This is a genomic window from Nitrospirillum bahiense (assembly GCF_007828025.1).
Classification (GTDB): Bacteria; Pseudomonadota; Alphaproteobacteria; order Azospirillales; family Azospirillaceae; genus Nitrospirillum; species Nitrospirillum amazonense.
The window spans coordinates 1-57,261 of the sequence record NZ_VITO01000006.1; the positions used below are offsets into that span (position 1 = coordinate 1).

Annotated in this window: 45 protein-coding genes and 1 riboswitch; of the genes, 22 read left to right on the forward strand and 23 right to left on the reverse strand. The window is 68.4% G+C overall.

Annotated elements, in window-relative coordinates; translation table 11 throughout:
- Positions 1–146 precede the first annotated feature (146 nt).
- Positions 147–257: riboswitch (TPP riboswitch) on the forward strand.
- 172 nt (positions 258–429) lie between these two features.
- Complete coding sequence (thiC, locus tag FBZ88_RS10005; RefSeq protein WP_246138598.1) at positions 430–2,283, forward strand: phosphomethylpyrimidine synthase ThiC; 1,854 nt, start codon at positions 430–432, stop codon at positions 2,281–2,283.
- Positions 2,284–2,447: 164 nt separating this feature from the next.
- Positions 2,448–3,092 carry a glutathione S-transferase family protein gene (locus tag FBZ88_RS10010; protein WP_145616688.1) on the forward strand — a complete coding sequence of 215 codons (645 nt, stop codon included), beginning with the start codon at positions 2,448–2,450 and terminating at the stop codon, positions 3,090–3,092.
- Between the two features lie 19 nt (positions 3,093–3,111).
- Here FBZ88_RS10010 and FBZ88_RS10015 read toward each other — a convergent pair whose 3' ends face one another.
- Positions 3,112–3,789, reverse strand: coding sequence for a TetR/AcrR family transcriptional regulator (locus tag FBZ88_RS10015; protein ID WP_145616689.1), 678 nt, complete (start codon positions 3,787–3,789; stop codon positions 3,112–3,114).
- A gap of 78 nt (positions 3,790–3,867) precedes the next feature.
- Between FBZ88_RS10015 and FBZ88_RS10020 the strand changes: the two genes are divergently transcribed.
- Positions 3,868–5,016: an FAD-dependent oxidoreductase gene (locus FBZ88_RS10020; protein ID WP_145616690.1), complete on the forward strand. Its 1,149-nt coding sequence runs from the start codon at positions 3,868–3,870 to the stop codon at positions 5,014–5,016.
- Here the strand turns inward: FBZ88_RS10020 and FBZ88_RS10025 are convergent.
- From FBZ88_RS10025 to FBZ88_RS10035, 3 genes are read right to left on the reverse strand one after another with little or no spacing between them, the layout of a single operon-like run.
- A complete protein-coding gene (locus FBZ88_RS10025) occupies positions 5,002–6,153 on the reverse strand; it encodes a glycoside hydrolase family 99-like domain-containing protein (RefSeq protein ID WP_145616691.1) in 1,152 nt (383 codons plus the stop codon). The two genes, FBZ88_RS10020 and FBZ88_RS10025, sit on opposite strands and share 15 nt — an antisense overlap.
- Entirely contained in the window at positions 6,150–7,631 is a 1,482-nt protein-coding gene (locus tag FBZ88_RS10030) for a glycosyltransferase family 9 protein (RefSeq protein ID WP_145616692.1), read from the reverse strand. Before FBZ88_RS10030 ends, FBZ88_RS10025 begins: the two co-directional genes overlap by 4 nt.
- A 15-nt stretch (positions 7,632–7,646) precedes the next feature.
- Positions 7,647–9,167, reverse strand: coding sequence for a glycosyltransferase family 9 protein (locus FBZ88_RS10035; protein WP_145616693.1), 1,521 nt, complete (start codon positions 9,165–9,167; stop codon positions 7,647–7,649).
- A 191-nt stretch (positions 9,168–9,358) separates the two neighbouring features.
- Here FBZ88_RS10035 and FBZ88_RS10040 point away from each other — a divergent pair, with 191 nt between their 5' ends.
- Entirely contained in the window at positions 9,359–11,299 is a 1,941-nt protein-coding gene (locus FBZ88_RS10040; RefSeq protein ID WP_186464313.1) for a tetratricopeptide repeat protein, read from the forward strand.
- A 102-nt stretch (positions 11,300–11,401) separates the two neighbouring features.
- On the opposite strand, the gene FBZ88_RS10045 is transcribed toward FBZ88_RS10040, so the two are convergent.
- Both FBZ88_RS10045 and FBZ88_RS10050 read right to left on the reverse strand, forming a co-directional pair.
- Complete coding sequence (locus tag FBZ88_RS10045) at positions 11,402–11,908, reverse strand: TIGR00645 family protein (RefSeq protein ID WP_145616695.1); 507 nt, start codon at positions 11,906–11,908, stop codon at positions 11,402–11,404.
- A gap of 114 nt (positions 11,909–12,022) precedes the next feature.
- Entirely contained in the window at positions 12,023–12,787 is a 765-nt protein-coding gene (locus FBZ88_RS10050; RefSeq protein WP_186464314.1) for an EF-hand domain-containing protein, read from the reverse strand.
- Between the two features lie 436 nt (positions 12,788–13,223).
- Here FBZ88_RS10050 and FBZ88_RS10055 point away from each other — a divergent pair, with 436 nt between their 5' ends.
- Together FBZ88_RS10055 and FBZ88_RS10060 are read left to right on the forward strand one after the other, a co-directional pair.
- On the forward strand, positions 13,224–14,156 hold the full coding sequence (locus tag FBZ88_RS10055) for an MlaA family lipoprotein (protein WP_246138599.1): 933 nt from the start codon (positions 13,224–13,226) through the stop codon (positions 14,154–14,156).
- Positions 14,157–14,361: 205 nt separating this feature from the next.
- Positions 14,362–14,937, forward strand: coding sequence for a MarR family winged helix-turn-helix transcriptional regulator (locus FBZ88_RS10060; protein WP_145616697.1), 576 nt, complete (start codon positions 14,362–14,364; stop codon positions 14,935–14,937).
- A 38-nt stretch (positions 14,938–14,975) separates the two neighbouring features.
- Here the strand turns inward: FBZ88_RS10060 and FBZ88_RS10065 are convergent, their stop codons facing one another.
- A complete protein-coding gene (locus tag FBZ88_RS10065) occupies positions 14,976–16,295 on the reverse strand; it encodes an acetyl-CoA hydrolase/transferase family protein (RefSeq protein WP_145616698.1) in 1,320 nt (439 codons plus the stop codon).
- Positions 16,296–16,657: 362 nt separating this feature from the next.
- Between FBZ88_RS10065 and FBZ88_RS10070 the strand changes: the two genes are divergently transcribed.
- Entirely contained in the window at positions 16,658–17,239 is a 582-nt protein-coding gene (locus FBZ88_RS10070) for a hypothetical protein (RefSeq protein WP_145616699.1), read from the forward strand.
- A 75-nt stretch (positions 17,240–17,314) separates the two neighbouring features.
- Here FBZ88_RS10070 and dnaE read toward each other — a convergent pair whose 3' ends face one another.
- A complete protein-coding gene (gene dnaE / locus FBZ88_RS10075; protein ID WP_145616700.1) occupies positions 17,315–20,809 on the reverse strand; it encodes a DNA polymerase III subunit alpha in 3,495 nt (1,164 codons plus the stop codon).
- 176 nt (positions 20,810–20,985) lie between these two features.
- On the opposite strand from dnaE, the gene FBZ88_RS10080 reads away from it, so the two are divergent.
- A complete protein-coding gene (locus tag FBZ88_RS10080) occupies positions 20,986–21,768 on the forward strand; it encodes a hypothetical protein (RefSeq protein WP_145616701.1) in 783 nt (260 codons plus the stop codon).
- Between the two features lie 98 nt (positions 21,769–21,866).
- Here FBZ88_RS10080 and ahpF read toward each other — a convergent pair whose 3' ends face one another.
- The 5 genes from ahpF to FBZ88_RS10105 form a co-directional block, all read right to left on the reverse strand.
- Complete coding sequence (gene ahpF / locus FBZ88_RS10085) at positions 21,867–23,429, reverse strand: alkyl hydroperoxide reductase subunit F (protein ID WP_145616702.1); 1,563 nt, start codon at positions 23,427–23,429, stop codon at positions 21,867–21,869.
- A gap of 270 nt (positions 23,430–23,699) precedes the next feature.
- On the reverse strand, positions 23,700–24,263 hold the full coding sequence (ahpC, locus tag FBZ88_RS10090; protein ID WP_145616703.1) for an alkyl hydroperoxide reductase subunit C: 564 nt from the start codon (positions 24,261–24,263) through the stop codon (positions 23,700–23,702).
- A 398-nt stretch (positions 24,264–24,661) separates the two neighbouring features.
- Positions 24,662–25,171 (reverse strand): DUF2059 domain-containing protein, encoded by a 510-nt coding sequence (locus FBZ88_RS10095; protein WP_145616704.1) that lies wholly within the window; start codon positions 25,169–25,171, stop codon positions 24,662–24,664.
- Positions 25,172–25,304: 133 nt separating this feature from the next.
- Positions 25,305–25,823 (reverse strand): DUF2059 domain-containing protein, encoded by a 519-nt coding sequence (locus FBZ88_RS10100; protein ID WP_186464315.1) that lies wholly within the window; start codon positions 25,821–25,823, stop codon positions 25,305–25,307.
- 181 nt (positions 25,824–26,004) lie between these two features.
- A complete protein-coding gene (locus FBZ88_RS10105; RefSeq protein WP_145616706.1) occupies positions 26,005–27,012 on the reverse strand; it encodes a sulfate ABC transporter substrate-binding protein in 1,008 nt (335 codons plus the stop codon).
- 538 nt (positions 27,013–27,550) lie between these two features.
- Between FBZ88_RS10105 and cysG the strand changes: the two genes are divergently transcribed.
- The 5 genes from cysG to FBZ88_RS10130 are packed head-to-tail and all read left to right on the forward strand — an operon-like array spanning position 27,551 to position 32,335.
- Positions 27,551–29,017: a siroheme synthase CysG gene (cysG, locus tag FBZ88_RS10110; RefSeq protein ID WP_145616707.1), complete on the forward strand. Its 1,467-nt coding sequence runs from the start codon at positions 27,551–27,553 to the stop codon at positions 29,015–29,017.
- Positions 29,018–29,030: 13 nt separating this feature from the next.
- Positions 29,031–29,333 carry a DUF2849 domain-containing protein gene (locus tag FBZ88_RS10115; protein WP_145616708.1) on the forward strand — a complete coding sequence of 101 codons (303 nt, stop codon included), beginning with the start codon at positions 29,031–29,033 and terminating at the stop codon, positions 29,331–29,333.
- A 38-nt stretch (positions 29,334–29,371) separates the two neighbouring features.
- Entirely contained in the window at positions 29,372–31,123 is a 1,752-nt protein-coding gene (locus tag FBZ88_RS10120) for a nitrite/sulfite reductase (RefSeq protein WP_425465782.1), read from the forward strand.
- The gene (locus FBZ88_RS10125) at positions 31,110–31,622 is read left to right on the forward strand and encodes a DUF934 domain-containing protein (RefSeq protein WP_145616709.1); all 513 of its coding nucleotides are present in this window, start codon (positions 31,110–31,112) and stop codon (positions 31,620–31,622) included. The genes FBZ88_RS10120 and FBZ88_RS10125 overlap by 14 nt, the downstream gene beginning before the upstream one ends.
- Positions 31,619–32,335 (forward strand): phosphoadenylyl-sulfate reductase, encoded by a 717-nt coding sequence (locus FBZ88_RS10130; RefSeq protein ID WP_145616710.1) that lies wholly within the window; start codon positions 31,619–31,621, stop codon positions 32,333–32,335. Before FBZ88_RS10125 ends, FBZ88_RS10130 begins: the two co-directional genes overlap by 4 nt.
- 7 nt (positions 32,336–32,342) lie before the next feature.
- Here the strand turns inward: FBZ88_RS10130 and FBZ88_RS10135 are convergent, their stop codons facing one another.
- Positions 32,343–33,521, reverse strand: a complete 1,179-nt coding sequence (locus FBZ88_RS10135) for a hypothetical protein (protein ID WP_145616711.1) — start codon at positions 33,519–33,521, stop codon at positions 32,343–32,345.
- A gap of 205 nt (positions 33,522–33,726) precedes the next feature.
- Here FBZ88_RS10135 and sugE point away from each other — a divergent pair, with 205 nt between their 5' ends.
- Positions 33,727–34,044, forward strand: coding sequence for a quaternary ammonium compound efflux SMR transporter SugE (gene sugE / locus FBZ88_RS10140; protein ID WP_145616712.1), 318 nt, complete (start codon positions 33,727–33,729; stop codon positions 34,042–34,044).
- A 3-nt stretch (positions 34,045–34,047) separates the two neighbouring features.
- Here the strand turns inward: sugE and FBZ88_RS10145 are convergent, their stop codons facing one another.
- From FBZ88_RS10145 to FBZ88_RS10160, 4 genes are all read right to left on the reverse strand, one after another.
- Positions 34,048–35,403, reverse strand: coding sequence for an NRAMP family divalent metal transporter (locus FBZ88_RS10145; RefSeq protein WP_246138600.1), 1,356 nt, complete (start codon positions 35,401–35,403; stop codon positions 34,048–34,050).
- Between the two features lie 121 nt (positions 35,404–35,524).
- Entirely contained in the window at positions 35,525–38,500 is a 2,976-nt protein-coding gene (locus FBZ88_RS30530) for a patatin-like phospholipase family protein (RefSeq protein WP_211102601.1), read from the reverse strand.
- Positions 38,501–38,519: 19 nt separating this feature from the next.
- Positions 38,520–40,496 carry a GMC family oxidoreductase gene (locus FBZ88_RS10155; RefSeq protein ID WP_145616713.1) on the reverse strand — a complete coding sequence of 659 codons (1,977 nt, stop codon included), beginning with the start codon at positions 40,494–40,496 and terminating at the stop codon, positions 38,520–38,522.
- A 91-nt stretch (positions 40,497–40,587) separates the two neighbouring features.
- A complete protein-coding gene (locus FBZ88_RS10160; RefSeq protein WP_145616714.1) occupies positions 40,588–43,092 on the reverse strand; it encodes a hypothetical protein in 2,505 nt (834 codons plus the stop codon).
- Between the two features lie 283 nt (positions 43,093–43,375).
- Between FBZ88_RS10160 and FBZ88_RS10165 the strand changes: the two genes are divergently transcribed.
- The 8 genes from FBZ88_RS10165 (at position 43,376) to FBZ88_RS10200 (ending at position 50,342) form a co-directional block, all read left to right on the forward strand.
- Complete coding sequence (locus FBZ88_RS10165) at positions 43,376–44,566, forward strand: hypothetical protein (protein ID WP_186464316.1); 1,191 nt, start codon at positions 43,376–43,378, stop codon at positions 44,564–44,566.
- A complete protein-coding gene (locus FBZ88_RS10170; RefSeq protein WP_145616715.1) occupies positions 44,566–45,381 on the forward strand; it encodes a DUF4198 domain-containing protein in 816 nt (271 codons plus the stop codon). Before FBZ88_RS10165 ends, FBZ88_RS10170 begins: the two co-directional genes overlap by 1 nt.
- Positions 45,378–46,472: a HupE/UreJ family protein gene (locus FBZ88_RS30780; protein ID WP_246138601.1), complete on the forward strand. Its 1,095-nt coding sequence runs from the start codon at positions 45,378–45,380 to the stop codon at positions 46,470–46,472. The genes FBZ88_RS10170 and FBZ88_RS30780 overlap by 4 nt, the downstream gene beginning before the upstream one ends.
- A 137-nt stretch (positions 46,473–46,609) precedes the next feature.
- On the forward strand, positions 46,610–47,452 hold the full coding sequence (hexR, locus tag FBZ88_RS10180) for a transcriptional regulator HexR (protein ID WP_088873663.1): 843 nt from the start codon (positions 46,610–46,612) through the stop codon (positions 47,450–47,452).
- Complete coding sequence (locus FBZ88_RS10185; RefSeq protein WP_211102602.1) at positions 47,449–48,126, forward strand: YbhB/YbcL family Raf kinase inhibitor-like protein; 678 nt, start codon at positions 47,449–47,451, stop codon at positions 48,124–48,126. Before hexR ends, FBZ88_RS10185 begins: the two co-directional genes overlap by 4 nt.
- A 76-nt stretch (positions 48,127–48,202) precedes the next feature.
- Positions 48,203–48,850 (forward strand): molybdenum cofactor guanylyltransferase MobA, encoded by a 648-nt coding sequence (mobA, locus tag FBZ88_RS10190; RefSeq protein ID WP_145616716.1) that lies wholly within the window; start codon positions 48,203–48,205, stop codon positions 48,848–48,850.
- Between the two features lie 98 nt (positions 48,851–48,948).
- Positions 48,949–49,992, forward strand: coding sequence for a M4 family metallopeptidase (locus FBZ88_RS10195; protein WP_211102603.1), 1,044 nt, complete (start codon positions 48,949–48,951; stop codon positions 49,990–49,992).
- 14 nt (positions 49,993–50,006) lie between these two features.
- Complete coding sequence (locus tag FBZ88_RS10200; protein ID WP_145616717.1) at positions 50,007–50,342, forward strand: protealysin inhibitor emfourin; 336 nt, start codon at positions 50,007–50,009, stop codon at positions 50,340–50,342.
- 235 nt (positions 50,343–50,577) lie between these two features.
- On the opposite strand, the gene FBZ88_RS10205 is transcribed toward FBZ88_RS10200, so the two are convergent.
- From FBZ88_RS10205 to FBZ88_RS10225, 5 genes are all read right to left on the reverse strand, one after another.
- On the reverse strand, positions 50,578–51,672 hold the full coding sequence (locus FBZ88_RS10205) for an alpha/beta hydrolase (protein ID WP_145616718.1): 1,095 nt from the start codon (positions 51,670–51,672) through the stop codon (positions 50,578–50,580).
- Between the two features lie 77 nt (positions 51,673–51,749).
- The gene (locus FBZ88_RS31295) at positions 51,750–53,000 is read right to left on the reverse strand and encodes a molybdopterin molybdotransferase MoeA (protein ID WP_186464317.1); all 1,251 of its coding nucleotides are present in this window, start codon (positions 52,998–53,000) and stop codon (positions 51,750–51,752) included.
- Between the two features lie 16 nt (positions 53,001–53,016).
- Positions 53,017–53,550, reverse strand: a complete 534-nt coding sequence (mobB, locus tag FBZ88_RS10215; RefSeq protein ID WP_145616720.1) for a molybdopterin-guanine dinucleotide biosynthesis protein B — start codon at positions 53,548–53,550, stop codon at positions 53,017–53,019.
- 178 nt (positions 53,551–53,728) lie between these two features.
- Complete coding sequence (locus tag FBZ88_RS10220) at positions 53,729–55,411, reverse strand: hypothetical protein (protein WP_145616721.1); 1,683 nt, start codon at positions 55,409–55,411, stop codon at positions 53,729–53,731.
- A 65-nt stretch (positions 55,412–55,476) separates the two neighbouring features.
- On the reverse strand, positions 55,477–56,502 hold the full coding sequence (locus FBZ88_RS10225) for a glycosyltransferase family 2 protein (RefSeq protein ID WP_246138602.1): 1,026 nt from the start codon (positions 56,500–56,502) through the stop codon (positions 55,477–55,479).
- Between the last annotated feature and the right edge of the window lie 759 nt (positions 56,503–57,261).

Sequence of the window (57,261 nt, forward strand, 5' to 3'; positions counted from 1 at the left end):
GCAATCGATGGCTTCCTATGAATCATCCTTCTACGGCGAAGGCTACACGCTTATGCCAGCTCCGCTGTCAACCAGCGCTTCAAGCGATTGCCCTGCCCCATTTTCCCACCCATTGACACCCGTGCCCCAGGGCGCGCACAGTGCGGCCTTCGTTCCAGGGGTGCGCCGGAGGGCGCTGAGATCCGCGGAGAGACGCGGGGACCCTTTGAACCTGATCCGGATCGTACCGGCGTAGGGATGGGAACAGGGGCCTTCGCGTATCTACCCGCCAACGGGATCACACGCGCATCCGCCCTGTAGGCCGCGAACCGCAAGCGGCCGTCTTCCTTCCTCCCCATCGTCGTTGCCCCGGGTTGGCGACATGTGACGTGCCGGACGCATCAGCGGCCAGAGAGCCAAGGGCGCCGGACTACGGAGGAGCACGACCCTATGCCCGACACCCTGACCCCGGCCGCGATTCCGGGAAGCGACGGCTTCGCCGTCACCACCGGGCCCCTGCCCGCCTCCCGCAAGGTCCACATCCCGGGCACCCTGCACCCCGACCTGCGCGTGGCCATGCGCGAGATCGACCTGAGCCCCAGCGCCAATGAGCCGCCGGTGCGCGTCTACGACCCGTCCGGCCCCTATACCGACCCGGCCGTGACCACCGACATCCGCCTGGGCCTGGCCGAGCTGCGCCGCCCCTGGGTCGAAGGGCGGGGCGATGTGGAGCGCTATGACGGCCGCGCCATCAAGGCGGTGGACAACGGCCTGAAGGAAGGCGAGAGCAGCCCCGTGCCGGTGTTCGACCGCGCCGGCCGCCTGCCCCTGCGCGCCAAGGAAGGAAAGGCCGTCACCCAGCTGGCCTACGCCCGCGCCGGCATCGTGACGCCGGAGATGGAATACGTCGCCATCCGCGAGAACCTGGGCCGCCAGGCGCTGAAGGAACAGCTGGAGCGTGACGGCGAAAGCTTCGGCGCGGCCATCCCCGACTTCGTGACGCCGGAGTTCGTGCGGGATGAGATCGCGCGCGGCCGCGCCATCATCCCCAACAACATCAACCACCCGGAATCGGAGCCGATGGCCATCGGCCGCAACTTCCTGGTCAAGATCAACGCCAACATCGGCAATTCCGCCGTCACCTCCTCCGTCGCGGAAGAGGTGGACAAGCTGGTGTGGTCCATCCGCTGGGGCGCCGACACGGTCATGGACCTGTCCACCGGCCGCAACATCCACACCATCCGCGAATGGATCATCCGCAACAGCCCCGTGCCCATCGGCACCGTGCCCATCTACCAGGCGCTGGAGAAGGTGAACGGCAAGGCGGAGGACCTGACGTGGGAGGTGTTCCGCGACACCCTGATCGAGCAGTGCGAGCAGGGCGTGGACTATTTCACCATCCACGCCGGCGTGCGCCTGGCCCACATCCCCCTGACGGCCAAGCGCGTCACCGGCATCGTCTCGCGCGGCGGGTCCATCATGGCCAAGTGGTGCCTGGCGCATCACAAGGAGAACTTCCTCTACACCCGCTTCGAGGAAATCTGCCAGATCATGAAGGCCTATGACGTGGCCTTCTCGCTGGGCGACGGCCTGCGGCCCGGCAGCATCGCCGACGCCAACGACGCCGCCCAGTTCGCCGAGCTGAAGACCCTGGGCGAGCTGACGCAGATCGCCTGGAAGCACGACGTGCAGGTGATGATCGAAGGCCCGGGCCATGTGCCCATGCACAAGATCAAGGAGAACATGGACCTGCAGCTGAAGTGGTGCGGTGAGGCGCCGTTCTACACGCTAGGGCCGCTCACCACCGACATCGCCCCGGGCTATGACCACATCACCAGCGCCATCGGCGCCGCCCAGATCGGCTGGTTCGGCACCGCCATGCTCTGCTACGTCACGCCCAAGGAGCATCTGGGCCTGCCCGACCGCGACGACGTGAAGGTGGGTGTCGTCACCTACAAGATCGCGGCGCACGCGGCCGACCTGGCCAAAGGCCACCCCGCCGCACGGCTGCGCGACGACGCGCTCAGCCGCGCCCGGTTCGAGTTCCGCTGGCGCGATCAGTTCAACCTGTCGCTGGATCCGGAAACGGCGGAGAAGTTCCACGACCAGACCCTGCCCGCCGACGGCGCCAAGCTGGCGCACTTCTGCAGCATGTGCGGGCCGAAGTTCTGCTCCATGAAGATCAGCCAGGAGGTGCGCGACCTGGCAGGTGTGGAAGGCAGCTTCGTGGAAGCCGAGAGGGGCATGGCGGAGATGTCGGAGGCCTTCCTGGCCCAGGGTGCTGAGATTTATCACACGCCCTGAGGCACGCATCCCGGGTTCAGCATTCCGAAGTCCGTTCAATCCCCACCGGTACCCCGCCGGTGGGGATTGTCCTTTGTGCCGGGCCGTGCCCTGATGCGCGGCCACGGGTTCAGACAGGCACGGGTTCAGACAGGCACGGGTTCAGACAGGGAGGATCGCGGGCGATGATCACCGTCTTCGGCGAAGGAAGGGGCTTTCGCGTCGTCTGGCTGCTGGAGGAAATGGGGCTGCCCTATCGGCTGAGGCCGGTGGATCTGCTCGCCGGCGTCGAGAATGATCCGGAGTACCTGGCCATCAACCCGGCCGGCTTCATCCCGGCGCTCCAGGACGGCGATGCCACCCTGGTCGAATCCATCGCGATCATGGAATATCTGATCGCGCGGTACGGACCCACGCCGCTGGCGCCGGCCGCGCACGATCCCGCCTTCCCTGCCTATCAGCAATTCCTACACCTGGGCGAAGCCGGCCTCGCCGCGTCGATGTACTTCGTCGTCGTCAGCCGCAACCTGGCGCCCGAGGCGGAGCGCCGGAACTGGGGCGCCCTCAAGGCGCTGGAGGTGTTCGAGAGCCGGCTGCGGCTGGTGACGCGCCAGCTGGCGCGCGCGCCCTACATGGCCGGCGAGATATTCACGGCGGCCGACATTTCCGTGACCTACGCGCTTGAGTTCGCCCAGCGGGCCGGCGGCTACACCCTCAACGAGGCGCAGCGCGCCTACATCGCCCGCACCAGCGGCCGCGACGCCTATCGGCGGGCCATGGACACCTGCCAGGCCACCAAGGCCTGGGCCGCCGCCGCGATGGCGTCGTGATCTTCCGCCGGGGAGCCGCCTATCGCACCGTCCCGATGCCGGCCAGGATGAGGTCGATGCCGGCCAGGAACTGGTCTCGGTCATCGTGCGCCGCCAGCTGCGGCGCTACCTGGCGCAGGAAGGGATAGTCGGCCGGATCCAGCCGCGCCCATCCCCCGGCGATGTCCGCCAGCGCCGCCGAGCGATCCGTCCCCGGCGCCTGCAGGCGCGCGTTCGCCGCGTTCTGCCCGGCGGCGCCGAAGATATAGGTCACCAGCGCCGACCAGGCGTTGAACCACGCCCCCTCCGGCACACCCAGCGCCCGCACCCGCCCGCCTATGGCCTCAAACACCCGCAGCGTCGCCGGCTGCCACGGCGCGCGGGAGAACTGGGCGCCCACCCAAGGGTGCGCGTCGATGGCGTCGAACATGCCCAGGGCGATCACCCGGATGGCCTGGCGCGGGCCCGCGCCATCGGCTCCCACGCCGGATATCGCCCCTGCCATGGCTCGCGTGACGACATGGTCGGTGGCCGCCGCCAACAGCGCCTCCTTGTCGGCTACATGCCAGTAGATGGCCCCGCTGCCCGTCGCCAGGCGGGCCGCCAGCGCGCGGAAGGTCAAGGCGCCCTCGCCGCCTGCGTCGAGGATGGCGATCGCCGCCTCCACGATCCTTTCCCTGGAAAGCGCGTCCGCGCGGCGGTCAGTCCGTTTCGTCATGGGATCATCTTGACATTCATGGAACGGCGTTCCAATTAATATTTATGGAACATCGTTCCAGTCCTTTGAGGAAGCAAGATGACACCCGTCACCATCGTCGGCGCCGGCCTGGGCGGTCTCACCCTCGCCCGCGTGCTGCATGTCCACGGCATCCCCGCGATCGTCTATGAGGCGGAGGCGTCGGCCGGCGCCCGCGCCCAGGGCGGCATGCTGGACATCCATGAGCGGGACGGTCAGCTGGCGCTGAAGGCCGCCGGCCTGTTCGACCGCTTCAGCGCCCTGATCCATCCCGGTGGGGAGGCGTCGCGGGTGCTGGACCCCCAGGGCGCCGTGCTGATGGACCAGCCGGACGACGGCAGGGGCGGCCGGCCCGAGGTGCTGCGGGGGGAGCTGCGGCGCCTGCTGCTGGACAGCCTGCCGGCGGAAACCGTCCGGTGGGGCCGGAAGCTCACCGGCGTCACGACGCTGGGTGACGGGCGGCATGAACTGACCTTCACGGACGAGGCCCGCGTGACCACCGGCCTGCTGGTCGGGGCCGACGGCGCCTGGTCCAAGGTGCGGCCGCTGCTGTCGGACGCCACGCCCGCCTATGTCGGGGCCACCTTTATCGACACCTACCTGTTCGACGCCGACGCGCGATATCCGGCGACGGCCCAGGCGGTGGGCGGCGGTGGGATGTTCGCGCTGACGCCCGGCCAGGGCATCTTCGCCCATCGTGAGCCTGGTGGCCCCCTGCACGCCTATATCGGCCTGAGGCGGCCGGCCGAGTGGATCGCCGCCATCGACTTCGATGACGCGGCGGCCGCGAAGGCCCGGCTCGCCGCCGAGTTCGACGGCTGGGCGCCGGCCCTGACCGCGCTGATCACCCACAGCGACACGCCGCCCGTGCCGCGCCTGCTCCATACCCTGCCCAACGACCACCGCTGGGACCGGGTGCCCGGCGTGACGCTGCTGGGCGATGCGGCGCATCTGGCCCCGCCGGCCGGCGAGGGCGCCAACCTGGCCATGCTGGATGGTGCCGAGCTGGCGCAGGCCATCGCGGCCCATCCCGGCGATATCGAGGCGGCGCTGGCCGCTTATGAATCCGTGATGTTCCCGCGCAGCGCGGCGGCGGCGGCCGGCGCGCACCGCATCCTGGACCTCTGCCTGGGCGACAGCGCGCCCTTCGGCTTGCTTGACTTCTTCGCCGGCGCCTTCGCACGCCGGGATGCCTCAGGGGAAGGCTGACAGCTCGTCCTCGATCTGGCGGCACAGGGCAGCGATGGCGTCGTAATCCACGCCGGACGTGCGGCCGGGGGTGGGTTCGCCCACCCGGGTCAAGGCGACGTAGCCGCCCTGGCGGATGCCGTTGGCGGTCTCATCCAGCACGGTGCTGCCGAACTGGGTGGTGGGCTCGATCTGGCTGCGCTGGCGCCAATGGTTCCAGCTGTCGATGAAGACCAGCCGCTCCGCTTCCGGGAAATGCTGGGCGACATGGACCATGGCCCCGGCCAGGAAGCGGCGATAGAGCACGGAGCTGGTGCTGGCCAGCAGCGTCGCCCCGCCCAGGGGATGGTCGGGCCAGTCGGCGTAGTCCAGCACCACGCGGGGGAAGACCTTGCCCCGGCTGGCGCGGTCCACCATGCGGCTGTTCACGAACTGCGCATAGCTCATGATGGTATCGTCGAACATGCCGCCGTCAGCCTGCCCCGCCTCCGCCTGCAGGAAGGTATAGCCGTTCAGCAGCTCCGCCGGTTTGCAGGAGCGCCACTGCGCCGGGCCGGGGTCCAGCAGGGCGTCGAAGCCGGCATCCAGCAGGCCGCCGCGCGCCTCCGCCGCCGTGGCGACGAGGTAGAGGCCGCCCAGGCCGGCGGCCACGGCCGCGTGGCGCAGCAGGGCCGCCGTGCCCGCCGGGTCGGGCAGCGTATAGGGCTCGTTCACCACCAGCACCTGGCGGCCGTCGGCCAGCAAAGGGCTGAAGCCGGCGATAGCCGCCATCAGCGCGGCGGCATCGGAAGCCGGGTCGCCCACCGGCGCCGGCGTCCAGCGGAAGGCCAGGCCGAAATCGTCATCGCACCAGACGTCCAGGCATTCCGCCCCTGTGAGGTAGCTGCCCTCAAACCGATGACAATCCAGGACGAAGCCGCCGATGCCGGTGGCGCGCGCCACCGCCACCACCCGGCCGGCGCCGGCCGCGTCCGCCAGATCGTAGCGCCCCAGCGCCTTGCCCGGTTGCAGCAGTGGGCTGTGATGACGGCGGGCGGGGTAGGCGTCCAGCGCCCGCGCCCAGGGATCACCGCTGCCCAGCGCCTGCCACAGCGGGCCGGACGACTGAAAGCGGGCGTCGAAGAAGGCCAGGACGCGCAGGTTCAGGGGCGGGGTCATGCCGCATCTCCTCTTTCACGGACGGGGGTGCCATAGGCCTCCGCCGTCACCTCCAGGATGGCGGCCACCAGGTCGGCGGGCGCCGGGTGGTTCCCGCAAACCGGCCTCTCATCCAGGGGGCAGGCCTTGTAGCCGCCGCAAGGGGCGCAGGGCAGCGCCGGCGTGGGCAGACGATAGCCCGCACGCCGGGGGGCGTCGGAATTGCCGGGGAAGGTGGGACCGAACACCGCCACGGTGGGATGGCCCAGGATCTGGCTGGCGAAATGCAGGGGGAAGCTGTCGACGCTGACCACGACGTGATGCTGGCGGATCAGGGCCGCCAGCCGGTCGGTGCTGCCGGCCGTGGCCGGCGTGGCGCCGTCCGCCGCCAGCGCCGGGGCGTCCAGCACGGTGACGGCGCAGCCCAGGCGCACCAGGACGCGGACCAGCGCCCGGGCTTGGGCACCGGGATAGGCCTTCAGGGGCCAGCCGCCCGACAGCTGCATCAGCACCCGCAAGGGCGCCGGCGGCAAGGTACAGCGGCCGGCCTTCACGGGCGCGCGGCGGTAGAGCGTGTCGTCCAGCGTCGCCACCGGATCGCCCAGGGCGAAGCGCGCCTGGTCCACCAGGTTGAAGGGCGTGCGGGAATAGGATTTGGAGAAGCGGCAGTAGACCATGAAGGTCCCGGCCCGCACCCCGGGGTCGATGTGCGCCAGGCTGTCCAGGTAATAGCGGCCGTCCGAAACCTCGCCCGTACGGCTGACCGGCGGCATGTCCAGCACGATAGGCTCCAGCCGGTTGCCACAATCCTGGAAGATGTCGAGATAGTCGCGGCAGACCACCTGGCGCTGGAAGGCCAGCTGCCCCGCCGGCACCAGGCGGGAGGCCAGGCTGAAGAACAGCACGTCGCCGGCATGGCCCGGGTGGTGGGCGGCGAAGGGCAGCCGGCGCCAGTCCGCCCGCGTGCGGATCAGCCGCACGGCATCGGCGCATTGCGTGCGCCAGGCGGCCAGGTTGTCGCCCAGGATATAGCCCTGGGCGGTGATCTTGGGCAGCGGAGCCAGCGGCTTCAGCGGCGTCTGGCGCCGGGGCACGATCTGGCCAGTCAGTTGCGACAGCAGCTGCGCGTCCGTCGCCGCGCGGTTGGCGGACAGCAGGCACAGGAAGCGGCCCAGGCCCTGGTGGAACAGGGCGCGCGGCAGGACGTAGGCGACGGGAAAGGTCTCTGCGTCCGTCAGCACGCTGGGGCAGCGCAGGGTGTCGCCGCCGCGCAGCAGGTCGGCCAGCCGGGCGCCGCGCGAGGCCAGCAGCGGGTTGCTGACCACCACCGCATCGGCCCCGGGCACGCGCGTCAGGGTGCGGCGCGCCACCTCCCACACATAACGGCCGGGGGGTGAGGTGGCGCTGTCCAGCAGTTCCCCCCGCGATAGCTCGCCCATGGAGTAGCGGAAGTCGAACGCCTCCATCCGTCCATCGGTGATCGCGACGCCGCCTAGCATGGTCCCTGCCCCTTCCTACGCCGCGTTGTCTTGGGCCGCGTCGCCCAGGCCCAGGCCCAGGACGGAGGCCGGGCCGGCGCCGTAGACCTCGGCGGCCACCTCCAGGATGGCGGCCACCAGCTGGGCCGGGTGCGGCTGGTTGGCGCAGTCGCGGGTCATCAGCAGGGGGCAATAGTCCAGGCAGCCGCAGGGGCCGCAGGGCAAGGCGGGGGCCGGCAGGCGGTAGCCCGGGCGCCGGGGCGCGTCGGAATTCCCCGGGGCGGTGCAGCCGAAGATGGCGACGGTGGGATGGCCCAGGATCTGGCTGGCGAAATGCAGGGGGAAGCTGTCGACGCTGAGGAAGACGTGATGGTCGGCCAGCAGGGCCTTCAAGGCGCTGGTGCTGCCGGCCGTCACCACGGTGGCGCCGTCGGCCGCGGCGTCGGGCAGGTCGATGACGGTGACGACGCAGCCCAGGTCGACCAGGGCACGGATCAGCACGCGCCTGTCCCTGTCCGGATAGGTCTTGAGGTCCCAGCCGCCGGTCAGCTGCATCAGCACCCGCACGGGCCCGCCGGGCGGCAGGGGTGCCGGGCGGTGCTGGACGGTGGGCGCGCGGACATAGAGCGTGTCGGCGAAGGTGGCCACCGGGTCGCCCAGGCTGAACCGCGCATGGTCGATCAGGTTGAAGGGTGACTTGGCGTAGGCCTTGGAATAGCGGGAGAAGACGATGAAGGTCGTCTCATCCGTGCCCGGCGGCAGGTGGGCCAGGCTGTCGATGAAATAGCGGCTATCGCCCACGTCGGTGTTGCGCGGCGCCGGCGGGATGTCCAGCACGATGGGCGCCAGCCTGTTGCCGCAGTCCTGGAAGATATCGAGATAGGCGCGGCACACAACCTGGGACTGGAAGGCCAGGTGCTCGTCCGGCACCAGGCGCGAGGCCAGGCTGAAGAACAGCACGTCGCCGGCATGGCCGGGGTGGTGGGCGGCGAAGGGCAGGTCGCGCCAGTCGTGCCGCGTCCGCATCAGCTTCACGGCGTTGACGCACTGGACCAGCCAGGCCTCCAGGTTGTCGCCCAGGATGAAGCCCTGGGGCGTGCTTTCCGGCAGGGAACCGATGGCGCGCAGGGTGGTGGGCCGGCGCGGCACGAAACCGCCACCCGTCAGGCGTGACAGCAGCTGGGCGTCGGCGGCGGAGCGGCTGACCGACAGCAGGCAGAGGAAGCGGCCCAGGCCCTCGTCCAGCAGTCGGCGCGGCAGGATATAGGCGATGGGGAAGGTGCCCTCGTCCGTCACCACGGCCGGGGCGGGCAGCAGCCCGCCGGCCAGCACCAGCTTGGCCAAGCGGCTGGCGCGGATGGGCAGGATGGGGTTGCCGACCACCACGGCGTCGGCGGCCGGACAGGCGGCCAGGGTGCGGCGCGCCACCTCCCACACATAGCGGCCGGGGGGCGTGGTGGCGCTGTCCAGGATGTCGTTGGGCGTGAGCACGCCGGTGGAAAAGCGGAAGTCGAAGGACTCCACCCCGCCGGCCGTTATCGCCAGACTGCTCAGCATCGCCGCCCCCACGGATGAGCCAGCACCCCCGCCCCCGGGCGGCGCCGGCAAAAATAGATTCAATTTTAGCTACACGGACGGGGCCGCCAAAGCAGGCGCGGTATTTGCGCAAGGGGCGGCCGCCGCCCCGCCGGTGGTGGGCCGCCCGGCTTGCCGCCACAGTGGGAGGATGGGGAAGCGGGGGCGGCGACATGACGGCGGTATCCAAGGAACGTTTGATGGTGTCGCCGGAGTTGGCGGCCCTGTTCGGACAGGCGCAGCACCATGACCGCGCCGGCCGCCTGGATGAGGCGGAAAGGCTGTGCCGGCTCATCCTGCGCCGCCTGCCCAACGAGACCGCCGTGCTGCACCTGCTGGGCGTCATCCTCTGCCGCACCCGGCGCCTGGTGGAGGGGGCGGAGATGCTGGCCGGCGTGGCGGCGGCCCAGCCCGGCAACATCCCGGCCCTGCGCGCCCTGGGCGACGCCTTCCATGCCCTGGGCCACCTGGCCGACAGCATCATCGCCTACCAGCGCATCCTGTTCCTGCAGCCGGGCGACGCCGACGCGCACCTGCGCCTGGGCCTGTCGCGCCAGGCCCTGGGCCAGTTGCCCGGCGCCATCGCCGCCTTCCGCATGGCCGCCGCCCTGAAGCCCGCCGACGCCGACATTCGCGTCACCCTGGGCATGGCGCTGGAGGCGGCGGGCGACACGGCCGCCGCCCTGGCCGCCTATGCCGACGCCATCCGCCGCGACACCGACAACGCCCCCGCCTTCCTGGGCCTGGGCAATGCGCTGGCCGACCAGGGCCGCGCGGCGGAGGCCATGGCCGCCTACGCCCGCGCCCTGCACCTGGCGCCCGACTGGCCGGACGCCCTGACCAACCTGGGCCTGGCCCTGCAGGCCGATGGCCAGCTGGACCAGGCGCTGGCCCTGCACCGCCGCGCCGTCCAACTGGCCCCCGACGCCGCCAACGTGCATGTCAATTTGGGCACCGCCCTGCAACTGGCGGGACAGGGGGCGGCCGCGGTGGGCAGCTATCGCCGTGCCGTGGCCCTGGCCCCCGGTGACGCGACCGGCCTGTCCAACCTGGGCCAGGCCTTGGCGGAGCAAGGCCAAGTCTCGGAGGCGTTGGCCATCCACGACCAGGCGGCCGCCCTGGCCCCCGACAACGGCGTGGTGCGCTTCAACCAGGCGCTGGCCTGGCTGCTGGCCGGCGACTATGCACGGGGCTGGCCTGCCTACACCTGGCGCTGGCGCGGCGGGGTGGATGAGTTGGCGGACCGGGGCTTCGCCGTACCCGAATGGCGGGGGGAGGATCTGGCCGGCCGCACCCTGCTGGTGCACGCCGAGCAGGGCCTGGGCGACACCCTGCAATTCGTGCGCTTCCTCAGCCGCCTGCCCGACGATGGCCGCGTCGTGCTGGAAGTGCAGCCGCCCCTGCTGGCCCTGCTGCGCAGCGGCCTGGCGCCCAGTGATGTGGACGTGGTGGCGCGGGGACGCCCCCTGCCCGCCTTCGACCTGCATGTGCCGCTGATGAGCCTGCCGGCGGCGCTGGGCATACAGGAGGCCGCCGGGCTGGCGATGCCGGCGCCCTACCTCGCGGCCGAGGCTGATCGCGCCCGCGCCTGGGCAGGGCGGTTGGGTGCGGACGCCCTCAATGTCGGCCTCGCCTGGTCTGGCAACCCCAGGCATCGGGCCGACCGGCTGCGCAGCATGCCCCTGGCCGACCTGGCGGGCCCCCTGGCGGCCCTGCCCGGCGTGACGCTGTGGCCGGTGCAGGCCGATCGCCGGCGGGGCGACGAGGAGGTGCTGGCGGCCCTGGGCGTGGCTGATGTGGCGTTGGATGGCTTCACCGACACCGCCGCCCTGGTGGCGGGGCTGGACCTGGTGATCACCGTGGACACGGCGGTGGCGCACCTGGCCGGGGCGCTGGGCCGGCCCGTGTGGCTACTGCTGCCCTACGCCCCCGACTGGCGCTGGCGCCTGAACAGCCGAGACACCCCCTGGTACCCGACCACCCGCCTGTTCCGGCAAGAGCGGCAGGGCAACTGGGCCCCCGTCATCCGCCAGGTGGTGGCCTCCCTGAAGGCGCAGGAATCGGCACGCCCGGTCCTCGACACCCCCAGCGGCACGCATCCTGTGCCGCTGTAGGCCCCGACCGGGGCCGCCGGAGTTTTGCGGGTAACAACGTGGACTGCAAAATGAGGATAGCCAAAGGCCCGGATGGGCCTGCCGGCGCCTGAGGAACCCGTATTAATGCCCCAACTTGTGGGCCTTTTCCGTCAGGTAATCCATCAGGGCCAGCAGCACGCCGGACGCGACGAACACCACGTGGATGACGGTAGACCACATCAGGTCGCGGTCGCTGTAGTCGCCGACGCTCATGAAGGCGCGCAGCAGCTGAATGCCGGAGATGGCGACGATGGAGGCGATGAGGCGCAGCTTCAGCCCGCCGAAATCGACCTCGCCCATCCATTCCAGGCGGTCGTGATGGCTGGCCACGCTGATCTTGGAAACGAAGTTCTCATAGCCGGCGAAGATCACCATCAGCACCAGGTTGGCGATCAGCGACAGGTCGATGAGCGACAGCAGGCCCAGGATGATCTCATGCGAGGTGGCGCTGGCCAGATGGTTGATCAGCTCCCACAGCTCATGGACGAAGCCCGCCAGGGGCAGCAGCAGGGCGACCACCAGGCCAAGATAGAGGGGGGCGAGCAGCCAGCGGCTGGCGAACAGCACGCTTTCGATCCACCGGTCCATGGGCGTCCTTCCGAAGGGCGACCGCCCGGCGGGCGGCCAAATGCTTGATCGGCGACGACATTACCCGATTCCGCCGGCCGATTTCGACCGCCTTCGTCGAGAGGGTACAGGGACCTACATCCCGCCGGGACCGCCACCCCCCATGCCGCCGCGACCGCCGCCATGCCGGCCGCCACCGCCCATGCCGCCACCAGGACCACCCCGGCCGCCGCCACCCGGTTCCTGCACCGTCAGGTCGACCTTCTCGATCTCCTCGATGGTCAGTTGGCCGTCATGGTTGGCGTCGATGACCTCGAACAGGGCGCGGGCGTAGGCGCGGAACTCATCGCGCGTCACGCGGAAATCCAGGTTGGTGTCGGCCGCCATGATGGGGTCGACCCCACCCCGGCCGCCGCCGCCTATGCCCCCACCCATGCCGCCCCGCCCGCGACCGCCACCGGGAGGGGCGTCAGGCGACGCACCCTCGGGACCGGCGCCTGGCGCGTCGCCGGGTCCCCCCCCGCCAGGTTCACCATGGGGGCCGCCCTCGGGGCCACCATGCCCCATCAGGGCCATGCGATCCGCCCGCCGCACCTTCTCCAGCTCGGTCACGTTCAGGGCGCCGTCGCCGTTCAGATCGTAATGCGTGAAGACGGCGTCGGCCTCGGCCTGGAACTCCTCCCGCGACAGCTTGCCGTCTTGGTTGGTGTCCACGCGGTTGAACCAGGCGCGCAACGACACCTTGGCCGCGTCCTCCGACGTGGTGCGACCCAGCGTCTGCCCCAGGGGCGTGGTGACCGTGTAGAAGGTCTTGTGGCTGGAACACGCCGCCGTCAGCGCCAAGATGCCCAGCAGGGCCGGGCGAATCAGGGTGCGGCGACGTGCTGGGTGGCGATGCATCGGGTGTTCCTTCATGTTGCGCGCAACGCGCTGTCTTGAAACCGCCCCGGCCCCGTCGCCCCCCGGGGCGGCACGGGGACGCCGGCACCGGACCGGCGCTGGTAACCGGCCCTTGCACGCTTGAGGCCCCGCAAACTGTCGGGCTTCGGGCCGCAATGCAGACCATCCGCAGCATGATTTGGCCTGCCCCGTTGGTAAACAAGGCTTTTACAACGCCCCCTAAATGGCAAAGCCGCCATGCGCGCGCGGCAACAGGGGCCCCGATTTTCTCATTTTTGCCGGGCGGGCGCACCGTTATGGTTAAGTCGGTGGCGGCGAGACAGGTTCGCGCCGTCCCATCCGCATTGAGCGGGGCGCGCACGCCCCGTCCAGTCGGCATCCCACCCCTCCGGCCGGTTCCGGCCGTTCCTATCCCGCTGCTGGAGGCATCCCCCCGATGCTGCGTCCCGGTTTCCCCGTCGCTTCCACCACCGTTCCCGCCCGGTCCCGCCGGCGCCTGGGCCTGACGGCCGCCGCCCTGCTGGGCATGCTGGCCCTGCCCGTGCTGTTGCCCGCCGGCGCCCATGCCCAGGACACCCAGCCGCAGCCGCCGCAGGCGGCGGTTACGCCTGACGCCCCGGCGCCGGACGGTGACGGCGCCCGCACCGAGGTGGCCGAGGCCAAGACGGCGGAGGCGCGCGCCGCCATCGCCGCCTCCCAGGAAGAGGACGCCAACGACCCGCTGGAGGGCATGAACCGCGCCATCTTCTGGTTCAACGAGGGCGTGGACACGGTGCTGCTGCGCCCCGCCGCCAAGGTCTATCGCACGGTAATGCCGGACTTCGCCCAGACGGGCATCCGCAACGTGCTGTGGAACCTGCGCTCCCCCCTGACCCTGGCCAACAAGCTGTTGCAAGGTGACTGGGACGGCGCCGAGGTCGCCACCGAGCGCTTCCTCATCAATTCCACCATTGGGCTGGGCGGCCTGATCGACGTGGCGGGTGATCACGGCCTGACCTACGAGTATGAAAGCTTCGACCAGACGCTGGCGGTCTGGGGCGTGCCCGAAGGCTTCTATCTGGTGCTGCCCGTCCTGGGCCCCTCCACCCTGCGTGACGCCGTGGGCTTCGGTGTCGAGGCTTACGGCGACCCCGTGTCGCGCTATCTCAGCAACACCCACGACGATTGGGCCAGCTACACCCGCGCCGGCGTCTATGCCGTCGACCTGCGCGCCCAATACCTGGACGTGCTGGACGACATGAAGCGCAACAGCGTGGACTATTACGCCACCATGCGCTCGCTGTACCGCCAGCGGCAGAACAACTACATCCGCAACGGCAAGGTGGACCCGGACCAGTTCCCGTCCATCCCGGACTACGACAGCAAGTAAGCCCTCCCGTTCGGATTAGACGCGTAATCCTCAAGGCCTGGTGCACGGTTCGTCCCGCGCACCAGGCCTTGTGCATTTGGGCCCGTGGTGCCAAGGTCATTGTGATCACAAGCTTGCGGAAGGGGCGCGGCCAGCGCCCCTGCCCTGGCTTCGTGGGAACAAGACCCCCCGAAGACGGGGTCGCGCACGAGGAACAGGACCCACCATGCCCCTTCCCCGCCCGCAGCCGATGGCGCTGCCGGTCAGCAACCTGACCCTGGACATGGCCCCCCCGGATATGGGCCCCAAACTGGATATGGAGCGCTACGTCCCGGCCTTCCTGAATTCCATCGCCAACAAGCTGTCCAGCGGCGCCTCGCGCCTGTACTTCAAGCACTTCGGCATCGGGGTGGTGGAGTGGCGCATCATCGTCCACCTGGTGGCGGAGCCCTGGTGCACCGCCGCCCGCATCTGCCAGATCATCGGCATGGACAAAGCCGCCGTCAGCCGCAGCTACGCCCTGATGGAGGATCGCGGCCTGATCCAGTTCCGGCCGGCGGAGCCAAGGGGCCGCGAGGCCGCCCTGACCGTGGCCGGCCGCGACCTGCACGACCGCATCCTGGTCATGGCGCTGGAGCGGGAGCGGCGCCTGCTGGCCGACCTCAGCCCGCGCGAGGTCGACACCCTGATCAACCTGCTGGGCCGCCTGCAGGCCCGCATCCCCCACGTCAACGCCTACGACCCCACGCCGGAGGAGATCGGCCTGCCGGCAGGGGCCGGGGAGCCGGCCCAAGCCTCCTGAGGGCCTTTTAGCACGCCCGGGGTCAAGCACCCCCGGGGTCAGCACCCGTGGGCGGCGGCGTGCGCCGCCCGTTCCAGCCCCTCGCGGAAGTCGGGGTGGGCGATGCCGATCAGCGCCCGGGCCCGCTCCGCCAGCGTCAGGCCGCGCAGGTTCACCACGCCGAATTCGGTGGCGACGTACTGGACGTCGTTGCGCGGCGTCGTCACCGGCCCCGTCAGTCGCGGAACGATGCGCGAGGCGGTGCCACCGGCGGCGGTGGAGTGGCAGGCGATGATGGACTTGCCGCCCTTCGAGGCCGAGGCGCCGCGCACGAAGTCCAACTGCCCGCCCGCGGCGCTGTACTGCCAGCCGGCGAGGCATTCCGAGTTGCAGGCGCCCTGCAGGTCGATCTCCAGCGTGGCGTTGACGGAGACCACGGCGTCATTCCGGGCGATCACCGCCGGGTTGTTCACATAGTCCACCGGCTGCGCCTCGCAGTCCGGGTTGCCGTCGAGGAAGTCGTACAGCGCCCGGTCCCCCATGGCGAAGGTGAACACCGTCCGCCCCGCATGGATAGCCTTGCGGCTGTTGTCGACCGCACCCCGGCGCATCAGCTCCGCCAGGCCGGGAGTCATCAGTTCGGTGTGGATGCCCATGTGCCGGCGGTCGTGCAGGGCGGCGCACACGGCGTCGGGCAGGGCACCGATACCCATCTGCAGACAGGCGCCGTCCCCCACCAGATCCGCGATCAGGCGACCTATGGCCCGGTCATTGTCCCTGATCTTGGCGGGCGGCACTTCCAGCAGGGACACCGGGTTCTCCACCAAGGCGGTCACGCGGTCCAGGGGAATGCGGCAATTGCCCATGGTCCGCGGCATGGCCGGGTTCACCTCCAGGATCACCTGGCGGGCACTCTGCGACACGGCCAGGGCATAGTCGGTGTTGGTGCCCAGGCTGAAGCAGCCGTCCGAATCCATGGGCGCCACGGTGGTCAGCAGCACATCCACGTCCACCTGCCGGCTGAGGACGTGCGGCGCCTGGCTGAAGGCGGTGGGGATGAAATCCACCACCGGCAGGCCGTTCGCCCCCGCCTCCTTGTCCAGCGCGCGTTCCAACCCGCCGTGGAACAGGCTGACCGGCCGGACCCGGTGGCGCAGGTCGGACCGCAGGATCGGGGCCGCGTTGGCGAAGGCCAGCAGGTAGTAGAGCGAGAGGTCGCCCACCTGCCCAGCCTCGGCCCGCCGGGCCAATGCGCGCAGCAGGGCCGGCGGCTGCGACACGCCCAATCCCATGGCAATGCGGGAACCGGAGGGAATCAGGCCCACGGCCGCCTCCGCCGCCATGCGGCGCGCGGCATAGGCCTCGGCATATGGTCCCATTTCATCCTCCCGTCCGGCTTGTTCGGATCATCCTGGCATGAAGCCCGGCCGGCGCCACCCCGTTTTCACCGGTCCCCGCCACCCGGCCAGCCACTGTAACAAACAAGCCCCATCACCATCCAGATTCGGCCCAATCGCGGACACAATCCGGCGGCACAAGTAACCGCAGGGCAAACTTGAGTATTATCCACGCCCACGTAGAGAACCACTAAGTTTCACCGAGACCGGACCCTGATCCCGGTTGATGGCGCCGCCTTCCTGCCGCCCTGGGCATTGCGGGAACCTTCCCCTGGTCTTTGGGGTTTAGGCACACGCGGCGCGCCCCATGCGGGTCCGGCTGATCGAAGACGAAGGAGATGGACATGCGGATGCATTTGCTTGCGGCCACGCTGTTGGCCACCGGTCTGATCGGCGGCACGGCCCTGGCCCAGACCGCCGATACCCCGGCCACCGGCCCGAACGACACGATTTCCCCGCCCGAGGCCAATTCCCCGCCGCCCGCCCCCATGGGTGACGAGGGCATGATCGGCCCGGCGACCACCACCACGACCTCTTCCCAGTCCTACAGCACCGAGAGCCACACCTACATCGTGCGGCCCAAGGGCATGATCTCGACCGGCACCGGCAAGGTGAACACCGCCATGAAGCCGGGCGACACCGTGCCCAAGCCCACCTGCCTGGAGGGCACGGAGCCGCGCGTGTGGACCGCCCCGGTGGTGTTCGGCATGCCGCAGGGCAAGGGCCGGGTGGAAGGCATCGACACCTGGGTCGAGAACCAGGGCGGCCAGTGGGTGATCAAGTCGGCCATGCGCGCCGGCGAAGGCGACGCCCCGGTCAGCGCCAAGGGCCAGGGCGGCTGGGTCGAGGTCAGCACCATGTGCGCCCTGCCCGGCGTGACCGACAGCCAGCGTGACGCCGGCGCCATGCAGGGCGCCATGAACTAAGCGTGGCCCATGTCTGACGCGTCTGACGCGTGAAGGGCGGTTCCCAGCCGGGGGCCGCCCTTCTCATATGCGGGATCAGATATCCTGGACGTCGATGACGCCGGGGATGGAGCGCAAGGCGGACCGGCTGGCGCTGCTGATCTGGTAGGCCTGGGGCAGGACCAGTTCCACCTCCAGCCGGTCGATCTCCACCATCAGGTGGATCTTGCCCCGGCCGGCGGGCAGGCGCTTCAGTACCGTCTGCAGGCCTTCCACCGGCGCCTGGTCCTTCAGCGTCACCCGCAGGCCGGACGCGACTTTGGCGACCTCGTCCTCCAGCAGTTGCACGCCGCTGCCGGTCAGGCGCAGCTCCTCTCCATTCTGCTGCACGTCCACCGTCATCAGCACGGCCTTGCCCGGTTCCAGATGCTCGCGCGCCGGGGCCAGCGCCTCGGAGAACAGCGTCACCTCGTAGACGCCGGAGGCGTCCGACATGCCGATGAAGGCGAAGCGGTTGCCGCTCTTGGCCGTCCGCTCCTGCCGGGCGACGACGATGCCCGCCATGCGGAAGCGGGTGGAGCCGCCGCCGCGCGCCACGATGCCGGGCAGGTCGGCGAAACGCACCACCTTCAGCTTGGCCAAGGGGGCGGCGAAGGCATCCAGCGGATGGGCCGACAGATAGAAGCCGATGGCCTCGAACTCGTGCCGCAGCTTTTCCAGCGGTTCCCAATCCACCACGCGCGGCAGTTCCGGCGCCTTCAGCGGGGCGGACGCGCCGAACAGGCTGTTCATGCCGCTCTCGCGCTCCGCCGCCTCGGCCTGGGCGTAGCGCAGCATGATTTCGATGGCGGAATGAACCTTGTGGCGGTTGGGCACCAGGCTGTCGAAGGCGCCGGCGGCGGCCAGGTTTTCCAGCTGGCGCTTGTTGATGACCTTGTTGTCCAGGCGGCGGGCGAAGTCGAACAGGTCGCGATAAGGGCCATTGGCGTCCCGCTCCGCCACCACCGCCGCCATGGCCGGCCCGCCCACACCCTTGACCGCCGCCAGGGCGTAGCGCACGGCGCGGTCGCCATTGGGCAGGATCTCCACGCGGAAGATGTCGCCAGAATGGTTGATGTCCGGCGGCAGCAACTTGATCTTCAGCCGGTCCAGTTCCTGCCGGAACTGGTTCAGCTTGTCGGTGTTGCCCAGATCCAGCGTCATCGACGCGGCCATGAACTCCACCGGGTAGTTGGCCTTGAGGTAGGCCGTCTGGTAGGCGACCAGGGCGTAGGCGGCGGCGTGCGACTTGTTGAAGCCGTAGCCGGCGAACTTGTTCACCTGGTCGAAGATCAGGCCCGCCTGTTCCGCATCCACCCCGCGCGCCGTGGCGCCGTCGACGAACTTGGAGCGTTCCTTCTCCATCTCCTCCTTGATCTTCTTGCCCATGGCGCGGCGCAGCAGGTCGGCGCCGCCCAGGCTGTACCCGGCCAGTACCTGGGCGATCTGCATCACCTGTTCCTGGTACACCATGATCCCGAAGGTCTCCTTCAGGATGGGCTCCAGCGAGGGATGCATGTAGTCGGGCTCCTCTTGCCCGTCCTTGACCTTGATGTACTTGGGGATGTTGTCCATCGGGCCTGGCCGGTACAGCGAGACCAGCGCGATGATGTCCTCGATGCGGTTGGGCTTCATGCGGCGCAGCACGTCGCGCATGCCCGAACTTTCCAGCTGGAACACGCCTGACGCCTCGGCCCGACCCAGCAGCCTGTAGGTCTTCTCGTCGTAGAGGTCGAGGTTCAGCAGGTCCAGGTCGGGATTGCGCGGCCGGATCAGCTCCACCGCCTTCTGCAGCACGGTCAGGGTCTTCAGGCCCAGGAAGTCGAACTTCACCAGGCCGGCCAGTTCCACATACTTCATGTTGAACTGGGTGACCGGCATGTCCGACCGGGGATCGCGGTACAGCGGCACCAGCTGGTCCAGCGGGCGGTCGCCGATAACCACGCCGGCGGCGTGGGTGGAGGCATGGCGGTACAGGCCTTCCAGCTTCAGCGCCACGCCGATCAGGCGGTCCACCGTCTCATCCTGGCGGCGCATCTCCTGCAACAGCGGCTCGCCGTCCAGCGCCTCCTGCAAGGTGACGGGGTTGGCCGGGTTGTTGGGCACCATCTTGCAGATACGGTCGACCTGGCCGTAGGGCATCTGCAGCACGCGCCCCACGTCGCGCAGCACGGCGCGGGCCTGCAGCTTACCGAAGGTGATGATCTGGGCCACGCGGTCGTGGCCGTACTTGGCCTGGACGTAGCGGATGACCTCGTCGCGGCGGTCCTGGCAGAAGTCCACGTCGAAGTCGGGCATGGACACGCGTTCGGGGTTCAGGAAACGCTCGAACAGCAGGCCGAAGCGGATGGGGTCCAGGTCGGTGATCAGCAGCGACCAGGCAACCAGCGAGCCGGCGCCCGAGCCACGGCCCGGCCCCACGGGGATGCCGTTGTCCTTGGCCCACTTGATGAAGTCCGACACGATGAGGAAGTAGCCGGGGAACTTCATCCGTTCGATGACGGACAGCTCGTAATCCAGCCGCTCGCGGTAGCGCTTCTCCGTGTCTGCCTTCTCCTCCTCCCCCATCTCGGGCGTGAAGACATAGCGGGTCAGGCGGAAGGTCAGGCCGTCGTGCGCCTGGGCGCGCAGCTCCTCCGCCTCCGTCCGGCCTTCCACGGTGGGGAAGTTGGGCAGGATGGGGTTGATCTTGCGCGGCATGTAGGCGCAGCGCTGGGCGACCACCACCGTGTTGTCCACCGCCTCCGGCAGGTCGGCGAACAGCGCCCGCATCTCCTGGGCACTCTTGAAATAGTGGTCCGGCGTCAGGCGGCGGCGGTCGTCCTGCATGATGAAGGCGCCGTCGGCGATGCACAGCAGGGCGTCGTGCGCCTCGTACATGTCGGCGGTGGCGAAGTAGCAGTCATTGGTGGCGACCAGGGGCAGGTCGTGGGCGTAGGCCAGATCGACCAGCGCGCCCTCGATGCGCTGCTCCGCCCGGCCGATGGCCGTATCCTTGTCATGCCGCATCAGCTCGACATAGAGGCGCCCCGGGAACAGACGCTTCAGTTCCAGCAGCAGCTCCGTCGCGGCCGGCGCCTGGCCCTCCAGCAGCAGGCGCCCTACCCCGCCATGGATGCCGCCAGTCAGCGCGATCAGGCCGTCGCTATGCCCGTCCAGCGCCGCCATGGACACCTGGGGCTCCAGCCCCGGCTCCGTCTCCATGTACGCCTTGCTGATCAGTTCCATCAGGTTGGCGTAGCCCGTGGCGTTCTGGGCCAGCAGCACCAGCTGGTCGGCGCCGAAAGTGCCGGGGCGCTGCGGCCCGCGCGTGGTCGCGGCGGGGCCCCAGCGGCCGATCCACATCTGGCAGCCGACGATGGGCTGCACGCCCGCGTCCGACGCCGCCATGGCGAATTCCAGGCTGCCGAACAGGTTGCCGGTGTCCGTCACCGCCACCGCCGGCATGGCGTTCTTGGTGCACAGCTTCACCAGTTCCTTCACCTTGATCGCCCCCTCGGACAGCGAGTAGGCGGAATGGGTGCGCAGGTGGATGAAGCCGGGATGGGACATGGGGAAACGTTCCGCGTAAGGGCCAAGGTGGCACTCTACGAAGGCGGCAGAGGGTGAGTCATCTGTTCGATGAACCGACGCAGGCCTTGAGGCACGTTATAACAAGTTTAGGCATTTATAGTGAGAATCCGCTATAAATGCCTAAACTATCGCTAGATAAGCCTTGGATACAAACCATGCCAAAGTTGACCACGAACCAAATTAAATCGCGGGTCCGTCAATTGCTCGGTGAGGCTCCGGATGGAATGCGATGGAGCGAGGTGGCAAGAAAAATAGAGACCGAATCGCCCGAGACCTCGCCCAATACAATTCAGGGTAGCATCCAAAGCCTTTTTAAAGAAGCCCGCGATATTACAAAAATCCGGCGTGGCGTCTACGTGCTCATCGAGCCCCCCGGAGAGGAAAGCGGTCCGGAAACAACAGATACAGTTGTTGCAGTTCCGGCTGGACCTGGAGCAGCCATCGAAACCGTCCTGCGTGAAGATGCTTTTTACCAGCCCTTCGCAGACTGGCTGAAGGAACTAGAAGAAGTGACGTACGCCGCAGCCATAGGCGGCAATGCATTAGGCGGAAAATGGGGAACGCCTGATGTTATTGGTGTATTAAAGCCCAAAAAGGCGGATCTAATTAAATTTGATCTCCAGATTATCACTGCCGAAATAAAAATAGACCCCAGCCAGCCGGTGGTCGCGTTTGGCCAGGCTATAGCGTATCGCCTTTTTTCACATCGATCATTTATCGTCGTGCCAGATATAATTGGAGCAGACAATTATGATCGACTTGAGGCACTTTCTATTCTTTATGGAATTGGATTAGTGACATTCAAACCTGACCCACGTGAGCCGAAATTTTCGCTCAGGGTTCGGGCACAGACAATTCAACCTGACATGTTTTACGTCAATCAGATGGCAAAAAGACTCCATGACTATTCTGCCAATATATTCGAAAATCTATTCTAGGAATTTTAATGTGACGCTTGGCACAAACGCCCACCTGGAAGAGCACCGGACAGTTCCGGCATCCCCCTGGCGGGCGTCGTAATCTACACGTATGCGACTCAGGCCGCCTGCACGGACGACCGGATCAGGTGGTCGAAGGCACCCAGCGAGGCCTTGGCCCCTTCGCCCATGGCGATGATGATCTGCTTGTAGGGCACCGTGGTGACGTCGCCGGCGGCGAAGATGCCGGGGACGGAGGTTTCACCATGGTGGCCGACGATCACCTCGCCGCGCTGGGTCAGTTCCACCGTGCCGCGCAGCCAGTCCGTGTTAGGCAGCAGGCCGATCTGCACGAAGATGCCCTCCAGCGCCAGGCGATGGGTCTCGCCCGTGGCGCGGTCCTTGTAGACCAGGCCGTTCACCTTGTTGCCGTCGCCGGTGACCTCGGTGGTCTGGGCCTGGGTGAGGATGGTGACGTTGGCCAGGCTCTTCAGCTTGGTGATCAGCACCGCGTCGGCGCGCAGCTGGCTGTCGAATTCCAGCAGCGTGACGTGGGCGACGATGCCGGCCAGGTCGATGGCCGCCTCGACGCCGGAGTTGCCGCCGCCGATCACCGCCACGCGCTTGCCCTTGAACAGGGGGCCGTCGCAGTGCGGGCAGAAGGCGACACCCTTGGTCTTGTACTGTTCCTCGCCCGGCACCTTCATCTCGCGCCAGCGGGCGCCGGTGGCCAGGATCAGGGCCTTGGCCTTCAGCTTGGCGCCGCTTTCCAGCGTCACCTCGTGCAGGCCGTCCACCGTGGCCAGGGCCTTGGCGCGCTGCTGGTTCATGATGTCCACCTCATAGGTGCGGACATGCTCTTCCAGGCTGCGGACCAGCTTCGGCCCTTCCGTCGCGGTGACGGAGATGAAGTTCTCGATGCCCAGCGTGTCCATGACCTGGCCGCCGAAGCGCTCCGCCACGATGCCGGTGCGGATGCCCTTGCGGGCGGCGTAGATGGCGGCCGCGGCGCCGGCGGGGCCGCCGCCCACCACCAGCACGTCAAACGGGTCCTTGGCGTCGATCTTGGCGGCCTCGCGGGCGACGGAGCTGGTGTCCAGCTTCGCCAGGATCTCCTCCAGCTCCATGCGGCCCTGGCCGAAGGGTTCGCCGTTCAGGAAGACGGCCGGCACACCCATGATCTGGCGCCGGGTCACCTCATCCTGGAAGACGCCGCCGTCGATCATCTCATGGCGGATGCGGGGGTTCAGCACCGCCATCAGGTTCAGAGCCTGCACCACATCCGGGCAGTTGTGGCAGGTCAGCGAGATGAAGGTCTCGAAGTGGTAATCGCCCTCGATGGCCTTGATCTGCGCGATGACCTCGTCGCTGACCTTGGGCGGATAGCCGCCGGCCTGCAGCAGCGCCAGCACCAGCGAGGTGAACTCGTGGCCCATGGGCAGGCCGCTGAAGCGGATGCCGATATCGCCGGCCGGGCGGTTGACGGTGAAGGACGGGCGGCGGCCGGCGCCATCCACGTTCTCGTTGATGTTCACCAGGGTGGAAGCTTCAGCGATATCGGCCAGCAGCTCCATCATCTGGCGGGAGGTGGCGCTATCGTCCGGGTAAGCAACAATCTCGATCGGCTGCTTCACCCGTTCCAGATAGGCCTTCAATTGGGTCTTGAGATTGGCGTCCAACATCGGGGCGGGCTTTCTGGCGGAGATTGGGGGAAAGGGCGGGCAAAGAGGGGGCGGTCACCGGCGCCAGGGAAGGCAGCCAGATGCGCATTTTGAAACGTAATGTCACAGGCGGACTGTTCAAGCGGGCGCGCCACCGATGGCGTCGCGGCGGCGGCACGGCCTGGGCCTAAGCCTCCGAGGGCATCGGGCCCGGGGGCATCCGGGGACCCTGCAACCCCCGGATAAGGACCGGGACGTCACCGTCCCGGCCCGGCATCAACCAACGCGGGATCAGATCTTGCCGACCAGGTCCAGCGAGGGCTTCAGGGTCTCGGCACCATCGGTCCACTTGGCCGGGCACACTTCGCCGGGATGGGCGGCGACGTACTGGGCGGCCTTCACCTTGCGCAGCAGCTCACCGGCGTCACGGCCGATGCCGTTGTCGTGGATCTCGCACAGCTTGATCTGGCCTTCGGGGTTGATCACGAAGGTGCCGCGCAGGGCCAGGCCCTCTTCCTCGATCAGGACGTCGAAGTTGCGGGCCAGGGTGGCGGTCGGGTCGCCGACCAGCGGGTACTCGACCTTGGCGATGGTGTCGGAGGTGTCGTGCCAGGCCTTGTGGGCGAAGTGGGTGTCGGTCGACACGCCGTAGATCTCCACGCCCAGCTTCTTGAACTCGGCGTAGTTGTCAGCCAGGTCGCCCAGCTCGGTCGGGCACACGAAGGTGAAGTCGGCCGGGTAGAACACCACCACGGACCACTTGCCCTTCAGGTCGGCTTCGGTCACGGGCACGAACTTGCCGTTGTGGTAAGCGGTCGCCTTGAAGGGCTTCACTTCGGTATTGATGAGGGACATCGTTAATTCCTTGGCTGTTGAATTAATGAATGATGGTCGGTTCCGGCGGGGCGCTCCGGCCGCCGCCCCATCCCGGGGGCCCTGCGGCGTTCGCCCTACCGACGAACAGGACCATACCGGCATCTTAGAATAATTCCAATTATAAAAATTGAGAGCCGTTTGCAGTCGCAGCATGCCAGCATCGCGATGCGCGATGGGGGCCCGCCCCTTGGCATGGGCGATGACCAGGGCCACCCAGGTCGGTCCACAGTTGCTCAGGGGATGTCGGGGCAAGACGATGGCCCCGGACCAACCGGTGCGGGGTGGCCGGGTGCCATCTTAAAAGCAGCGGCGGTGAAGCGCCACCGTCAAGGCGGCGCGGAATAAGACATCTGCATGACCCCGGGAGAGGCAGTCCCTCACCCCTGGGGGATGGTCAAGCCCTCGCCCTTGCAGGTGGCGACGAAGTCACTCATCACCTTGCCTATCACCTGGGGCAGCACGGCCTTGGACTTGGCCATGGTCTGCTGCATGACCACCGGCATCTGGGTGATCAGCTTGGCGCCGGCCGGCGTGTCATAGAACGCCAGCACCTGCTCCAGCTCCGCTTCCGTGAACAGCTCCGCATAGGTCGTGGCGATGGCTTCGGTCATGGGGGCCAGGGCCCTTTTGAAATCGGGCAGCAGGCGCTTGTCGACCAGGCCCTGCACGTCCGCCTCCCGGCCGGGATTGGCGATCTTGAGCTTCTGCACCAGGGGGTCGATGGCCATGGGCAGTATCTGCTGCATCAGGTCGCCAGCGTGCGTCTTCTCAATCAGCTTGTGCGCCAGTTCCAGCGATTTCGGCGACGGTGTTCCGGCATTCTGGGCCAAGGCCGGAGCGGCCACCATGACCCACGCGCCGATCAGGCCGGCGGCAATTCCCTTCAACAAAGCGCTTTCCCCTTCTGGTGATGCTGGATTCAGCGCCACCAGCCTAACCCGTCGCCCCGGGTGGCGCGATAGCCAACCGCCACTTATGGCTGAATGTCGCAGGGAAGATTACATCGGTAGGACGCGCCCCTCACCCCTGGGGCACGACGAGGCCCTTGCCCTTGCAGGCCGTGACGAAGTTTCCCAGCACGGGGCCCAAGGCCTGGGGCAGGACGGCCTGCGCCCGGGCCCGGCCCCGCTGCTGCACGCCCGGCATCTCCTTCAGCATCTTGGCCCCCGCCGGCGAGTCGTAGAAGGCCAGGATGGCCGCCAGTTCCGCCTCGGTGAAGCGCGCGGCGTAGGCCTGGGCGTAGGCGTCGATGACCGGCGCCATGGCTTTGCGGAAATCCGGCAGCAGCGTGTGCTCGAACAGGGAATCGACATCGGCCTCGCGCCCCGGGTTGGCGGCCTTCAGGTTGAAGGTCAGCGGCTGGACGGTGGCGCCCAGAACCTGCTGCATCAGGTCGTCGGCGTTGACCCTGTCCGCCAGCGCCCGGGCCAGTTCCAGGGCCTTCGGTGTGGGTGCCGCCACCTGGGCCAAGGCTGGCGCCGCCACCATCATGATCACCAGGCACAGCCCAGCCACGCCGGCGGCGATTCTCTTGCGCATTCCCGTTCCTCCCGTCATGGCCCCCGTCATAGCTACGCGGGGCCTTATGTCAGGTGACCTTAGCGCCAGGGGTGCGGGATTCGGAAGATGGGGGGCGGCCCTCTACGCCTAAATGCCAAACGCCGCCGCCCGGCATCCCGGACGGCGGCGTCGCTGATCGGTACGGCGATGGCGCGTCGGCTCAGCCCGGCTGGTACAGCTGGTCGAAGGTGCCGCCGTCGGCGAAGTGGGTCTTGTGGGCGTCGTGCCAGCCGCCGAAGGTGGTGATGTCGAACAGCTCCACCTTGGCGAACTTGTTCACCACCTCCTGCAGCACCACCGGGTCGCGCGGGCGGTAGAAGTGCTTGGTGGCCAGGATCTGCGCCGGCTGGGTGTACAGCGTCTGCAGGTAGGCCTCCGCCACCCGGCGGGTGCCGTGGCGGTCCACCACCTTGTCCACCACCGCCACCGGCGGCTCCGCCAGGACGGAGACGGATGGGGTCACCAGCTCGAACTCGCCCGGGCCCAGTTCCTGGATGGCGAGGTAGGCCTCGTTCTCCCAGGCCAGCAGCACGTCGCCCAGGCCGCGCTGCACGAAGGTCGTGGTGGCGCCACGCGCCCCGGTGTCCAGCACCGGCACCTTCTTGAACAGCGCCTTGATGAAGTCGCGGGCCGCCGCGTCGCCGCCCTTGGCGCGGGCGTAGCCCCAGGCCGCCAGGTAGTTCCAGCGGGCGCCGCCGGATGTCTTGGGATTGGGGGTAATGACCTCCACCCCCGGCTTCAGCAGGTCCGGCCAGTCCTTGATGCCCTTGGGGTTGCCCTTGCGCACCAGGAACACGATGGTGCTGGTGTAGGGCGTGGAATTGAAGGGCAGGCGCTTCTGCCAATCCTTGTTGATCAGGCCGCTATTCTCGACGATGGCGTCGATATCGTAGGCCAGCGCCAGCGTGACCACGTCGGCCTCCAGCCCGTCGATGACGGCGCGGGCCTGCTTGCCCGACCCGCCGTGCGAGGTGTTGACACTGACCTGGTCGCCGCCCGAGGCTTTGGCCCATTCCTTGGCGAACAGGTCGCCGTATTCCTTGTAGAATTCGCGCGTCGGGTCGTAGGAGACGTTCAGCAGCTGCGAGGCGGAGCGCGCACGCACCGACCCCAGCATGGCCACGCCGGCGGCACCCGCCATGGCGGTCAACAGTGTTCTGCGATGCATTCGGATTCCCCCTAGGTAGTGCGAGCCCCGGCCCGGAGTCCAATGTCCTGACCCCGGGGCCCCGGCGAAGGAGGGCGCATCCCCTGTGACAGGACACCGCACCCCATCCGCGCTGTTGACGCCCATGACAAACGACACCGCAATCTGTGTCAACTGAAACATTAATAACAGATAATTGATGTTATTATGAGGCGCGCCAATTTCCTGGCGTCCTTTATCCCGCTAAGCCAAGGCTTTGCCTGGATCCGCGCCAATTAACCAAAGTATGACTGTGGAATTGGAAGCGGATCACACCATGTAGGCGCATGGCAGTGTTGCGGCCCGCCATCCGGTCCGCGCGTCGTCACCGTCGCCTTTCCCGCAATTTTGTCACAGAAGCTTGAAGGGAAATGGTTTTCCATAACCCGAGGCCGTCGCCCCAACCGTGGCGCACGGCCTCGGGCTATCCGGATGCCAGGATGCTAGAACCTCGACAAACATGCCGTTTACGAACACATTATGAGAGAACGTTGACGCTTTCACAGGAATGTTCCGTACAATGCCCGCCGCCTTCCCCCTGTTCCTGACACTGACCGGCCAGACGGTGCTGATCGTCGGTGGGGGGGAATTGGCCCTGCGCAAGGCGCGCCTGGTGGCGGGCGCCGGCGGCGACAGCCGGGGTGCTCGCCTGGTGGTGGTGGCCCCTGAGGTCCATCCCGACTTGGCCGCGCTGGCCGCCGAGGTGCGCCGCCGCCCCTTCGCCGCCCATGATTTGGACAGCGTCACGCTGGTGTTCGCCGCCAGCGAGGACGAGGACGGGGCGGCCCAGGTGGCCGACCTCGCCCGCGCCCGGGGCCTGCTGGTCAACGTGCCGGATCGCCCCGCCCTGTCCAGCTTCATCATGCCCGCCATCGTCGACCGGGGGCCCATCACGGTGGCCATTTCCACCGGCGGCACCTCACCCGTCCTGGCCCGCCGCCTGCGCGCCCGCATCGAGGCGGCGCTGGAACCGGGCCTGGGACGGCTGGCCACCTTCCTCGACGGCTTCCGCACCGCCGTCCGCGCTGTGAAATCCGACGAGACCGCGCGCCGCCGCTTCTGGGAGCGGGTGATCGACGGCCCCATCGCCCAGCGCTTCCTGGCCGGTGACGAGACTGGCGCGCATGAGCAGTTGGTGAAGGTGCTGAACGCCGCCGAGAGCGTGGAGGGCGGCTCCGTCGCCTTGGTGGGCGCCGGGCCCGGCGACCCGGATCTGCTGACGTTGCGCGCCCTGCGCGTGCTGCAGAACGCCGACGTGGTGGTGCATGACAAACTGGTGGACGACCGCATCCTGGATTACGTCCGCCGCGACGCCCGCCGCGTCTATGTCGGCAAGTCCAAATCCTGCCACACCGTCAGCCAGAATGAGATCAACGCCCTGCTGGTGCGCGAAGCCCAGGCCGGCCACCGTGTCGTCCGGCTGAAGGGCGGCGACCCCTTCATCTTCGGCCGGGGTGGCGAGGAGATGGCCGTGCTGCGCGCCGCCGGCGTGGCGGTGGAGCTGGTGCCCGGCATCACCGCCGCCGTGGGCTGCGCCGCCGCCACCGGCATTCCCCTGACCCATCGCGGCCTGGCCCAGGGCATCACCCTGGTCACCGCGCATGGCGCCGCCGCCGAGGGTGGTTCGGCCGAGCCCGCCATCGACTGGACTGCCCTGGCCCGCCTGGACCATACGCTGGCCGTCTACATGGGCCTGAGCAAGGCCGGCCTGGTGGCCGAGCGCCTGATCGCCGCTGGCAAGGCGCCCGGCACCCCGGTCGCCGTCGTGCAGAACGGTACCCGCCCGGACCAGACCCTGGCCGTGGGCCGCCTGGCCGACCTGGGCGCGCTGGCCGCCGGCCTGGCCGGCCCCGCCCTGATCCTGGTGGGTGAGGTCGTGACCCTGGCCGACCCCGCCAAAGTGGCAACCGACATCCTGACCCCCCTTCCCGTTCCGGGCCGCAATGCGGACACCACCCCGGGCACGGGTTTCAAAGCCGCCGTCTGAAGAGGATAGTCCCATGGCCCGCGTTACCGACGCCCCCAAGGTCGTCACCGCCAACCGCCTGCAGGACGGCGCCGTCGTCTGGCTGACCGCCGCCGGTACGTGGTCCACCCGCGTGGCCGACGCCCAGGTCCAGACCGACGCGCCCTTGGCGGAGACGGCCCTGGGCATCGCCCGCGCGTCCGCCGCCCGGCAGGAGGTGGTGGAGCCCTACGCCGTGGACGTGGTGGTGGAAGCCACCGGCCCCCGCCCCCTGAAGACGCGGGAGTGGATCCGTGCCGCCGGCCCCAGCATCGACGCCATTCCCACGGCGGCGTGACGGCGGCGCCCCCCAATTCCCGCATGCCCAATTCCCGCATGAATGAAGACCACATCGAGCTTGCCGTCATGAGCCCCTCCGCCGCCGCCCGTCAGATCGCCCCGCCCGCCAACGGCCCGTCCAGCCACGCCGGTATCTATCACTACGACCAGGTGGACCGCGATTTCCTGAAGGAGCGGGTGGAGCAGTTCCGCCGCCAGGTGGCCCGCCGCCTGGCCGGGGAGCTGACGGAGGACGAGTTCAAGCCGCTGCGCCTGATGAATGGCCTGTACCTGCAGCTGCACGCCTACATGCTGCGCATCGCCGTGCCCTACGGCATCCTGACCAGCCGTCAGGTGCGCCAGTTCGGCCGCATCGCCCGGCAGTACGACAAGGGCTTCGGCCACTTCACCACCCGCCAGAACCTGCAGTTCAATTGGATCAAGCTGGTGGACGTGCCAGCCATCCTGGACCTGCTGGCCGAGGTGGACATGCACGCCATCCAGACCAGCGGCAACTGCATCCGCAACGTGACCTCGGACCAGTTCGCCGGTGTGGCCAGCGATGAGGTGGTGGACCCCCGCCACTATGCCGAGGCGCTGCGCCAGTGGTCGACCCTGCACCCGGAATTCTCGTTCCTGCCGCGCAAGTTCAAGATCGCTATCACCGGCAGCAGCGCCGACCGCGCCGCCATCTGCATCCACGACGTGGGCCTGATCGCCAAGCGCGACGCCGAGGGTGCCGTCGGGTTCGAGGTCTATGTCGGCGGCGGCCTGGGTCGCACGCCCTTCATCGCCAAGAAGCTGCGCGACTTCCTGCCCGAGGATGAGCTGATCGCCTATCTGGAGGCGGTCTTGCGCGTCTACAACGCCTACGGCCGGCGCGACAACATCTACAAGGCGCGAATCAAGATCCTGGTGCACGAGCTGGGCATCGATACCTTCCGCGATGAGGTTGAGGCCGAGTTCGCCCGCATGCCGGTGGCCCAGTACCGGCTGGAGCCGGCCATCCTGGACGGCATCCGCGCCCGCTTCGCCAGCCAGCCCTATGAGGTGCTGGAGCCCATCTCAGGCGTCCTGGCCCGGGCACGGCTGGAGGACCAGGCTTTCAACCGCTGGGTCCGCACCAATGTCGCCGCCCACCGCCAGCCGGGCTATGCCATCGCCACCATCACCCTGAAGCCGGCGGGCGGCATTCCAGGCGACGTCTCGGCGGAGCAGATGGATGTCATCGCCGACCTGGCCGACCGCTACAGCTTCGGCGAAATCCGGGTGACGCATGAGCAGAACCTGGTGCTGGCCCATGTGCGTCAGGATGACCTGCCGGCCTTGTGGACGGCGCTGGCCGACATCGGCTTCGGCGAGGCCAATTCCGGCCTGATCACCGACATCATCGCCTGCCCGGGCCTGGATTACTGCGCCCTGGCCAACGCCCGTTCCATCCCCCTGGCCCAGCGCATTTCCGAACGCTTCGCCGACCTGGACCGCCAGCACGACATCGGTGAGCTGAAGATCAAGATCAGCGGCTGCATCAACGCCTGCGGCCATCACCATGTCGGCCACATCGGCATCCTGGGCGTCGACAAGAAGGGCGTCGAAGCCTACCAGCTGACGCTGGGCGGCTCTGCCGCCGAGGTGGGCGCCATCGGCGACATCCTGGGCCCGGCCCTGTCGGCCGATGAGACGCTCGACGCCATCGATGCCGTGGTCGGCGTCTATCTGGACCGGCGCCAGGACGGGGAACGCTTCCTCGACACCCTGGCCCGCATCGGTCACACCCCGTTCAAGGACAAGGTCTATGCCGCTCATTGAAACCGGAAAGCTGGTCGACGACGCCTGGGTGCGCCTGGGTGACGACGACGCCCTGCCGGCGGCGGACGTGCCCGTCATCGTCAGCCTGGCCCGGTTCCACAAGGACCGCGACACCCTGGTGGGCCGCAACGGCGGCCTGGGCATCTGGCTCGCCAGCAGCCAGCACCCCAAGGACATCGCCGACCACCTGGCGGACTTCGCCCTGGTGGCGCTGGACTTCCCCAAGTTCCGCGACGGCCGTGGCTTCACCATCGCCCGCGAGCTGCGCGAGCACCTAGGCTATCGCGGCGTCATCCGCGCCACCGGCCACACCCTGCCCGACCAGTATCTGGCCCTGGTCCGCTGCGGCGTGACCCAGGTGGAAATCCCGGAAGGCCGCGATCCGGCCCTGTGGGCCCACGCCCTGACCGAGATCAGCACCGCCTACCAGGTGTCGGTGGCGGGCCCCCTGTCCATGGCGCGGCTGTCGCGCCACAAGAAGACGGAGCATGCAGCGTGACCGCGACAGGCGACCGGGCGGGCAATCTGGCCCGGACCTACGCCGGCCTGACGGGCCCGGCATTGCTGGAACCGCTGCTGACGCGGGAGCTGAAGGGTGAGATCGCCCTGGTCTCCTCCTTTGGCGCGGAATCCGCCGTGCTGCTGCACATGGTGGCGGAGATCGACCCGGCCACGCCGGTCCTTTTCCTGAACACCGGCAAGCTGTTCGGCGAGACCCTGCGCTATCGCCGTGACCTGGTGGCGCGCCTGGGCCTGACCGACGCCCGGGAGATCAAGCCGCTGCCCGAGGACGTGACGGCCAGCGACGCCGACGGCCTGCTGTGGCGCACCAATCCGGACGCCTGCTGCCGCTTCCGCAAGGTGGAGCCGCTGAACCGCGCGCTGGAGGGCTTCAGCGCCTGGATCACGGGGCGCAAGCGCTTCCAGGCCAGCACCCGCGCCGACCTGGTGACCATCGAGGCGGCCGAGGGGCGGCTGAAGGTCAACCCGCTCGCCGACTGGAACCGTGACGATCTGGTGGCCTATCTGGACCGCCATGACCTGCCGCGCCACCCGCTGGAGGCCGACGGCTATCTCTCCATCGGCTGCATGCCCTGCACCGACCGCGTCGCCCCGGGCGATGATCTGCGGTCCGGCCGCTGGGCCGGCATGGGCAAGACGGAATGTGGCATCCATCTGCCGCTGTCCGCCGTGGCGGCCCCTTCCAACTGATCCCGTCTCAGCCCTGGGCCTCCTTCGGCACGGCCTGCGGGCCGGCGGCGGGTCCAAGGGCAGCGGGGCGCGAGGCGGCGTCGCGCGGCTTGAACACCTCGCGCAGCTTGTCCACCGCGGCATCGAACATGGCGAACACCGCCTCCACGCTGTAGCCCGCCAGGAAGGCCGCGCCCAGCAGCGAGATCTGGGCGGAGGCCGTGGGCTCGATGGTGGCGACCACGCTTTTGTAGAACAGCCCGGTGGACAGCCCCAGCGTCAGGCCCAGCGCCCGGCGCAGCACCATGCGGAAGCCCAGTTGCGGCATGAAGGAGGCGTTGACCACCGCCTCCGTCAGCACCCGCGCGATATAGGCGCAGGCACCCAGCAGCCCGAAAATCGCCGGCAGGACGTACAGCGTCAGCGCCGTGCCGGCGCTCCACGCCAGTTCCACCGTGTGCAGCAGGACCGTGTCGGGATCCTCTCCCGAGGGCGCGGCCGGCGCCCCCGTGTCCCGCCGCTGGCAATAGCCATGGGCATCGAAGCTGAGGGTCACGACACGGGAAAGCGGGTGGCAGATCCAGGGGGCGAGCAGCTTGGCCGCCGCCTGCCGCCGCAATTGGACCAGCGGCTCCTGAGCCGCCGTCAGGGCGGAAGCTCCCGGGCTGGCGTTGGCGTCCGCGGCTCCCTCCCCCATGGGGCGCTGCGCCGCCGCCCCCTCGATGAACAACAGCTGTCGCACACCGGTCTGGGCCAGCAGATTGGTGCCGTTGGCGGCGTGGATCTGCACGATGGCCGTGACCAGGGCCACGCCCACCAGCCAGAGGACGCCGCTGCGTATGGTCCTCTGCACCAGCCCCGCCCGGGTCAGGGAGTGCCACCAGCCCGCCAGGCCCAATTCGCGCCGGAACTCGCGGATATGGCGCAGGCTGCCGCTGGTGGCCGGGGCGATCACCACCGACAGCGCCTGGTAGACCACCCACAGCGCCTGCTTGTCCTCCAGGCTCAGCCGCTCCGGCGCGGTGGCGGTGACGCGTACCGCCGCGTCGATCACCGCCCGCTCCAGCGCCAGGCCCCGGCCGGCGGCGTAGCCCAGCATGATGCGCACGTCATCCTGCCATTCGTCCCAGCGCTGGTGATCGCGCGCATCCGTCCCGCCCGCGGCCGGCGCCGCGGCGATCCCATCTCCGTTCGTCCCATCGGTCATGGCCCGCCCCTTCCCGCAAGATCTCAATTAAAGAGATATGCGGTGGCGAAGTCTTTCTCTTTTTTTAAGGCATTGGCATTCCGACGGTTCGCCGCCATGCTTCGCCCACCGGGGACGACCCCGGCCCAGCCATCCGCCATCCCCGGTGGCCGGCATCCCGTCGGCGGGGACGGCCCCGCCCCTTCACACACACCGGAGAACCGCCATGGCCTGGCTATGGTTGCTGCTGGCCGGCCTGTCCGAAGTGGGCTGGGCCGTGGGCCTGAAATACACCGACGGCTTCACCCGCCTGGTCCCGTCCATCCTCACCATCGCCGCCATGGGCATCAGCCTGGGCATGCTGGGCCTGGCCTTGCGCACCCTGCCGCTGGGCACGGCCTACGCGGTGTGGACCGGCATCGGCACCCTGGGCACGGTCATCGCCGGCATCCTCCTGTTCAACGAGCCGGCGACGGCCCTGCGCCTGGCCTGCATCAGCCTGATCGTGGCCGGCATCGCGGGCCTGAAGCTGGCGCACGGGTGAGCCTTAAATCACCCAGGTGACCACCATGGCGGTGTCCACCACCGCCATGGCGGCCATGCAGGCCCAGCCCAGGGCGCGCAGGATCGGCGGCAGGACGAAGTCGCCCATGATCTCGCGCTTGGTCGCCATGCGCATCATCATGACGATGACCGGCACGGCCACCAGGCCGTTGACCACAGCGCTCCAGAACAGGGCTTTCACCGGGTCCATGTCGATGACGTTCATGACCGAGCCCACGGCCATGGCCAGCAGGATGGCGCCGTAGAAGGCCTTGGCCTTGTTCCAGGGCCGCGCCAGGCCCACCGGCCAGCGCCGCGCCTCGCCCAGCGCATAGGCCGCCGACCCCGCCAGCACCGGCAGGGCCAGGAGGCCGGTGCCGATGATGCCCAGGGCGAAGACGGCGAAGGCGAAGGTGCCGGCGATGGGACGCAACGCCTCCGCCGCCTGGCTTGAGGTCTGGATGTCGGTGACGCCATGGACATGCAGGGTGGCGGCGGTGGTGATGATGATGAACAGCGCCACGCCGTTGGACAGCAGCATGCCGATGTAGGTGTCCAGGCGGATGCGCCGCAGTTCCTCCGGCGCCTGTTCCGGCGCCTTTTTCAGGGGCTGGGCCTCGGGGTCGCCCTTTTCCTCCTCCACCTCCTGGTCCGCCTGCCAGAAGAAGAGGTAGGGGCTGATGGTGGTGCCGAAGACGGCGACCACGGCCACCAGATACTCCGACTTCAGCGAGACGGGCGGGTGGATCACCGCATGGCCCAGTTCGGCCCAGGGGATGGGCACCACCAGCACGGTGGCGACATAGGCGAACAGCGACAGCGTCAGCCATTTCAGGATGGAGACGTAGCGGCAGTAGGGCACCAGGATCTGCAGGGCGGCCGAGGCGCCGCCGAACAGCAGCACGTACAGCCATTGCGGGCCGCCGATCAGCAGGCCCAGGGCCGCCGCCATGGCCCCCAGGTCAGCGCCGATGTTGATGACGTTGGCCGCCACCAGCAGGAAGACGATGGCGTTGATGGTCAGCGGCGGGTAATGGCGGCGCAGGTTGCCGGCGATGCCATGGCCCGTCACCCGGCCGATGCGGGCGCTGATTTCCTGGATTGCCGCCATCAGCGGGTAGGTCAGGATCAGGGTCCAGGCCAGACCGTAGCCGAACTGCGCCCCCACCTGGGAATATGTCGCGATGCCGCTGGGGTCGTCATCGGACGCCCCGGTCACCAGGCCCGGCCCCAGGCATTGCCAGATGGTACGGGGCTTTTTCGGCCCCCCCTCGCCGGTTTCGGATTCCCGCCCCGCCGGGGCGGGCGTGGGCACGGCTGTCGTTTCGGATGGCGCCGATCCCGGCTCCAGGGTGTCCAAGGCTAGCCTCCCCGCCGTCTCTTTGAAAGGCGGGCGAGCCGCACCCCGCGTGCGCACTCGCCCCACCCCTTAAAGATGCAGACGGGATGCCTTGTTCCTTCCCGCTTCCAGGCTAGGCCGGTCAGGCGCCGTGCAGGACCGGCGGGTCACACTCCTCACACTCTTCCTTCAGCGCCGGTTCCGCCAGGCGGTCCAGGATCTGCTTCAGGGTGGCGAGATCGGTGGCGCAGCCCTGGGCCTCCGCCAGGATGCTGTCCATGATCTGGAAGCCCAGCGACCGGTAGCTCTCGAACTGGCTTTCGGAGAACCACTGGTCGGTGGTGGATTCGTGCGGGAAGGTGGGGTGGGCGTTGGCGTAGGCCTTCACTCCCGCCCCTTCATCGCAGTTATGGAAGCTGGCCTTGACGTACAGGATGATGCCCGGCTTGGCCGCCGGCCCGTCGGCCATGGCGTAGTCGATGACACCCATGGCGTGATAGGGCACATCGGTCAGCGTCACCCCCGGCGCCGGCCGCGGCTGCATCTTCTGCAGTTCATGGAAACGGATGGGAATGCCGAAATCGATGCCGATCTTGCGCACGGCCATGCCCAGATCGGAGTAGGTGAAGGTGGGATCCTCACCGGCGTCGCTGACCACGATATAGCGGCAGCGGCGGCGGACCATCTCATAAAGGCCCAGATCCTCGAAATGGCCGCCGTCCGACAGGGCGACATAAGGCTGGTCGTCCGTCGTCAGGCCGAAGGCGTCCTTCACCAGGGGTGCCGCCGCCGTCGGCGGGCCGTTGCGGTACCAGGACTTCTCCCCCACCGGCGCCGGATTGCCCAGCCACCAGCCCAGCCGCATGTTCAGCAGGGTCAGCAGCAGGGACACGGTGGGCGAGGAATGGTAGCCCGCGTTGGGGTCCACCGCGGCACCGGAGATGGCCATGGCCGTGCCCAGCGAGATGCCCGGGTTGGTGGGATCATCCTCCGGACGGGGTGGGCATTTCGGCTGGCGCGCGAAGGGCCACAGGCGGAAACGACGGCCGCTGTGCGACGAGCCACCGTACTTCGAGGACGGCCGAAAGGCGCCGCGATAGGCCACCAGGGTGCCGCCCGGCTGGTCCAGCAGGGGGCACAGCGACGCCGCCCCGCTGTGCAGCGGCGTGATGGTGAAGGACATGCCCTTGCGCTGCTGCCACGCCAGATTACGGGTGGAGATGACGTTCAGGGTCGTGTTCAGGACATGGAAGGGCCGCCAGTTGTCGCCCGTCCGGTCCTCACGCTTCGCCGGCCACAGCGACTGCATGGTCGGGTTGTCGTCCATGTCGAAACCGGTGAAGCGGTCCGGCTTGCGACCGATGTGCGATGCCCCCAGGAAGGCCCGGACCAGGCGGTTGCGGTAAAGGCCGTGCAGGGAGAAGCGATTGATGTTGATGTACTTGGAGGCGAAGAGGGCGATGATGCCCAGGATCACCCCCGCGATCACCAGCAGCGGCACCACCATGCTGCGCTCCTGCGCCTCCACCATGCCGCTCTGGAACAGCACCGACCCGGCACTGTCCGGCAGGATGAGGTAGTTGCCGTAGGAGATCAGGTAGGCGAACAGGGAGTCGCGCAGCACCACCAGGTCGATGACGGCCGACCCCAGCACCAGCAGCAGGGCGAAGAACAGGGGCGCCGACAGGCTGGCCGCCACGTTGTAGGCGATGGCGACGGGGCTGCGGTTAGGGGCCTGGTTGGACGGCTGGGCCGAGGTGCGGCCGCTGCCGCCCGTCAGCCAGCCGACCATGGCGGTGGCGCCGCCGCCGGCCACCAGCCAGTCGAACAGGGCCTGCGTGCCCAGTTCCACCTGCCCGGCCGTCCACGACCCCAGGAGCGCCAGGGCCACGCCGGCGATCCAGGCGATGCAGGTCGCCAGGTACCAGCCGGCCGACCGCGCGAACCACTCGCGCTGCTCATCCGAGCGGGGGGTGTTGCTGGTCAGCGCCACATAGCAGGTCTCGGCCATCAGCTGCGACACCAGCAGCCACGGCGGCGCGAACAGCAGCAACAGCAGCAGGCGCACGGCCGGATCACCGCCGGAGCCGATGATATGGGCGCCGAAGCCCAGGAAGGCGCCGTAGGCGATGCCCGCCACCAGCCAGCCCCAGGTGGTGCGGTGCTTCAGCCGCGCCCAGCGCTTGAGGTCCAGCAGCGCGGTGAACAGCTCCCCCGTCGTCAGCAGGGTGATGAGCTGGGCCGCCCCATAGACGACGAAGCCGAGGATGCCGCCGAAGACCAGCAAGTCGGCCAGCGGTGTGACGATCAGCAGCTGATAGCCGATGGTGGTGTCCAGGGCCCCGGTCCAGGCGACGCCGGCCAGAAACATGGGCAGCAGGTTGCCCTTGAGGAACTGTCCCTGTGTTGGGCTGGCCGTGCCGCTGAGCCTCATGGCGCGTAGCGTGAATCTTAGTCCTATGAGCACCAGGGCCAGGGAGATGACGGCCAGGATGACCAGGGCCAGGCCGTACTTCTGGTCGCCGAAGGGATGCGACAGCCAGGCCACGCCCACGGCGGCCAGCTTCACCACCACCAGGCTCAACAGGAACAGCGGGATCAGCAGCACCCAGTTCAGCAGCAGGTTGCGCAGGATCATCGCCGCCGCCGCCCAGGTGTCGGCAGAGACCAGGCCCACCTTGGGTGTGAGGTAGTTGCTGTCGCGGCGCAGGTCGCCGATGGCCGTGGGCTCGACGGCGCTGACCTCATGGCCGCGGGTGTTCAGCTGCGGCAGCACGTCGGCATAGGGCTGGCGCGACAGCCAGGCCGACAGCCAGCTGCCGATATAACCGCCGCCGGAGACGGTGGAGAGATAGTTGAACTGGCCCAACAGGGCCTTGTCCGGCGGCGGCAGGCGGAAGTCCTTGCAGGGCCGCGGCCGGGCGGCCAGCGCCTGGATGATGCCCAGGCCGAAGGTGGCGCTGCGGATGCCGCCGCCCGACAGGCAGAGGGCGGTGGATTCCAGGGTGTTGAGCGCCAGGGTCAGGTCCTCGTCCTGCACCCCGTCGAGCACATGGTCACCATGGATGCTCTTGGCCTCGGCCCGGAGAACCTCGATGGTGCTAAGCGGATTGGTCATTGGTCTAGCCCCCTGATTCTCACGCCCGCGCCTGATGGCGGCGGTTCTGCTGGCAACGGGTCTGATCGATGATCACCTCGGCCGCCTTCTCGCCGATCATGTAGACGGCGCTGACGATGAAGTAGCCGGGGATGCGCGGGAAAACGGAGGCGTCCACCACCCGCAAGCCCTTGACCCCATGGACGCGGAAGTCGCTGGACAGCACGCCACCCCCCGTGGCGCTGCCGATGGCGCAGGTGCAGGAGGCGTGGTGCCCCCAGGCATGGGTGCGCACGAAGTGCTTCAGCTCCTCATCCGTCTGGATGGCGGGCCCCGGCAGCAGTTCCTGCTTGGCGATGCCCTGGTCGTACAGCTTCTTGGTGACGGCGCGCACGAAGCGGATGCCCTCGACCACGCTGTCCAGGTCCTGCCCCGACTTGTCGGTCCCTTCCTCGAAGTAATGGAAGTTGATGTAGGGGGTGTCGCGCGGGTTGGCCGACCGCAGGGTCACCTCGCCGCCGCGGTTCAGCGTGTGCGCCTTCAGCACCGCCCAGGTCAGCATGTTCAGATGCTCCGGGAACAGGCTGGAATAACCGGGGTAGTAGCCGCGGAACTCACCCAGCAGGCCGAAGCAGAACAGGTCGGGCATGGGCCGCTCGGGCGCCGAGCGCTTGGTGACGGCCAGCACGGCGCCGTTGGTGGTATAGACGCCCTCGCGCTTCTCCTTCCATTGCTGGTACTGGGGATCGCCGGCGGCGAACTTGGCGCCCTTCAGCACCTCCCAGTCCGTGGTCATCTCGTTGACGACGCCGACCTCGTACCGGTCCTGCAGGTTGCGGCCCACACCGGGGCTGTCGATCCGCACCGGAATGTTGAATTTCTCCAGCGTTTCCCTGGGCCCGATGCCCGACAGCATCAGCAGCTGCGGCGTGTTGAAGGCGCCGCCGGACAGGATGACCTCATGCCTGGCGTAGACGGCGCGCTTTTCCCCGCCCGTGCCCTGGGCGAAAGAGGCGGCATACAGCTTCTCACCCTTCTCGTATTCCACGCCGATGGCGCGCGGCTCACCCCCCAGCGGCCCGTCCAGCGGCGTGGACTCGTCGAACAGGACGCGGGTGACCAGGGCGTCCAGTTCGATGTGCAGGCGATCGGGATGCTTCTCCGCCACCTCCAGCAGGCGCTCGCGCGTGCCGGTGCGGGCATGGTTGCGGTTGGACAGGGGGACGTAGCGCAGGCCGAATGCGTCCGCGTCCACCAGCCGCACGTCGTTGGGATCGCCCTCCCCCTCCAGCAGCCATTCGAAGCCCTGGTCGGGGTTGGGATCGCGCAGCAGCACGGCCTTGGCGCAATCCAGCAGTCCCTGAATCAGGGGCTTGTCGCCCAGCGCCTGCAGCGGGATGGCCTTCTGGGTGTGCAGCCAGCCGCGGAAGCCGTGGCCCGACGGGTTGATCAAGCCCAGGCTCAGCCAATACAGCAGGCGATAGAACCAGCGGTAATGGCAGTTCTCCAGCTTGCGGAACAGCCGGCGCATGGCCTCCGGCTTCCAGCTGATGTCGCCGGTCAGGTCGGCGATGAACTGCCAGTCCTCGTTGTTGGGGTAGACGACGATCTGGGCGTTATGCGCCGTGCAGCCGCCCAGGGTGCCGGCGCGGGGATAGAGGATGCCGTCGACCGGCCGCCCGTTGGGCGGTGGATACACCGGCACATACTTGGGGTCGGACGTCTGCACCGCCTGATCGCTGTAGTGGCGCACGAAGAAGTCCCAGCGCATGCCCGTGTTTTCCGAGGCGAAGGCGTGGAGTACCGGGACGTCGTAATCGTCCGGCAGACGGTTCTCGTTCGGATAATAGGGATCGCCCCCATGGGATTTGCGCGGGTCCCCCCCCGCCTCCAGCACCAGCACCGAATACCCGGCCTCCGCCAGGCGGGCCGCCACCGTGCCGCCGCCGGCGCCGGAACCGACGACGATGAAGTCATATTGAGCGGATTGAACGGATGCGTCGTTTACATCTGCCATAGCCTGTCCCCCATGCCTGGCCCGTGGGAATGCCGCCCCCAACCGCCGGCCGCGGAGCACGCGGCCGGACGGGATTTGCAGGGCGGGGTGGTCAGAAGGTCTTCAGGAACTCGATCAGCGCTTCCTTGTCCTCATTGCTGAGCGCCGTCGTCTCGGACGTGAAGCTGGTCCCGAAGTAGTGGCCGCGGTTGACCTCGAAATCCGGGCACTTGCTGAAGTCCAGCAGCGGCTTCCTGAGGTTGGCGAACACCTTGCGCGCCTCCTCGTCCGTCGCGTTCTTGGGCAGCTGCGCCAAGTCGTGGGTTGCTTTTTTCAGCAGTTGCAGCAGCTGGACGTAGCGGGGCAGGTTCTCCGCCAGGGTCGCGTCGTCCTTGTACAGCTCGGTGTTGGAGATGAGGTTGACCGGCGTGTCCTTGGGGATGGGCCCCACCATCAGGTCGCCGTCGCCGAAGATGCTGGGCAGCCAGCGATGCAGCGGGCTGAGCAGCGGCTTCAGGAAGCCGGGCAGGAAGCCACCGGGCACCTTCAGATAGCTGCCGACACTGGTGCGGTCGATGAGGAACACCCCCTTGTCGCCCAGCAGCTTGTCGTGGGGGCGCGTCTCGGGCCACAGCATCTGCCGGATCGAGCCTTCAAAGGTATTGAAGCGCTCCTCCACCGACGGGTCCAACGGATCGTAAGGCTTCTGGCCGGCAGGCGGCGGCGCTGACGCGTAGGGCGATCCACCGGGCCAGCCCACCGTGTTGTTCACCAGGTAGGGCGCCGTCGACCACAGGGCCACCAGCGAGGGCACGCGGGTGTAGCCGCGGCCGCCGGCCGGCATGACGTAGTCCTTTTCCTCACCCGTGAAGGGATCGTGGATCTTGATGGTGCCGACGGACGGCAGCTGCTTGTAGGAGGTGGAGGAGAAGTTGTCCCAGATGTTGCCGGCGATGGCGTTGGTGGCCAGCGGGCTGCAGGCGTTGGTCTGCAACAGGGTCACGGGCACGCGCATGTCGGTGGACAGGTAGTTGTCCGTCAGGAAGTCCGGCGCCTTCACCATCTCCTTCATCTGCGCCTTGAAGGCGTCCGATTTCACCCAGGCCCAATACTCGTTCCAGCAATTCAGGTAGTTGGGGCCGTTGCAGGTGTTGAAGTCGATTTCCTTGGGCACCGGCGGCTGCTTGCTGGAATGGCAGCCGGCGCAAGTCTCGGCGAACACCTCCTTGCCCCGGTCCAGCTTGGCCGGGTCGGTCGTCAAGTGGGCCTTGCCGCCCGGCGCGTCGGCCAGCTTGTGGCCCTTCTGGATATCCTTGTTCAGGAAATACTCGGCGAGAAAGCCCGTCTGCGCTTCCGTCGCCTGCCAATAGCTGGAGTTCTTGCGGCCCACCTCGATCTGGATGGCCGTGTTGGGCACACCGCCGAACAGCGGGTTGAAGTGGCGCAGCCATTCCTCGCTGAACAGGCCGATGTTGATGAAGACGCGGTTCAGCGCCCCCTGCACCCCGACGCTGTCGGAACCGTCCTTCAGCACGTGCGGCGTGATCACCCGCTTGCCGTCGAGGCTGCCCTTGAGGAATTCGTTGTTCAGCTCGGGCCCGCTCAACGTCTCAATCCCGCGCTGCATGGCCACGTTCATGCGAGCGCCAAGGCCATAGACGGCGTTCATGGTGCGGGGATTGTTGATGTAGTCGGTGGAGACCAGCGAGGTATCCAGCGCGCCGGGGCGCGAGGTGTGCACCAGCTGGATCAGGTAGTTCTGCTCGCTCGCCTTGCGCTCCGGCGAGCCCGGCTTGCCGTAGTTCCAGCCGAAGATGCGGTCGATCCAGAAATACTGGGCGCCGACCACGGCGCTCATGTTCTCGAACTTCGGGTTCTCCGGATCCGCCGGCGGATTGGTCGGGCTGGGCCCCACATGGCAGAAGCCGCAGGACATGCCCACGCGGTAGGGGCGGACCAGGTTCTTGTCGTTGTAGTAGGACGGATCCTCGTAATACTTCTTCGCGTCCCAATGCTTCTTCGCCTTTTCGTCGAAGGCGGGATTGGGGAACAGGCGCAGGCCGACGATGCCCGTGGGATAGCCGTAGTAGGAGCCCACCGGCACGGTGACGCCACGCGCGCCGATCTTGACGCCGGGATACTTCTTCTCATTGGCGAACGGATCGTCGGGGCAGCTGGGATCGTCCGTGACGCTCACCCGCTGATCCAGCCACAGGCCGTACGGGTCCTTCGAGCCATCCTTGGGCTCCACGAAGCAGGGCTCGTTCATCAGCCCCAGTTGCTCGAACCGGTTGTGGCGGCCATAGGCCAGCGTCGGATGGCTGGAAATGGTCTTCAGCAGGTCGAAGTTGCCGAAGGCGCTGTCCGTGATGAGGTCCCAGAAGCGGTCGTTGCCACCGGTCCACACCACCCAGTTGTTGCGGCCCTTGACCTCATCCGAGGTCAGCTTGTAGCCGCCGTCCATGTCCTTGAAATAGTCCTCGTCGGCGGCCGGGAAGGTGTCGGCGGCCCGTCCGGCCTGCATCGCCTCATCCTTCACCTGCTTGTCACCGCAGCCAGACAGCAGCAGCACCGCCGCCACCAGGGTCGCAAAGACCCCAAGACCGATCCGCGCCATGCCCCACCTCGCGCCCTGAAAAGTTGTTCGTTGGTCTGGACATTATATCCGGAGCGAACTAGTCTCAAGCCAAAGATACAACTTACAGGAAATATAGTTCCTGTTGTTACGCCGTTTATCTCGAATTTGATATGCGGCCTCCACCCCTAAAGTGTAGGACCGCCCTTCAGAAGGGCATAACCCTTCCGGCGGGGCACCGGTGGCTGAGCAAGCCTGAATTCCATTCAAAATCAACGCGATGTTGCACATCGCACGAACCTGGCGGGACTGACGGAGGAAGACGATGGGGCGCATCTTCAACAGGACCAGGGGCCTGAACATCCTGGGAAAAGCGCTGCGGCGGGTGCGACTGGCGGGGCTCGCGCTGGTTGCATGCCTCGGGCTGGCGAGCCCACAACCTGCGCGCGCGTCGGACCATGCCGACCCGACCAACCTGACCGACCCGACGGCCAACATCACGGATCTGTTCTTCTACCCGGACGGGGACGACATGATCCTGATCTTCGACGTCAACCGCGCCCTGCTGGCGCCCAAGCCGTATGACCTGGCGCCGTATGACTATGAGATCCACATGGACCTCACCACGCCGCTGTCCTTCCAGGACCCGGTCATTCGCGCCCGGTACGGCGGCACCGTGCTGGTGCCCGACCAGATCCATCCCGACGTCACCATCAAGGTGAAGCTGCAGGACGACGTGACGGTGCGGAGCGTCACCTACACGGGGCTGAAGGACACCGACAAGATCAAGACCTACTTCGGCGTGCGCGACGACCCCTTCATCTTCCCGCGCTTCTTCAAGAAGAACGTCATCGCCATGGTGATGCGCATCCCCAAGAGCGCATTCCCGGCGGACCAGCACGACTTCATCCTGTGGGGCACCACGGCCAAGGACGGGACGGAGATCGACCACGTCGGCCGGTCCATCCGCACCCAGCTGCCGCGCTTCGGCTTCATCAACACGATGCCGCCCAAGGACCAGCTGAAGGCGCTGATGGCGCGCAAGGCCAAGCTGGACAACATCTACAACTACCTGCACAGCGCCAAGGAATGGTGGGCGATGGCGGCGGCGGACTTCCTGCAGTTCACCCTGCAGCTGCGGCCCTATGACCTGCAGCCCGACGTCATGGTCTACACCGACCGCTTCCCCGTCGGGTACCCCAACGGCCGCCTGCTGACCGACGACGTGGTGGCCCAGACCTGCGCCTTCGGCGACTGCCTGCTGCAGGAAATCTCCTTCATCGAGGGGCCCTACCCGCGCGCCACGGTGAACGACAAGCCCTTCAGTGCCGAATGGCCCTATCTGGCGCCGCAATGGCCGGATCAGACGCCGGCGCCGTCCAACGCCCACAGCGTCCTGCCCTGGGTCATCCTGGGCGTGATCGTGCTGCTGCTGGTCAGCTGGGGGATCGTGGAGATCATCCGCCGCCTGGTCCGGCACCTGTTGCGCTGGTGGTGGCGCCGGATTGACGCCTGATGGGGACGGGACGCGCCTGCCTGACCGCGCTGGCGGTAGCCTTCTGGACCGCCGGCGCCCTGGCGCATGATTTCTGGATCGAGCCGTCCACCTTCCGCCCCGGCCCAGGTACCGCCGTGGCGGTGGGCCTGAGGGTGGGGGAGAATTTCATCGGCGACCCCGTGCCCCGCACCGCCAGCCTGATCGACCGCTTCTTCGTCCGCCAGGCGGGGGAGGAGCAGGCGGTGGGCGGCGCCGACAACATCGACCCGGCCGGCTTCCTGCGCGCCGATGGCCGGGCCACCGCCCTGATCGCCTATACCGGCGGCGGCAGCTATATCGAGCTGCCGGCCGAGCGCTTCACCGCCTATCTGCGCCAATATGGCCTGGACGGCATCGTGGCGGAGCGGGAACGGCTGGGCGAAAGCGGCCAGCCGGGCCGCGAGTGCTTTTACCGCTACGCCAAGTCCCTGCTGGCCGGCGCCAAGGCCGACCCGGCGGTGACCCGGCCCCAGGGCTTCACCTATGAGATCGTCCCCGACGCCGACCCCACGGTGGCCGGTGCCGGCCCGGTGCGCGGCCATGTGCTGTTCCTGGGCCAACCGGTGTCGGGGGCGGTGGTCACCGCGCACCTGCAAGGCCAGCCGGCGGTGCGCCTGGCCACGCACAGCGACGCCCAGGGCGCCTTCTCCTTTCCCCTGCCCCAGCGCGGCGTCTGGCTGATCCGGTCGGTGCACATGGTGCGGGCGGGCACGCTGGCCCACTGGCTGCATCATCGGGACTGGGAAAGCCACTGGGCCTCACTGACCTTCGACTGGCCGGGAGCCCCGTCATGAAGGGCTGGCTTTGGGCTTTGCTGCTGGCGCTGTGCCTGGCGGGCGGCACCCAGGCGCATGAGATCGGCACCACGCAGGTGCAGCTGACGGTGGGGCCGGGCGACGCCTGGTCCGCCACCATCACCACCGCCCCCACCGCCCTGGTGAACAAGCTGGAGGCGGCGGCCGGCCAGCCGCTGAGCCGCGACCTGACGGCGGAACGGGTGCGGGCCATCCTGCCCGCCTACGCCGCCGCCATCGCCGCCCAGGTGGATCTCAAGGCCGACGGCGCCGCCCAACCCGCCACGGTGGCGGTGGAACGGGTGGAGATGCCCAGCGACATCACCCTGCCCGCCTTCGTCGTGCTGCACGCCGGCGGCCGCCTGCCGCCCGGATCGCATGCCATCACCTGGCGCTACGGCCTGGTCTACAGCACCTACGGCGTCGTCTTCACCGACGCCGCCGGCGGCACCCCGCAAACCCAATGGCTGGAGGGCGACGCCGCCAGCCCGCCCTTCGCCCTGGCCGCCAACGCCGCCCCCCTTGCCCTGCCCCGGCTGGCGGCGCAGTACCTGGAACTGGGCTTCCTGCACATCCTGCCCGAGGGGCTGGACCACATCCTGTTCGTGCTGGGCATCTTCCTGCTGACCACGCGCCTGCGCTCCATCCTGGTGCAGGTCACGGCCTTCACCCTGGCCCATTCCGTCACCCTGGGCCTGACCATGTACGGCGTGATCAGCCTGCCGTCGCGCGTGGTGGAGCCGCTGATCGCCCTGTCGGTCGCCTATGTGGCGGTGGAGAACATCCTGACGGCGCGGCTGACGCCCTGGCGCCCCCTGGTCGTGTTCGCCTTCGGCCTGCTGCACGGCATGGGCTTCGCCGGGGCCCTGGCCGACCTGCACCTGGCCCGGCGCGACGTCATCCCCGCCCTGGTCAGCTTCAACGTCGGCATCGAGTTGGCGCAGCTGTCCATCATCGCCGCGGCCTATGCCGCTTTGGCCTTATGGCACCGGGACAAGCCCTGGTACCGCCGCCGCGTGGTCATCCCCGCCTCCTCCCTCATCGCCGCCACCGGCCTGTTCTGGACGGTGCAGCGCGTGGCGGGCCTTTAACCCTTATGGGACCGCTGCCACGGCGCGCGTGACACGGCCGCATAATTTCCGGTAATTTCACTACAAACAGGAAGGAACGCCGCAGCAGCGCGCCTGGTTCCTTCGTGAAGTCATCGGCAGGGTCGGGGGTTAGCTTCATGCTGGGTCGCATACGCGGGATGATGGACAGTCTGCGTCCGTCGGAACGCAAGATCGCGGAAATCGTCCTGAAGCGGCCGCACGCCGTCGTCACCGCCTCGGTGGCGGAGGTGGCGCGCGAGGCCGACGTCAGCCAGCCCACGGTGGTGCGCTTCTGCCGGTCCATCGGCTGCAGCGGCTATCAGGACTTCAAGCTGCGCCTGGCGCAGGACCTGGCCACGGGCACGCCCTTCGTCGATGCCGACCTGATGCCCGACGACCCGGTGGCGGAGGTGGCGGCCAAGGTCATCGGCCGGGCCATCAGCGCCTTTTCCCGCATGCGCAACCAGCTGAACGCGGAAAACCTGAGCCGGGCCGTGGACATCCTGGCCGCCGCGCGGCGCATCGAGATCTACGGCTTCGGCGCCTCCGGCATCGTGGCGCAGGACGCGCAGAACAAATTCTTCCGACTGGGCGTGCCCGTCATCGCCCACAGCGACGTGCATGTGCAGGCCATGGCCGCCAGCATCCTGGGGTCGGACGGCGCCGTCATCGCCATTTCCCACACCGGCCGCACGCGCGAGTTGCTGCGTTCCGTCGATCTGGCGCTGGACGGCGGCGCGCCGGTGGTGGCCATCACCTCAGGCGGGTCGCCGCTGGCGGAGCGCGCCACCGTGCCCCTGCTGGTGGACGTGGATGAGGACACCAGCATCTACACCCCACGCACCTCGCGCCTGTCGCACCTGGCCGTCATCGACGTGCTGCAGGTGGCCGTGGCCCTGCGCCAGGGCACGGCCCTGGGTGAAAACCTGGCCCGGGTGAAGCGTCCCTTGCGCGAACGGCGCATGACGGAACGGGTATGAGCATGAGGCGCCGGCTGGTCCTGGGCATCAGCCTGGCCATGGGCCTGGCCAGCGGGCTGGCGGCGGGGCAAGCGCACGCCGGCATGTGGCTGAGCAGCCCGGACTTGGCGGCTGACGGCACGCTGACCGCGCCCCAGGCCTGGGATCGCGACGGCTGCGGCGGCAAGAACCTCTCCCCCGCCCTGCGCTGGGGCGGGGAGGCGCCGACGACCAAGAGCTTCGCCCTGATCATCATGGACGCGGACGTCAAGAAGGGCTTCCGCCACTGGATGGTGTTCAACATCCCGGCCGGCGTGCACAGCTTGGCCGCCGGGGCCGGGGCGGCCGACGGCAAGGCCCTGCCCAAGGGGGCGGTACAGGCGCTGAACGACTTCGGGCCCAAGGGCTACGGCGGCCCCTGCCCGCCGCCGGGCCAGACCCATCGCTATGTCTTCACCATCTACGCCCTGAACAAGGACACGCTGGACCTGAACCCGGACCAGCCGGCGGGCGCCCTGGAATCGCTGGTGCTGACCCACGCGCTGGACAAGGGCCGCCTGCTGGCCAAGTCGCCCCGCTTCGAAGCGCCGGAAAAGACGACGGAGAAGGCCAAGCCGGCGGATGAGAAGCCGGCGCCCAAGGCGGAACCGGCGACGTCCGGGCCCAAGCCGGCGCCGGGAGAAATCCCGAAATGACGCAGATCTTGGGCGATCTGGTGGGGACGGGTCCTACCCACACCGCCGTTGAAGACTTCCGCCTGTTTTATATTCCGTGAGCGAAACGACCCATATACTTGGCCTGATCCTGGCCGGTGGCTTGGCCCGCCGTTTCGGCGGCGATGAGGTCCAGGCGGTGGACAAGGCGCGCCTGATCCTGGCCGGCCGGCCCTTGCTGGCCCATGTGCGCGGGCGCCTGGCCCCCCAGGTATCGACCCTGGCCTTAAGCGCCAACGGTGACCCCGACCGCTATCGCGACACGGGCCTGCCCGTCCTGGCCGACAGCGTGCCGGGCTATCCCGGGCCGCTGGCCGGCGTGCTGGCGGGGCTGGAATACGCCGGCGCCCAGGGCGGCCATACCCACGTGTTGAGCGTGCCGGCCGACTGCCCCTTCCTGCCCCTGGATTTGGCCGCGCGCCTGGCGGACGCGGCGGCCCCGGGCGGGGTGGCCTGCGCCACCTCGGGCGGACGGCGGCATCCGGTGGTGGCGCTGTGGCCCGTGGGCCTGGCCGACCGCCTGCGCCAGGCGCTGGTGGGGGAGGACCTGCGCAAGGTCGGCGCCTTCCTGGCGCGCCAGCCCTTGGCCCTGGTGGACTTCCCGGTCCAGCCGGTCGATCCCTTTTTCAACGTCAACACCCCCGACGACCTGGACGCGGCGTCCGCCTTCCTCTCCAAGGGATTAGCCCCACCGATCCAAGCGTAGGGCCAGCACAGGCGGAGATATGTCCTTGGCGGCTATTCCGGCATTCGGCGCGCGGTGCCACGCTGGTTTCCCCGATCCAGCGCAGAAAGGCCCGCCCCATGTGCCAGCACGCCGGCTGCCCCCCGCATGTTTGTTTCATCATCCCGCCGCATATGATGGAGCATGTGGCGACCAACGCCAGCGACCCGACCCTGCGCAAGCGCGCCCTGCGCAACCTTTATCAACAGGGCCTGTTGCGGGGCATGCGTGACAGCATGAACCAGTTCGCCTTCGCGGGATTGGGCACGGGCACCAAGCAGCGCAGCGTCTATGACGCCAAGCATGGCGGCGACCTGCCCGGCACGCTGGTGCGGTCGGAGGGGCAGCCGGACGGCCAGGACGTGGCGGTGAACGAGGCCTACGCCTATGCCGGGCAGACCTATGATTTCTATCTGGACGTGATGAAGCGCAATTCCGTGGACGACAAGGGCATGCGCCTGGATTCCACGGTGCATTACAGCACCGACTACGACAACGCCTTCTGGAACGGCCAGCAGATGGTCTATGGCGACGGCGATGGGGAGATCTTCGACCGGTTCACCAAATGCCTGGATGTCATCGGGCATGAACTGACCCACGGCGTCACCCAGTTCACCGCCGGCCTGACCTATTCCAGCCAATCGGGCGCCCTGAACGAGTCCTTCTCCGACGTCTTCGGCTCGCTGATCAAGCAGTACGCGGCGGGCGAAACGGCGGACCAGGCCGACTGGCTGATCGGCGAGGGCCTGCTGATCCCCAAGGCCGGCACCAACCGCACGGCGCTGCGGTCGATGAAGGCGCCCGGCACCGCCTATGACGACCCTACCCTGGGCAAGGATCCGCAACCCGCGACCATGAAGGACTATTACAGCGGGTCGGACGACAATTACGGCGTCCATATCAATTCCGGCATCCCCAACCATGCCTTCTATCTGGCGGCCACCGCCATCGGCGGCAAGGCGTGGGAGGTGGCGGGCCTGATCTGGTACGAGACGCTGACCACCCGCCTGCAGCTGTGGTCGGAATTCAAGGACGCCGCCGCCGCCACGCGCGACGTGGCGCGGAAATACGGTGACGCCGCCACCAAGGCGGTGGACGACGCCTGGACGGCCGTTGGCCTTTGACCCATGCTGCCGCCATGAGCACAGACCCGGCCCCCGCACTGCCCCTGCCTGTCGTCGTCGAATGCCAGCGCCAGGGCGGCATCGCCTTCCCCCTGCGCCGGCCGACCGTCAGCGTGGAGGTGGCGGGGCTGGACGAAGCGGAACGCCAAGCCCTGTCGCGCTTGCTGCAAGCCGCCGACATGGCGGACCAGCCACCCGCCTTTCCCGGACCGGGCCATCCCGACGCCCTGGAAACCCAGCTGACCGTGGCCTGGCCCGACCACAGCGCCACCGTACGCTTCCGCGACGGCGACGGGCACCCCGCGCCGCTGGATGAACTGGCGGGCTGGGTGCTGCGACATAAGCCGTAGCCAGCGCCCCATGGGCCACCGAATTATCACAGGCAAACAATAGGGTAGCGCCGTCGCGGTAGGTTGCCGTCGCCGCCATTCACCGGCATGCTCAGTCCCATCACCAAGGGTGGTGGGGCTGAGCCATGCCACTTACCCATAGGGTGCACGCCGGACGAAAGGCACCCCCGCCATGATGCGCAAGACGCTGTTCCTGCTGCTGGCCCTGCTGGCCCTGGTCGCTTGACCTCGGGTCTTACGGACGGCCCAGTTCCCGCGTGAAGAAGCGCGCCATGACGTCGTAGGCGGCCCGCGCCTCCGGCGATTCCGGGTCGGAGAAGAAGGAGTGGACCATGCCGTCCCAGACGTGCAGTTCCGTCCGCGCCCCGGCCCGTTCCAGCAAATCCTGGCTGCGCAGCGTGTCGCTCATCATGAAATCGCGCGTGCCGGTGATCAGCAGGGTGGGCGGGAACTTGGCCAGCACCTCCGGCGACATCCCCGGCAGCACCAGCGGGTCCTGGGCGTTGGCACCCTGGAAATAGGGCAGGTCGACCAGGCGCAGGCCGGGGCCCGGCAGCTGGCCGCCGTAGAGGGCCGACCAGGCCTGGGAATCGCCGCCACCATCCAGCACACCCGCGCAGAAGATGCCGATGGCGCCCGGCCGGGGCAGGCCGTGGGTCTGGAACCAGGCCACCGCCTCCGCCGTCAGGATGCCGCCGGCGGAACAGCCGTAGATACCGATGTTCCGCGGCTTGTAGGTCTTCAGCAATTCCTTGTAGACGGCGGCCACATCCTCGCTGGCGGCGGGGAAGCGGTGCTCCGGCCCCTGGCGGTAATCCACCGTCACCACCTTGATCCGGGACAGGGCCGCCACCGGCACCGCCTCCACCAGCCCGCCGGCCCCCGCCCCCCAGAGGAAGGCGCCGCCGTGCAGGTTGATCAGCACCCGGTCCGCCACCGCCGGACCCCCTGCCGCCCCCTGGGCCGGCGTCACCACCTGGGTGGGCACGCCGCCCATGGTCTGGTCGGTCACGGTGACGGGATAGAGCGCCCGCAGACGGTTGGCGCGATCCGTGTTCATGCGATCGTAAAAGGCGCGGCTAGCCGGCACGTCCGTGATGGGCGGGGCGTGCACGTCGGCATAATGCTTGAACCAGTCGCGCGCCTCGGGCGAAGCGTAGGAGGAGAAGGGCAGGACCAGGCTGCCGGGCGCCAGCGGCAGGGTGACGCTGCCGTCCGCGCCCACGGGTGAGGGCGCGGTATCGGCCGCCTGGGCCGCCCCGGTGAACAGCAGCGCCGCCGCCACAAGGCCGGCGCACGCGATGGTGTGAATGGATGTCGTCCTGGTCATGTCCCCTCCCTGGGCCTTGTTTTGCCGCAGGATACGGGAAATGACATCGATACCGTAGGACTTACTGGCGCGCGCCGTCAGAACAGCCCGTGCAGGGGAATGATGGTCAGCGGGTCGCCGGGGCGCAAGCTGTCGCGCGCCTCCTCCACCTCCGCCACGGCGTCGGCCAGGGCCAGGGAGGACAGGGCGGCGCTGCCGCCGGCACCGGCCAGATGGGCCACGGTGTCGGCGCCCTCCTGCCGCAGGACCACGCGCAGGTATTCGCGCTTGCCCGGGGCGCGGCCGTGGGTGAAGCCGCAGCGCACGGTCAGGCGAGGCGGGTCGGCGATGGTCTCGCCCGACAGGCGCTGCACCAACGGCAGGCCCAGCGCCAGGAAGGCGGCGAAGGCGGCGAACGGGTTGCCGGGCAGGCCCAGGAAGGGGGTGTTCCCGACATGCCCCCCCTTGATATGGCCGAACGCCAGCGGCTTGCCCGGCTTCAGGGCCAGGCGCCAGAAGTCGATGCCGCCCTGGGCCGCCACCGCCGTCTTCACATGATCCTCCTCCCCGGCGGAGACGCCGCCGCTGCTGACGATCAGGTCGGCCCTGAGGCTGGACAGGGTGGCCGTCAGGGCGGCGGGATCATCGCCGACGATGCCGGCCGGCACCACGCGGCAGCCCAGGCGGCGCAGCAGGGCGGTCAGCAGGGGGCCGTTGGCGTCATGGACGGCGCCGGGGGGCAAGGGCTCGCCGGCCGGCCGCACCTCATTCCCGGTGGACAGCAAGGCCACGGTCAGGGGCGCCCGCACCGCCAGGGTCCGCTCCCCCAGCGCGGCAGCCAGTGCCACCGCCGCCGGCGACATCCGGCGCCCCGCCGGCAGGGCCACCGCGCCCGCCGCGATATCCTCCCCCACCGCACGGCAATGGCGGCCGGGGGCAAGGCCGGGCGGGACCAGCAGCACGTCGCCATCCAGGTCCGCATCCTCCTGCATCAGCACGGTGTCGGCGCCATCGGGCAAGGGCGCGCCGGTGAAGATGCGCACGGCGGTGCCGGGCACCAGGGGGCCGGGCGCGTCCCCCGCCGCCACCCGCCCCGACAGGGGCAGGCTGACCGGGCCTGCCACCCCGGCGACATCGCGATGGTCCAGCGCATAGCCATCCATGGCGGCCTGGGCGAAGGGCGGCAAACTAAGCGCCGCCACCACATCCTGGGCCAGGACGCGGCCGTCGGCCGCATCCAACGCCACGCTCTCGATGCCTGCGACGGGGGCGACCGCGCGCAGCAGCCGCTCCCGCGCCTGGTCGACGCTGAGCAAGGTGTCGGGGTAGCAGTCGGCGGCGCCTGGCATGGGAATCAGCCGCCTTTCAGTCAGCGCGGGGCGGCAGGCCGACATGGGACAAGCCGACATGGGCCAGGATGAAGGTGGCGATGTCCGCCACCGCGTCCAGGGGAAAACGCGGCAGGCCAGCCGGCACCTCCACCGGCAGCGGGCCGTCCGCCGCCAGCGCGACGATGGTGGGGTCATCCGGAAACAGCGGCGCCTTGCCGTTTTCCACCCGCCAGATCTCCAGTTTGGGAATGGGGTCGCGCTTGAACCCTTCCACCAGAACCAGGTCCACGGGCGACAGCTTGGCGACCAGGTCGGCCAGCGTCGGCTCGGCCGCGCCGCGCAACTCATGCATCAGGGCCCAGCGCCGGGACGAGGCCACCAGCACCTCGGTGGCGCCGGCGGTGCGGTGGCGGTGGCTGTCCTTGCCCGGTTGGTCCACGTCGAAATCATGATGGGCGTGCTTCAGGGTGGAGACGCCATAGCCGCGCCCCGTCAATTCCGGGATCAGCCGGACCATCAAGGTGGTCTTGCCCGAACCGCTCCACCCCGCAAGGCCGAACAGCTTCATCTGGCGATCTCCCTTGTTTATGCCTTTGATCTTGGACGATCAAAGGCCCCTCAAGCGCCGGGCGGCCACATCCGTGGCCTTGGCTGCCTCGCGTTTCAGTCCGCTACGCTTCCCAAAACGCTCCGGCGGACGCGGTCGCGTCCTAGTACCGGTTGAGACGTTGTACAGGGGCCGCGCCCTACTGCGGCGGCTCCCGCAAATCACGCACATAGGCCAGCACCTCGCCATCGCGCTCGATGCGCACGATGTCCTGGCCCGCCGGGATTTCCTTGCAGGCCCAGCGGGTGAAGGCAAGGTAGAAATCGACCGGGCCGGTATTGCGGCGCGTCGGCTTCCAGGCCGGCGGCAGGTAGTGGAACACCGAGGTTGGCGGGCCGCAAACGCGGATGCGGTAGGGCTGGGTCAAGGCCTGAGGGCCTTCCAGTTTCACCATGGTGTCGGTCAGGCGCTTGGCCGCCTCGGACAGGGAGCTGCCCCAGTAGTCCAGCTCGAACTTCGGCCCGGCGCCGCGCACGCCGCCCGCGAAGCGGTTGAACCAGATGGTTTCATAGGGGTGCAGATGGACCATGAACCCGACCTGCACGGCGGCGCAGGCCACCAGCAGCGCGGCCATGAAAGGGTTCAGCCAGAAATTGCGCGGCCAGCGCAGGGGCAGGCGCGTCAGCAGGCCGTTCAGGCCCAGGCCGGCGGCCGTGGCCAGGGGCGGCATCAGGAACAGCATGTGGCGGATGCCGTCATAAAGCACGGCGTCCGTCGCCACCACGGCGGCCGGCGGCAGCAGCACGGCGGTGGTCAGCGCCACGCCGTCCAGGCGCACGCCCGCCGGAAAAGGCCGGCGCAGGGCGGCCACGGCGCCGAAGGCCGCGATCGCGGCCAGGCCCAGCAGCTCCACCTCCGGCAGCTTCACGCCGAAGCCCACGGGCAGGTACCACCAGGGCAGGTTGGTGGTGCGCACCTGCACGCCGGCGAAGGTGAAGGTGAAATCCATGGGAAACTTGGAGAACTCGGCCAGCGCCTCCATGGGGTGGCGCAGGGGATTCACCTGGGCCCACGGCCAGGCCGCCACCATGACGACGTAGGCGATGGGCACCGCGATCCACATCCGGCGCACCAGGCGCCAAGCCGTGGCGCCCGTCTGCCGCGCATTGTCACCGGCGAGCACGCCCTTGGCCAGGTGGGCCATCAGCGTCAGCATGATGGGGCCGGCCAGCAGCACGCCGCCCACGCGGATGCCCAGCGCCATGCCGAAGCACAGGCCCAGCATGGCGATGGAGCCCAGGGAGGGCCCCTTGGCGTCGGTGTCCAGGCTGCGCCCCACCCGAACCAGCCAGGACAGCGTCCAGGCGGCGGCGACGGCGAAGGGCACGTCCTTGGGGTTGGCGAAGGAATGGCCCCACCAATCCGGGATCAGCAGCAGGCACAGGCCGGCGATCAGCCCGGCGCGCGCGCCCGTCTCCTCACCCGCCATATCCCTGGCGATGCGGCGCACTGCCAGCACCCCCAGCAGGCCGGTCAGGCCACCGATCAGGCGGCGGGTGGCATAAACATCCAGCGGCAGCAGATTTTCGAACAGCGCCTCGACCGTGTCGAACAGGGCGCCATAGAGATAGAGGTTCTGGAATTCCAGGACCGCGCGGTCCTTGCCCAGCGAGGCGTACCATTCCAGCGCCCGCTGGCCATATTCCACGTGCAGCGGCTCGTCAAACGTGATGCCGAAGTCGGGGAAGGTGCAGGACACCACCACGACCGCCACCGCCATGACCAGCCAGAAGGCCACGTCCCAGGGCGACAGCCGGCGCCACAGGGGCGCACCCAGCCGCGCGCCGGCCGGCACCATGCGTCCGGCGCCGATGGACGGCATTCCAGGTGCCGCGTGCGGACGGCCAGTGGCCGGCGTGTCAGGGGAACGGACGAGGGGCATGGAGGTCAGGGATGCCCCCCGGCGCCACCCGCGAGTGGCGCGTCATCGAAGCCCACCTTCTCGTTCACCAGGTACATGGGGCGGCCCTTCACCTCGGTGAAGACGCGGCCGAGATAGTCGCCCAGGACGCCCAGGCCGATGAGCTGGACGCCCCCCAGGAACAGGACCGCCACCATGAGCGAGGCGTAGCCGGGCGTGTCACGGCCGAACATGATGGTCTTGGTGATGATGACCAGGCCATAGAAGAAGGAGGGCACCGACAGGGCGATGCCCAGCCAGGACCACACGCGCAGCGGCACGTTGCTGAACGAGGCGACGCCGTCCAGGCCGAAGCGCAACAGGCGCCAGAAGTTGAAGGAGGTGGCGCCGGCATGACGCTGCGCCACTTCGAACGGTACGGCCACCTGGCGGAAACCCACCCAGCTGAACAGGCCCTTCATGAAGCGGTTGCGCTCGGGCATGGCGTTCAGGGCATCGACCACGCTGCGGTCCAGCAGGCGGAAGTCACCGGCACCGCGCGGCAGCGTCACCTCGGACAGGTTGTCCAGCAGGCGATAATAGATCTTGGTCAGGAAGCGGCGCAGCCACGGGTCGGTCAGCCGGCTGGCGCGCACGCCATAAGCCATCTGCACGCCCTGGCGCCACTGCTCCACGAAAATGGCGATGGTTTCGGGGGGGTGTTGCAGGTCGCCATCCATCAGCACGACAGCGTCGCCGATGGCGTGGGACAGGCCGGCGGACATGGCCGCCTCCTTCCCGAAGTTGCGCGACAGGCGCAGCAGCTTCAGCCGGGGTTCGCGCGCCTGATGGTCCCTGAGGGCGGCGAAGGTGCCGTCGCGCGAGCCGTCATCCACGCAAATGATCTCGAACGGCATGCCGATGCCTTCCAGCACCGGGACCAGGCGCTGGAACAGGGCGGCCAGGTTGCCTTCCTCATTATGCATGGGGATGACGATGGACAGGCGCTTGGCCGCAGGTGCCGCCGCCTGCTGCGCTTTGGAACCGGACGCGGCCGAGAGGGAGGTCAACATGGGAGCGGTATCTGACTCGGGTTCTGACAACGTGATCATGCAGCGGCGTCCGCCTCACGAAACTCTATCGCATCATCCGCGGCGATGCGGAAGGGTTCCGGATGCAAACGGCACCAAACGGCACCCCAAATAGCCAAGCCGCAGGCGCCCAAGGCGTTCCCCGCGTCACCAACCCTATCCCAGGAAGGTTAACGCCCCGTCTACAGTGACGGAGGGCGCCCCTCGAAGGCGGCGGAGTCGGAATCGGCGGAAACGACAGGGTGCCGGGGGCACGGGCAAAGGGCTTATGGCATGCCCGAAGGGCAAAAATGTGACGCCGCCCGGAAATCGCTATGCCCGGCATCCTTGTCAGGATGCGGTCAGCTTGGCGTGGCACTGTCCCTTCGTCGCCAGCCGATGGAGACGGCGACAGCCCCGGACGGGAGCCCCAACCCCCCGCCCGCGGCGCCGTCTCCTTGGCTGGTGGCACCGGCGCCCGCTCGTCCTAGACCGCGAGCGACTTCCCGTCCCTTCTGCCCCAACCGAGAGGGCGGGAACGGCGCCGGCAAGTACCCGGGCTGGGGTTCTAGACCACCCTGCCCGGCGGACGTTCCCCGTACCTGCGGAGATCGGGCCGGCGTCCTGGCCTGTCCGGTCGCGTAGTGGATCTACCTCAAGCCAAGGCGGTCTGCTGCCGTCCTGTCTTGAATTCCTTCCAAGCCTACTGGGTCGGTGGTGTCATGCCACCGACCTTTTCTCTTTTGTGCGCCCGGCGCGGCT

Bases quoted from the DNA above. Each gene is read 5' to 3' on its own strand.
- thiC (WP_246138598.1), top strand. From the start codon at position 430: ATGCCCGACACCCTGACCCCGGCCGCGATTCCGGGAAGCGACGGCTTC.
- FBZ88_RS10010 (WP_145616688.1), top strand. From the start codon at position 2,448: ATGATCACCGTCTTCGGCGAAGGAAGGGGCTTTCGCGTCGTCTGGCTG.
- FBZ88_RS10015 (WP_145616689.1), bottom strand. From the start codon at position 3,789: ATGACGAAACGGACTGACCGCCGCGCGGACGCGCTTTCCAGGGAAAGG.
- FBZ88_RS10020 (WP_145616690.1), top strand. From the start codon at position 3,868: ATGACACCCGTCACCATCGTCGGCGCCGGCCTGGGCGGTCTCACCCTC.
- FBZ88_RS10025 (WP_145616691.1), bottom strand. From the start codon at position 6,153: ATGACCCCGCCCCTGAACCTGCGCGTCCTGGCCTTCTTCGACGCCCGC.
- FBZ88_RS10030 (WP_145616692.1), bottom strand. From the start codon at position 7,631: ATGCTAGGCGGCGTCGCGATCACCGATGGACGGATGGAGGCGTTCGAC.
- FBZ88_RS10035 (WP_145616693.1), bottom strand. From the start codon at position 9,167: ATGCTGAGCAGTCTGGCGATAACGGCCGGCGGGGTGGAGTCCTTCGAC.
- FBZ88_RS10040 (WP_186464313.1), top strand. From the start codon at position 9,359: ATGACGGCGGTATCCAAGGAACGTTTGATGGTGTCGCCGGAGTTGGCG.
- FBZ88_RS10045 (WP_145616695.1), bottom strand. From the start codon at position 11,908: ATGGACCGGTGGATCGAAAGCGTGCTGTTCGCCAGCCGCTGGCTGCTC.
- FBZ88_RS10050 (WP_186464314.1), bottom strand. From the start codon at position 12,787: ATGCATCGCCACCCAGCACGTCGCCGCACCCTGATTCGCCCGGCCCTG.
- FBZ88_RS10055 (WP_246138599.1), top strand. From the start codon at position 13,224: ATGCTGCGTCCCGGTTTCCCCGTCGCTTCCACCACCGTTCCCGCCCGG.
- FBZ88_RS10060 (WP_145616697.1), top strand. From the start codon at position 14,362: ATGCCCCTTCCCCGCCCGCAGCCGATGGCGCTGCCGGTCAGCAACCTG.
- FBZ88_RS10065 (WP_145616698.1), bottom strand. From the start codon at position 16,295: ATGGGACCATATGCCGAGGCCTATGCCGCGCGCCGCATGGCGGCGGAG.
- FBZ88_RS10070 (WP_145616699.1), top strand. From the start codon at position 16,658: ATGCGGATGCATTTGCTTGCGGCCACGCTGTTGGCCACCGGTCTGATC.
- dnaE (WP_145616700.1), bottom strand. From the start codon at position 20,809: ATGTCCCATCCCGGCTTCATCCACCTGCGCACCCATTCCGCCTACTCG.
- FBZ88_RS10080 (WP_145616701.1), top strand. From the start codon at position 20,986: ATGCCAAAGTTGACCACGAACCAAATTAAATCGCGGGTCCGTCAATTG.
- ahpF (WP_145616702.1), bottom strand. From the start codon at position 23,429: ATGTTGGACGCCAATCTCAAGACCCAATTGAAGGCCTATCTGGAACGG.
- ahpC (WP_145616703.1), bottom strand. From the start codon at position 24,263: ATGTCCCTCATCAATACCGAAGTGAAGCCCTTCAAGGCGACCGCTTAC.
- FBZ88_RS10100 (WP_186464315.1), bottom strand. From the start codon at position 25,823: ATGCGCAAGAGAATCGCCGCCGGCGTGGCTGGGCTGTGCCTGGTGATC.
- FBZ88_RS10105 (WP_145616706.1), bottom strand. From the start codon at position 27,012: ATGCATCGCAGAACACTGTTGACCGCCATGGCGGGTGCCGCCGGCGTG.
- cysG (WP_145616707.1), top strand. From the start codon at position 27,551: ATGCCCGCCGCCTTCCCCCTGTTCCTGACACTGACCGGCCAGACGGTG.
- FBZ88_RS10115 (WP_145616708.1), top strand. From the start codon at position 29,031: ATGGCCCGCGTTACCGACGCCCCCAAGGTCGTCACCGCCAACCGCCTG.
- FBZ88_RS10120 (WP_425465782.1), top strand. From the start codon at position 29,372: ATGAATGAAGACCACATCGAGCTTGCCGTCATGAGCCCCTCCGCCGCC.
- FBZ88_RS10125 (WP_145616709.1), top strand. From the start codon at position 31,110: ATGCCGCTCATTGAAACCGGAAAGCTGGTCGACGACGCCTGGGTGCGC.
- FBZ88_RS10135 (WP_145616711.1), bottom strand. From the start codon at position 33,521: ATGACCGATGGGACGAACGGAGATGGGATCGCCGCGGCGCCGGCCGCG.
- sugE (WP_145616712.1), top strand. From the start codon at position 33,727: ATGGCCTGGCTATGGTTGCTGCTGGCCGGCCTGTCCGAAGTGGGCTGG.
- FBZ88_RS30530 (WP_211102601.1), bottom strand. From the start codon at position 38,500: ATGACCAATCCGCTTAGCACCATCGAGGTTCTCCGGGCCGAGGCCAAG.
- FBZ88_RS10155 (WP_145616713.1), bottom strand. From the start codon at position 40,496: ATGGCAGATGTAAACGACGCATCCGTTCAATCCGCTCAATATGACTTC.
- FBZ88_RS10160 (WP_145616714.1), bottom strand. From the start codon at position 43,092: ATGGCGCGGATCGGTCTTGGGGTCTTTGCGACCCTGGTGGCGGCGGTG.
- FBZ88_RS10165 (WP_186464316.1), top strand. From the start codon at position 43,376: ATGGGGCGCATCTTCAACAGGACCAGGGGCCTGAACATCCTGGGAAAA.
- FBZ88_RS10170 (WP_145616715.1), top strand. From the start codon at position 44,566: ATGGGGACGGGACGCGCCTGCCTGACCGCGCTGGCGGTAGCCTTCTGG.
- FBZ88_RS30780 (WP_246138601.1), top strand. From the start codon at position 45,378: ATGAAGGGCTGGCTTTGGGCTTTGCTGCTGGCGCTGTGCCTGGCGGGC.
- hexR (WP_088873663.1), top strand. From the start codon at position 46,610: ATGCTGGGTCGCATACGCGGGATGATGGACAGTCTGCGTCCGTCGGAA.
- FBZ88_RS10185 (WP_211102602.1), top strand. From the start codon at position 47,449: ATGAGCATGAGGCGCCGGCTGGTCCTGGGCATCAGCCTGGCCATGGGC.
- FBZ88_RS10195 (WP_211102603.1), top strand. From the start codon at position 48,949: ATGTGCCAGCACGCCGGCTGCCCCCCGCATGTTTGTTTCATCATCCCG.
- FBZ88_RS10200 (WP_145616717.1), top strand. From the start codon at position 50,007: ATGAGCACAGACCCGGCCCCCGCACTGCCCCTGCCTGTCGTCGTCGAA.
- FBZ88_RS10205 (WP_145616718.1), bottom strand. From the start codon at position 51,672: ATGACCAGGACGACATCCATTCACACCATCGCGTGCGCCGGCCTTGTG.
- FBZ88_RS31295 (WP_186464317.1), bottom strand. From the start codon at position 53,000: ATGCCAGGCGCCGCCGACTGCTACCCCGACACCTTGCTCAGCGTCGAC.
- mobB (WP_145616720.1), bottom strand. From the start codon at position 53,550: ATGAAGCTGTTCGGCCTTGCGGGGTGGAGCGGTTCGGGCAAGACCACC.
- FBZ88_RS10220 (WP_145616721.1), bottom strand. From the start codon at position 55,411: ATGCCGTCCATCGGCGCCGGACGCATGGTGCCGGCCGGCGCGCGGCTG.
- FBZ88_RS10225 (WP_246138602.1), bottom strand. From the start codon at position 56,502: ATGTTGACCTCCCTCTCGGCCGCGTCCGGTTCCAAAGCGCAGCAGGCG.